At 65.5% G+C, this 55,538-nt stretch carries 53 protein-coding genes (2 of these 53 only partly in view); 23 read left to right on the plus strand and 30 right to left on the minus strand.

Going from position 1 to position 55,538, the window contains the following annotated elements; all coding sequences use genetic code 11:
- The 3 genes from FHS75_RS05460 to gyrB form a co-directional block, all read right to left on the minus strand.
- Positions 1 to 304, minus strand: partial view of an aromatic ring-hydroxylating oxygenase subunit alpha gene (locus tag FHS75_RS05460; protein WP_179406731.1) — the 5' end (the start) only. Its footprint begins 1,040 nt before the window's first position; only the first 304 of its 1,344 coding nucleotides appear in the window; its start codon is at positions 302 to 304; its stop codon lies beyond the left edge, outside the window.
- A gap of 75 nt (positions 305 to 379) precedes the next feature.
- Positions 380 to 772, minus strand: coding sequence for a metallopeptidase family protein (locus FHS75_RS05465; protein ID WP_179406732.1), 393 nt, complete (start codon positions 770 to 772; stop codon positions 380 to 382).
- A 10-nt stretch (positions 773 to 782) separates the two neighbouring features.
- Positions 783 to 3,302 (minus strand): DNA topoisomerase (ATP-hydrolyzing) subunit B, encoded by a 2,520-nt coding sequence (gene gyrB / locus FHS75_RS05470; RefSeq protein ID WP_179407385.1) that lies wholly within the window; start codon positions 3,300 to 3,302, stop codon positions 783 to 785.
- A gap of 129 nt (positions 3,303 to 3,431) precedes the next feature.
- Here gyrB and FHS75_RS05475 point away from each other — a divergent pair, with 129 nt between their 5' ends.
- The gene (locus FHS75_RS05475) at positions 3,432 to 4,148 is read left to right on the plus strand and encodes a ZIP family metal transporter (protein WP_179406733.1); all 717 of its coding nucleotides are present in this window, start codon (positions 3,432 to 3,434) and stop codon (positions 4,146 to 4,148) included.
- A gap of 64 nt (positions 4,149 to 4,212) precedes the next feature.
- Here the strand turns inward: FHS75_RS05475 and FHS75_RS05480 are convergent, their stop codons facing one another.
- Positions 4,213 to 4,524: a UrcA family protein gene (locus FHS75_RS05480; protein WP_179406734.1), complete on the minus strand. Its 312-nt coding sequence runs from the start codon at positions 4,522 to 4,524 to the stop codon at positions 4,213 to 4,215.
- Between the two features lie 259 nt (positions 4,525 to 4,783).
- Here FHS75_RS05480 and guaA point away from each other — a divergent pair, with 259 nt between their 5' ends.
- Both guaA and FHS75_RS05490 read left to right on the plus strand, forming a co-directional pair.
- Entirely contained in the window at positions 4,784 to 6,346 is a 1,563-nt protein-coding gene (gene guaA, locus FHS75_RS05485) for a glutamine-hydrolyzing GMP synthase (protein ID WP_179406735.1), read from the plus strand.
- A gap of 34 nt (positions 6,347 to 6,380) precedes the next feature.
- Positions 6,381 to 7,823 (plus strand): MATE family efflux transporter, encoded by a 1,443-nt coding sequence (locus FHS75_RS05490; RefSeq protein WP_342356003.1) that lies wholly within the window; start codon positions 6,381 to 6,383, stop codon positions 7,821 to 7,823.
- Here the strand turns inward: FHS75_RS05490 and FHS75_RS05495 are convergent.
- The 5 genes from FHS75_RS05495 to FHS75_RS05515 form a co-directional block, all read right to left on the minus strand.
- Positions 7,776 to 8,183 (minus strand): DoxX family protein, encoded by a 408-nt coding sequence (locus FHS75_RS05495; RefSeq protein ID WP_179406736.1) that lies wholly within the window; start codon positions 8,181 to 8,183, stop codon positions 7,776 to 7,778. The two genes, FHS75_RS05490 and FHS75_RS05495, sit on opposite strands and share 48 nt — an antisense overlap.
- A complete protein-coding gene (locus FHS75_RS05500; protein ID WP_179406737.1) occupies positions 8,177 to 8,731 on the minus strand; it encodes a DUF924 family protein in 555 nt (184 codons plus the stop codon). Before FHS75_RS05500 ends, FHS75_RS05495 begins: the two co-directional genes overlap by 7 nt.
- A 4-nt stretch (positions 8,732 to 8,735) precedes the next feature.
- A complete protein-coding gene (locus FHS75_RS05505) occupies positions 8,736 to 9,137 on the minus strand; it encodes a hypothetical protein (protein ID WP_179406738.1) in 402 nt (133 codons plus the stop codon).
- Positions 9,138 to 9,201: 64 nt separating this feature from the next.
- The gene (tldD, locus tag FHS75_RS05510; protein WP_179406739.1) at positions 9,202 to 10,629 is read right to left on the minus strand and encodes a metalloprotease TldD; all 1,428 of its coding nucleotides are present in this window, start codon (positions 10,627 to 10,629) and stop codon (positions 9,202 to 9,204) included.
- 51 nt (positions 10,630 to 10,680) lie between these two features.
- Positions 10,681 to 10,929: a zinc-finger domain-containing protein gene (locus FHS75_RS05515; protein WP_179406740.1), complete on the minus strand. Its 249-nt coding sequence runs from the start codon at positions 10,927 to 10,929 to the stop codon at positions 10,681 to 10,683.
- Positions 10,930 to 11,026: 97 nt separating this feature from the next.
- Between FHS75_RS05515 and FHS75_RS05520 the strand changes: the two genes are divergently transcribed.
- Both FHS75_RS05520 and nadB read left to right on the plus strand, forming a co-directional pair.
- On the plus strand, positions 11,027 to 11,971 hold the full coding sequence (locus FHS75_RS05520; protein ID WP_179406741.1) for an ABC transporter ATP-binding protein: 945 nt from the start codon (positions 11,027 to 11,029) through the stop codon (positions 11,969 to 11,971).
- 73 nt (positions 11,972 to 12,044) lie between these two features.
- On the plus strand, positions 12,045 to 13,658 hold the full coding sequence (gene nadB, locus FHS75_RS05525) for an L-aspartate oxidase (RefSeq protein ID WP_179406742.1): 1,614 nt from the start codon (positions 12,045 to 12,047) through the stop codon (positions 13,656 to 13,658).
- 27 nt (positions 13,659 to 13,685) lie between these two features.
- Here the strand turns inward: nadB and FHS75_RS05530 are convergent, their stop codons facing one another.
- Positions 13,686 to 13,928, minus strand: coding sequence for a GlsB/YeaQ/YmgE family stress response membrane protein (locus tag FHS75_RS05530; protein WP_179406743.1), 243 nt, complete (start codon positions 13,926 to 13,928; stop codon positions 13,686 to 13,688).
- A gap of 693 nt (positions 13,929 to 14,621) precedes the next feature.
- Between FHS75_RS05530 and FHS75_RS05535 the strand changes: the two genes are divergently transcribed.
- The gene (locus FHS75_RS05535; protein ID WP_229735657.1) at positions 14,622 to 16,550 is read left to right on the plus strand and encodes a ribonucleoside-diphosphate reductase subunit alpha; all 1,929 of its coding nucleotides are present in this window, start codon (positions 14,622 to 14,624) and stop codon (positions 16,548 to 16,550) included.
- Positions 16,551 to 16,645: 95 nt separating this feature from the next.
- Positions 16,646 to 18,388 carry a hypothetical protein gene (locus FHS75_RS05540; protein ID WP_179406744.1) on the plus strand — a complete coding sequence of 581 codons (1,743 nt, stop codon included), beginning with the start codon at positions 16,646 to 16,648 and terminating at the stop codon, positions 18,386 to 18,388.
- On the opposite strand, the gene FHS75_RS05545 is transcribed toward FHS75_RS05540, so the two are convergent.
- Genes FHS75_RS05545 through phhA form a run of 10 tightly spaced genes read right to left on the minus strand, consistent with a single transcriptional unit; the run spans position 18,330 to position 28,445 of the window.
- Positions 18,330 to 19,586, minus strand: a complete 1,257-nt coding sequence (locus FHS75_RS05545) for an N-succinylarginine dihydrolase (protein ID WP_179406745.1) — start codon at positions 19,584 to 19,586, stop codon at positions 18,330 to 18,332. The two genes, FHS75_RS05540 and FHS75_RS05545, sit on opposite strands and share 59 nt — an antisense overlap.
- A complete protein-coding gene (locus FHS75_RS05550; protein WP_179406746.1) occupies positions 19,583 to 20,599 on the minus strand; it encodes an arginine N-succinyltransferase in 1,017 nt (338 codons plus the stop codon). The genes FHS75_RS05545 and FHS75_RS05550 overlap by 4 nt, the downstream gene beginning before the upstream one ends.
- Positions 20,596 to 21,801 carry a hydrolase gene (locus tag FHS75_RS05555; protein WP_179406747.1) on the minus strand — a complete coding sequence of 402 codons (1,206 nt, stop codon included), beginning with the start codon at positions 21,799 to 21,801 and terminating at the stop codon, positions 20,596 to 20,598. Before FHS75_RS05555 ends, FHS75_RS05550 begins: the two co-directional genes overlap by 4 nt.
- Complete coding sequence (gene astD, locus FHS75_RS05560) at positions 21,798 to 23,219, minus strand: succinylglutamate-semialdehyde dehydrogenase (protein ID WP_179406748.1); 1,422 nt, start codon at positions 23,217 to 23,219, stop codon at positions 21,798 to 21,800. Before astD ends, FHS75_RS05555 begins: the two co-directional genes overlap by 4 nt.
- Positions 23,216 to 24,235, minus strand: coding sequence for a 2-oxoadipate dioxygenase/decarboxylase family protein (locus FHS75_RS05565; RefSeq protein WP_373285037.1), 1,020 nt, complete (start codon positions 24,233 to 24,235; stop codon positions 23,216 to 23,218). The genes astD and FHS75_RS05565 overlap by 4 nt, the downstream gene beginning before the upstream one ends.
- Entirely contained in the window at positions 24,232 to 25,233 is a 1,002-nt protein-coding gene (locus FHS75_RS05570) for a fumarylacetoacetate hydrolase family protein (protein ID WP_179406750.1), read from the minus strand. The genes FHS75_RS05565 and FHS75_RS05570 overlap by 4 nt, the downstream gene beginning before the upstream one ends.
- Positions 25,234 to 25,238: 5 nt before the next feature.
- Entirely contained in the window at positions 25,239 to 25,880 is a 642-nt protein-coding gene (gene maiA / locus FHS75_RS05575; RefSeq protein WP_179406751.1) for a maleylacetoacetate isomerase, read from the minus strand.
- 5 nt (positions 25,881 to 25,885) lie between these two features.
- Positions 25,886 to 26,473, minus strand: a complete 588-nt coding sequence (locus FHS75_RS05580) for a VOC family protein (protein WP_179406752.1) — start codon at positions 26,471 to 26,473, stop codon at positions 25,886 to 25,888.
- Positions 26,470 to 27,570: a 4-hydroxyphenylpyruvate dioxygenase gene (gene hppD, locus FHS75_RS05585; RefSeq protein WP_179406753.1), complete on the minus strand. Its 1,101-nt coding sequence runs from the start codon at positions 27,568 to 27,570 to the stop codon at positions 26,470 to 26,472. The genes FHS75_RS05580 and hppD overlap by 4 nt, the downstream gene beginning before the upstream one ends.
- On the minus strand, positions 27,567 to 28,445 hold the full coding sequence (gene phhA, locus FHS75_RS05590) for a phenylalanine 4-monooxygenase (protein WP_179406754.1): 879 nt from the start codon (positions 28,443 to 28,445) through the stop codon (positions 27,567 to 27,569). The genes hppD and phhA overlap by 4 nt, the downstream gene beginning before the upstream one ends.
- Positions 28,446 to 28,557: 112 nt before the next feature.
- On the opposite strand from phhA, the gene FHS75_RS05595 reads away from it, so the two are divergent.
- Complete coding sequence (locus FHS75_RS05595) at positions 28,558 to 29,037, plus strand: Lrp/AsnC family transcriptional regulator (protein ID WP_244959006.1); 480 nt, start codon at positions 28,558 to 28,560, stop codon at positions 29,035 to 29,037.
- Here FHS75_RS05595 and modA read toward each other — a convergent pair.
- On the minus strand, positions 29,016 to 29,777 hold the full coding sequence (gene modA / locus FHS75_RS05600) for a molybdate ABC transporter substrate-binding protein (protein ID WP_179406756.1): 762 nt from the start codon (positions 29,775 to 29,777) through the stop codon (positions 29,016 to 29,018). The genes FHS75_RS05595 and modA overlap by 22 nt on opposite strands.
- Before the next feature lie 229 nt (positions 29,778 to 30,006).
- Between modA and FHS75_RS18075 the strand changes: the two genes are divergently transcribed.
- Entirely contained in the window at positions 30,007 to 32,724 is a 2,718-nt protein-coding gene (locus tag FHS75_RS18075) for a M10 family metallopeptidase (RefSeq protein WP_179406757.1), read from the plus strand.
- A gap of 6 nt (positions 32,725 to 32,730) precedes the next feature.
- On the opposite strand, the gene FHS75_RS05610 is transcribed toward FHS75_RS18075, so the two are convergent.
- From FHS75_RS05610 to FHS75_RS05620, 3 genes are read right to left on the minus strand one after another with little or no spacing between them, the layout of a single operon-like run.
- On the minus strand, positions 32,731 to 33,354 hold the full coding sequence (locus FHS75_RS05610) for an ATP-binding cassette domain-containing protein (protein ID WP_179406758.1): 624 nt from the start codon (positions 33,352 to 33,354) through the stop codon (positions 32,731 to 32,733).
- Positions 33,344 to 34,039: a molybdate ABC transporter permease subunit gene (gene modB / locus FHS75_RS05615; protein WP_179406759.1), complete on the minus strand. Its 696-nt coding sequence runs from the start codon at positions 34,037 to 34,039 to the stop codon at positions 33,344 to 33,346. Before modB ends, FHS75_RS05610 begins: the two co-directional genes overlap by 11 nt.
- Positions 34,033 to 34,971 carry an EamA family transporter gene (locus FHS75_RS05620; RefSeq protein ID WP_229735643.1) on the minus strand — a complete coding sequence of 313 codons (939 nt, stop codon included), beginning with the start codon at positions 34,969 to 34,971 and terminating at the stop codon, positions 34,033 to 34,035. The genes modB and FHS75_RS05620 overlap by 7 nt, the downstream gene beginning before the upstream one ends.
- 72 nt (positions 34,972 to 35,043) lie before the next feature.
- On the opposite strand from FHS75_RS05620, the gene FHS75_RS05625 reads away from it, so the two are divergent.
- Complete coding sequence (locus tag FHS75_RS05625; protein ID WP_179406760.1) at positions 35,044 to 36,876, plus strand: DUF885 domain-containing protein; 1,833 nt, start codon at positions 35,044 to 35,046, stop codon at positions 36,874 to 36,876.
- Positions 36,877 to 36,886: 10 nt separating this feature from the next.
- Positions 36,887 to 37,909, plus strand: a complete 1,023-nt coding sequence (locus tag FHS75_RS05630; RefSeq protein ID WP_179406761.1) for an alcohol dehydrogenase catalytic domain-containing protein — start codon at positions 36,887 to 36,889, stop codon at positions 37,907 to 37,909.
- Here the strand turns inward: FHS75_RS05630 and FHS75_RS05635 are convergent, their stop codons facing one another.
- Both FHS75_RS05635 and FHS75_RS05640 read right to left on the minus strand, forming a co-directional pair.
- A complete protein-coding gene (locus tag FHS75_RS05635) occupies positions 37,910 to 38,731 on the minus strand; it encodes an enoyl-CoA hydratase/isomerase family protein (protein WP_179406762.1) in 822 nt (273 codons plus the stop codon).
- The gene (locus FHS75_RS05640) at positions 38,712 to 39,302 is read right to left on the minus strand and encodes a DedA family protein (RefSeq protein ID WP_218845150.1); all 591 of its coding nucleotides are present in this window, start codon (positions 39,300 to 39,302) and stop codon (positions 38,712 to 38,714) included. Before FHS75_RS05640 ends, FHS75_RS05635 begins: the two co-directional genes overlap by 20 nt.
- A 214-nt stretch (positions 39,303 to 39,516) precedes the next feature.
- Between FHS75_RS05640 and FHS75_RS05645 the strand changes: the two genes are divergently transcribed.
- The 4 genes from FHS75_RS05645 to FHS75_RS05660 are packed head-to-tail and all read left to right on the plus strand — an operon-like array spanning position 39,517 to position 42,502.
- Positions 39,517 to 40,080 carry a nuclear transport factor 2 family protein gene (locus FHS75_RS05645; protein WP_179406763.1) on the plus strand — a complete coding sequence of 188 codons (564 nt, stop codon included), beginning with the start codon at positions 39,517 to 39,519 and terminating at the stop codon, positions 40,078 to 40,080.
- A 28-nt stretch (positions 40,081 to 40,108) separates the two neighbouring features.
- On the plus strand, positions 40,109 to 41,467 hold the full coding sequence (locus FHS75_RS05650; RefSeq protein WP_179406764.1) for an aromatic ring-hydroxylating oxygenase subunit alpha: 1,359 nt from the start codon (positions 40,109 to 40,111) through the stop codon (positions 41,465 to 41,467).
- On the plus strand, positions 41,467 to 42,000 hold the full coding sequence (locus tag FHS75_RS05655; protein ID WP_179406765.1) for a nuclear transport factor 2 family protein: 534 nt from the start codon (positions 41,467 to 41,469) through the stop codon (positions 41,998 to 42,000). The genes FHS75_RS05650 and FHS75_RS05655 overlap by 1 nt, the downstream gene beginning before the upstream one ends.
- 31 nt (positions 42,001 to 42,031) lie before the next feature.
- Entirely contained in the window at positions 42,032 to 42,502 is a 471-nt protein-coding gene (locus FHS75_RS05660; RefSeq protein ID WP_179406766.1) for a VOC family protein, read from the plus strand.
- A 12-nt stretch (positions 42,503 to 42,514) separates the two neighbouring features.
- Here the strand turns inward: FHS75_RS05660 and FHS75_RS05665 are convergent, their stop codons facing one another.
- Entirely contained in the window at positions 42,515 to 43,885 is a 1,371-nt protein-coding gene (locus FHS75_RS05665; protein WP_179406767.1) for an aromatic ring-hydroxylating oxygenase subunit alpha, read from the minus strand.
- Positions 43,886 to 44,220: 335 nt separating this feature from the next.
- Here FHS75_RS05665 and FHS75_RS05670 point away from each other — a divergent pair, with 335 nt between their 5' ends.
- The 6 genes from FHS75_RS05670 to FHS75_RS05695 all read left to right on the plus strand — a co-directional run bounded on the left by FHS75_RS05670 (position 44,221) and on the right by FHS75_RS05695 (position 50,348).
- Positions 44,221 to 44,775, plus strand: coding sequence for a carboxymuconolactone decarboxylase family protein (locus tag FHS75_RS05670; RefSeq protein WP_179406768.1), 555 nt, complete (start codon positions 44,221 to 44,223; stop codon positions 44,773 to 44,775).
- 160 nt (positions 44,776 to 44,935) lie between these two features.
- The gene (locus tag FHS75_RS05675; RefSeq protein WP_229735642.1) at positions 44,936 to 47,320 is read left to right on the plus strand and encodes a TonB-dependent receptor; all 2,385 of its coding nucleotides are present in this window, start codon (positions 44,936 to 44,938) and stop codon (positions 47,318 to 47,320) included.
- A gap of 11 nt (positions 47,321 to 47,331) precedes the next feature.
- Positions 47,332 to 48,546 (plus strand): aromatic ring-hydroxylating oxygenase subunit alpha, encoded by a 1,215-nt coding sequence (locus tag FHS75_RS05680; protein WP_179406770.1) that lies wholly within the window; start codon positions 47,332 to 47,334, stop codon positions 48,544 to 48,546.
- Positions 48,543 to 49,100 carry a nuclear transport factor 2 family protein gene (locus tag FHS75_RS05685; protein WP_179406771.1) on the plus strand — a complete coding sequence of 186 codons (558 nt, stop codon included), beginning with the start codon at positions 48,543 to 48,545 and terminating at the stop codon, positions 49,098 to 49,100. The genes FHS75_RS05680 and FHS75_RS05685 overlap by 4 nt, the downstream gene beginning before the upstream one ends.
- A 16-nt stretch (positions 49,101 to 49,116) precedes the next feature.
- The gene (locus FHS75_RS05690; RefSeq protein WP_179406772.1) at positions 49,117 to 49,998 is read left to right on the plus strand and encodes an amidohydrolase family protein; all 882 of its coding nucleotides are present in this window, start codon (positions 49,117 to 49,119) and stop codon (positions 49,996 to 49,998) included.
- The gene (locus tag FHS75_RS05695) at positions 49,998 to 50,348 is read left to right on the plus strand and encodes a putative quinol monooxygenase (RefSeq protein ID WP_188710090.1); all 351 of its coding nucleotides are present in this window, start codon (positions 49,998 to 50,000) and stop codon (positions 50,346 to 50,348) included. Before FHS75_RS05690 ends, FHS75_RS05695 begins: the two co-directional genes overlap by 1 nt.
- On the opposite strand, the gene FHS75_RS05700 is transcribed toward FHS75_RS05695, so the two are convergent.
- Together FHS75_RS05700 and FHS75_RS05705 are read right to left on the minus strand one after the other, a co-directional pair.
- On the minus strand, positions 50,349 to 51,245 hold the full coding sequence (locus tag FHS75_RS05700; protein ID WP_179406774.1) for an MBL fold metallo-hydrolase: 897 nt from the start codon (positions 51,243 to 51,245) through the stop codon (positions 50,349 to 50,351). It abuts the gene before it with no gap.
- Positions 51,235 to 52,614, minus strand: a complete 1,380-nt coding sequence (locus tag FHS75_RS05705; RefSeq protein WP_179406775.1) for an aromatic ring-hydroxylating oxygenase subunit alpha — start codon at positions 52,612 to 52,614, stop codon at positions 51,235 to 51,237. Before FHS75_RS05705 ends, FHS75_RS05700 begins: the two co-directional genes overlap by 11 nt.
- Before the next feature lie 98 nt (positions 52,615 to 52,712).
- On the opposite strand from FHS75_RS05705, the gene FHS75_RS05710 reads away from it, so the two are divergent.
- Positions 52,713 to 53,522 carry an SDR family NAD(P)-dependent oxidoreductase gene (locus FHS75_RS05710; RefSeq protein WP_179406776.1) on the plus strand — a complete coding sequence of 270 codons (810 nt, stop codon included), beginning with the start codon at positions 52,713 to 52,715 and terminating at the stop codon, positions 53,520 to 53,522.
- Here the strand turns inward: FHS75_RS05710 and FHS75_RS05715 are convergent.
- Entirely contained in the window at positions 53,461 to 54,675 is a 1,215-nt protein-coding gene (locus FHS75_RS05715) for an alpha-hydroxy acid oxidase (RefSeq protein WP_179406777.1), read from the minus strand. The two genes, FHS75_RS05710 and FHS75_RS05715, sit on opposite strands and share 62 nt — an antisense overlap.
- Positions 54,676 to 54,789: 114 nt before the next feature.
- On the opposite strand from FHS75_RS05715, the gene FHS75_RS05720 reads away from it, so the two are divergent.
- A protein-coding gene (locus tag FHS75_RS05720) for an SDR family NAD(P)-dependent oxidoreductase (RefSeq protein WP_179406778.1) crosses the window boundary here: on the plus strand, positions 54,790 to 55,538 show its 5' portion. Its footprint extends 46 nt past the window's final position; only the first 749 of its 795 coding nucleotides appear in the window; it begins with the start codon at positions 54,790 to 54,792; its stop codon lies off the right edge, out of view.

A 55,538-nucleotide genomic window follows, 5' to 3' on the forward strand; every position in this document is an offset into this window, starting at 1 on the left:
CGTAGCACCAGCCGTGGAAGGCGCAGCGGAACTGCGCGAGCGTGGTCGGCCCGTCGCCGCCAAGCACCAGCCGGTTGCCGCGATGGCGGCAGACGTTGAACAGCCCGTCGACCTCGCCGTCGGCCCGGCGCACGAAAAGCAGGCTTTCATGGCCGAAGGTATGGACGAAAAGGTCGCCCTCCTCGGGCAGTTCCTCTTCGCGCGGCCCCATGTGCCAGCACTTCGTCCAGACCGAATCCCATTCCTCGCGGGCGCGGTCGGCGCAGTAGTACCACTCGGGCCTGATGGTGAAGCTTTCGTGCATCGCTCGTCCCGTGCTTGTCCTTTCCCGGACAGTACCGGGAACGCCAGCCGATTACAGCCCTGACATGTCGCAGGATCAGGCGCCGTTTTCGATCGCGTGCATGTCGTCGTCGGACAGGCCGAAGTGGTGGCCGACCTCGTGCACCACGACGTGCGTCACCAGCGCCTCAAGATCGACGCCGGTCTCGGACCACTCGGCCAGCAGCGGCTGGCGGTAGAGGGTGATGACCGGCGGCATGTCGCCGCTCGACCACACCGACTGTTCGTCGAGTGGACGGCCGTGGTAGAGGCCCGACAGGTGCCAGGCATCGTCGATGCCCACGGCCTCGAGCGTCTCTTCGTCGGCGAATTCCTCGATCCTGATGACGATGTCGGCAAGATGGTCCGAAAACGGCGGCGGGATGCGCGTGAAGGCCGCGCGGGCAAGCCGCTCGAAAACCTCGGGACCCGGAGCGCTGCCGATGCGCATCGCGCCTGCCTCAGACGTCGAGGTTGGCGACGTTGAGCGCGTTCTCCTGGATGAAGTCTCGGCGCGGTTCGACGACGTCGCCCATCAGGCGCGTGAAGATTTCGTCGGTGACGTCCGCGTCCTCGACCTTTACCTGCAAAAGCGCGCGGTTCTCGGGATCGAGCGTCGTTTCCCAGAGCTGTTCGGCATTCATTTCGCCGAGGCCCTTGTAGCGCTGCACCGAAAGGCCCTTGCGCCCGGCGGCAAGCACCTTCTCGACGAGCTGGCTCGGCCGGGTGATGGCATCTTCGCCTGGCGTCGGCCGCGTCGCTTCTTCCTCCTCCCCGTCGGCATCTTCGCTGTCCGGCGCGGGCTGGTCGGCCTCGTTGCCCGCCTTGATGAGGCGCGAGGGCGCGGCGTAGATGTCGGCATGCTCCTGCGCGCGGGCGTGAAGCTTGCGCGCCTCGGCACTCGTCAGGAACGACGGTTCGATGAGGAACACGTCGGTCACGCCGCGCCACGTCCGGTCGAACCGCGCGCCGCCGTCCGGTGTGACCTGGGCAGACCAATCGCCTTCGGGATCGCCCATCGCGAGGTGCCCTGCGGCCTTCTGCAGGGAGGCCGAGCGATCGCCGCCCGCCAGCCTGGGATCGAGCGCGCCGGTCAGCGCCATCGTCTCGACCACCGCGGGGTCGTAACGACCGGGCACGAAAGCCATGAGGTTCTTGAAACGCAGGGCATGTTCGACGAGCGCTTCGAGCTCGCCCCCGCCGCGCGCGCCGCCGGGTGCTTCGAGCACGCGGTTCTGCAGGCCACCCTCGACGAGGTAGCGGTCGAGCGCGGCCTGGTCCTTGAGGTAGACTTCCGAGCGGCCCTTGCTCACCTTGAACAGCGGCGGCTGGGCGATGAACAGGTGCCCGGCCTTGATGATCTCGGGCATCTGGCGATGGAAGAAGGTGAGCAGCAGCGTGCGGATGTGCGCGCCGTCGACGTCGGCGTCGGTCATGATCACGATCTTGTGGTAGCGCAGCTTCTCGAGGTTGAACTCGTCGCGCAGGCCGGTGCCCATCGCCTGGATCAGCGTGCCGACTTCCTTCGACGAGATGATCCGGTCGAAGCGGGCGCGCTCCACGTTGAGAATCTTGCCCTTGAGCGGCAGGATCGCCTGGTAATGCCGGTCGCGGCCCTGCTTGGCCGAACCTCCGGCGGAATCGCCCTCGACCAGGAAGATCTCGGACTTGGCGGGATCGCGTTCCTGGCAGTCGGCCAGCTTGCCGGGGAGCGAGGCGATGTCCATCGCACCCTTGCGCCGGGTCAGCTCGCGCGCCTTGCGCGCCGCTTCGCGTGCGGCGGCGGCATCGACGATCTTCTGGATGATCGTCCTGGCGTGCGCGGGGTTCTCCTCGAGCCACTCGGTCATCTTGTCGGCCATCAGGCTTTCGAGCGGCTGGCGAACCTCGGAGGAGACGAGCTTGTCCTTGGTCTGCGATCCGAACTTGGGATCGGGCAGCTTGACCGAGACGATCGCCGTCAGCCCTTCGCGCATGTCCTCGCCCGAGAGCGAGACCTTTTCCTTCTTGATGAGCCCTGAACGCTCCGCATAGCCGTTGAGCGTGCGCGTCAGCGCCGCGCGGAACGCGGCAAGGTGGGTGCCGCCGTCACGCTGGGGGATGTTGTTGGTGAAGCACAGGACGTTCTCGTAGTAGGAATCGTTCCATTCGAGCGCGACCTCTATGCCGATGCCGTCGCGGTCCGCCGAGATCGCGATGGGTTCGGGGATCAGCGCCTGCTTGTTGCGGTCGAGCCAGCCCACGAAGGCACCGATGCCGCCCTCGTAGAACAGGTCGTGCTCCTCGGTTTCCTCGTGCCGCAGGTCGCGCAGGACGATGCGCACGCCCGAATTGAGGAAGGCCAGCTCCCGGTAGCGGTGCTCCAGCTTCTCGAAATCGTATTCGGTGACGTTCTTGAACGTGTCGGTGCTCGCCTGGAAGGTCACGCGGGTGCCCGTGCGCGGCTCGCCGTCGACGACGGGCGCATCGCCCACGACCTTCAGCGGCTCGACGGCGACGCCGTGCTCGAAGCGCATCCAGTGCTCCTTGCCTTCGCGCCAGATCGTGAGCTCCAGCCATTCGGACAGGGCGTTGACGACCGAGACGCCGACGCCGTGGAGGCCGCCCGAAACCTTGTAGGCGTTGTCGTCGGACGTATTCTCGAACTTGCCGCCCGCATGAAGCTGGGTCATGATGACCTCGGCGGCGGAGACGCCTTCTTCCCTGTGGATATCGGTGGGAATGCCGCGGCCGTTGTCGTCGACCGAGACCGAATTGTCGGGGTGCAGTTCGATCAGCACGCGGTCGCAGTGACCGGCCAGCGCCTCGTCGATGGCGTTGTCCGAAACCTCGAACACCATGTGGTGCAGGCCCGATCCGTCGTCGGTATCGCCGATGTACATGCCGGGCCGCTTGCGGACCGCGTCGAGACCCTTGAGGACCTTGATGGATTCGGCGCCGTACCCGTTGCCGTTCTTCTTGTTTTCCGGTGTGCTTGCCATGTCGAGCATATAGGCATTTCGTGGTCCGGACCCAAGCGAAACCGCCCGGCGCTCGGGGATTTTCCACAATGAGGCGCACCGCCGGCGAAACGGTGCGCGCGGACTTTGGAAGGAACATGCCCGGTGTTGATGATGCTGATCGTGGTGGTCGTCGTTTCGAGTGCGCTGCTGATCGGGGCGGCGTGGGGCATCTGGGGCAATATGTCGGAGCGGCTGGAGGGCTTCCTGATCGCCGTCGCGGGCGGGGCGCTCGTCCTCTCGCTCGTTTCCGAGCTGGTCGAACCAGCGATCGCGCAATCGAGCCTCCACGTCGCCACCGGCGGCGTCGCGGCGGGCGCGGTGGTCTTCGCGCTGGTGGATTACCTCATCGACGAGAAGTGGGGTCCGGATTCGGGCGGCGGACTGCTGGCCGCGATTACGCTCGACGGCATCCCCGAGAACCTTGCACTCGGCGTCGCGCTTATCGGGACGGGGCCTGCTGGCGTTGCGGCGCTGGCGGGGTCTATCTTCCTCTCGAACCTGCCCGAGGCGGCGGGCGGCGCGAAGGAAATGGCTTCGTCGGACAGCGGATCGCGGGACGCGCGCTCTAAGTGGCGGATCATGGCGATCTGGGGCGCGACGGCGGCGATCCTGTCGCTCGCGGCCATCGCCGGAAACCTGCTGCTGGCAGGGGTCGGAGAGGGCTGGCTCGCCTTCATCCGGTGCTTCGCGGCAGGCGCGGTCGTCGCGAGCCTTTCGACCGAGGTCTTTCCCACCGCCTTCCGGAAGGACCATCACCTCGCCGGCATCGCGACCGCGCTGGGGCTGGTACTGGCTTTCATCCTCGGGCAGATCGGAGGCGGCTAGGGGCGTTCGGCAACAGGACCGCCCCTGCCCGGAAGCGGGAGCGGCCCCGGTCGAAGGTGCCGGATCAGCTGCTGCTCATGTCGGCCATGGCGAGCGCCAGGCCGTGATTCCGGTCGATCTGCCTTTCGGCCTGCGCAAGGGCCTCGCGTTCGCAAGCGCGTTCGTCCCTGACCGTGTAGTGGCTGAGCGAGCTTTCGTTGGCACACGCCTGCCTGATGGCGCGCTTGGCCCGGGCGCGCAGGGTCTCGACATCGGCCTTGCGCGTCAGGTCGAGGTCGGAATGGTCGATCCGCAACGTTACCTCCCCGGCCATCGCCGGCGAACCGGCAAGGGCGAGGCAGGCAGCGGCGAAACCGGGATAGAGAAGCTTTTTCATCGCATTGTCCTTTCCAAAGGTTTGCCGCCTTTCACTGGACATCCGTTTATTGGCTTCGTTGCACGACCGATTGTTGCGTCGCAGCATAATTGTGCAAGTGCGAAATAGTGCGGATCGCTTGCCAATTTTGCAAAAGGTGATTCAAGATTCGGAAATCGCTCCATTATCCGGGCCCGATGTCGGCGCACTCTCCCAAACCGCCCTTGACACCTCCGCCAACGCTGGATTTTGGCCCGCGAGGCGCGTAACGGGGCGCGCCATGGACCCTTCTCACCTTCCCGATTCAATCCTGATCGTCGATTTCGGCAGCCAGGTGACCCAGCTCATCGCCCGCCGCGTCCGCGAGGCGGGCGTCTATTCCGAGATCGCGCCGTTCACGCAGGCCGAGGAGGCCTTCGCGCGCCTCGATCCGAAGGGCGTCATCCTTTCCGGCTCGCCCGCGTCGGTGCTTGACGAGGACGGCCCCGCGATCCCTGGCGCGATCCTCGATGCGGGGCTGCCGATGCTGGGCATCTGCTATGGCCAGCAGGCGCTGATGCACCAGATGGGCGGCTCTGTGCTCGAAGGCGATTCGGGCGAGTTCGGCCGCGCCTTCATCGAGATCGCCGACGAATGCGCGCTGTTCGACGGGCTGTGGCGCGTGGGCGAGACGCACCAGGTGTGGATGAGCCACGGCGACAAGGTGACCTCGCTCGCTCCCGGCTTCCGTCCCGTCGCGTCGAGCCCCGGCGCCCCCTTCGCGGTGATCGCCAACGACGAGAAGCGCATCTACGCGATGCAGTTCCACCCCGAGGTCGTCCACACGCCCGACGGCGGCAAGCTGCTCAAGAACTTCGTGCGCCACGTCTGCGGGCTGGCGGGCGACTGGACGATGGCCGAATTCCGCAAGACCAAGATCGAGGAAATCCGCGAGCAGGTCGGCGATCGCAAGGTCATCTGCGGGCTGTCGGGCGGCGTCGATTCGGCGGTCGCGGCGGTGCTGATTCACGAGGCGATCGGCGACCAGCTTACCTGCGTCTTCGTCGACCACGGGCTGATGCGCATGGGCGAGGCCGAGCAGGTCGTCTCGCTGTTTCGCGGCCACTACAACATCCCGCTCGTCCACGTCGATGCGAGCACGCTGTTCCTGAAGGGCCTCGAGGGCGAAACCGATCCCGAGCGGAAGCGAAAGTTCATAGGCAAGACCTTCATCGACGTGTTCGAGGACGAGGCGAAGAAGATCGGCGGCGCCGATTTCCTGGCGCAGGGCACGCTCTATCCCGACGTGATCGAAAGCGTCTCGTTCACCGGCGGTCCGAGCGTGACGATCAAGAGCCACCACAACGTCGGCGGCCTGCCCGAGCGGATGGACATGAAGCTTGTCGAGCCGCTGCGCGAACTGTTCAAGGACGAGGTACGCGAGCTGGGCCGAGAGCTTGGCCTGCCCGAGGCGTTCGTCGGACGCCACCCTTTCCCCGGCCCCGGCCTTGCCATCCGCATCCCCGGCGAAGTCAGCCGCGAGCGGGCGGACATCCTGCGCAAGGCCGACGCGATCTACCTCGAGGAAATCCGCAACGCCGGGCTCTACGACGCGATCTGGCAGGCATTTGCGGTCCTTCTCCCGGTCAAGACGGTGGGCGTGATGGGCGACGGGCGCACCTACGACAGCGTCTGCGCGCTACGCGCGGTGACCAGCACCGACGGCATGACTGCGGACGTCTATCCCTTCGACGGCCAGTTCCTCGGCCGCGTCGCGACCCGCATCATCAACGAGGTGCGCGGCATCAACCGCGTGGTCTACGACTATACCTCGAAGCCCCCGGGCACGATCGAGTGGGAGTGAGGCGCGCGCCCCTAGCGGTGCGGAACGCATCGCAGTGCGCGCCGTTACCTTGGCCATGGCGGACAGCGACAACGACGACGGTCCCTCGCAGGCGAGGCTGACGCAGGGTTCGATCGTCCGGCACCTCGTCACCCAGACGACGCCGATGATGGTGGGCGTCGCCGCGATCATGTCGGTGGGCATCATCGACGCCTACTTCGTCGGCCAGCTCGGTGCCGCCGAGCTCGCGGCGGTCAGCTTCATCTTCCCCGTCACGGTCGCGCTCCAGAGCCTCGGCGTCGGCGTCATGGCGGGTATCAGTTCCGTGGTCAGCCGCGCGCTCGGCGGAGGCGACATCGAACGGGCGCGGCGGCTCGGCAACCTCGGCATCGCGCTTTCGGCCACGTTCGGCCTGGTGCTCGCCGCGTTGCTCTACCTCCTGCGCATGCCGCTGTTCCGGCTGATGCAGGCCGACGAGAGCCTGCTGCCGCTGATCGATGCCTACATGGTCCCGTTCGCGGTGGGCTTTCCGCTGCTCCTGCTGCTGATGGGCGTCAACGGCTGCCTGCGCGCGCAGGGCGCAGCGAAACGCGCCTCGCTGATCCTCGTGAGCTTCGCCGTCGCCAACTGGATCCTCGATCCGATCCTGATCACCGGCGCCTTCGGGTTCGAGGGGTTCGGCGTCGCGGGCGCGGCCTATGCAACGATCGGCGGCTGGCTGGTCGGCGGCGGGATAGGTTTCGCCCTGCTCGAGACCAGTGAAATCAGGCTCGCCCCGCGCCGGCTGTTAGAATGCGACTGGCGCGAGGGGACACTTGCGATCGTCAGGGTCGCCGGGCCGGCATCGTTTTCCAATTCGATCAATCCCATCGGGCTTGCGGTGCTGACGGCGTTCCTTGCGAAGTTCGGACAGGAGGCGGTCGCGGGATTCGGCGCGGGCGGAAGGCTGCAGAGTTTCGCGGTGGTTCCGCTGCTCGGCCTTTCCAGCTCGATCGGCGGGATCGTCGGCCAGAACTGGGGAGCGCACGAATTCGACCGGGTCAGGCGCGCGCTGCGCTGGGCGGGTGGCTTCTGCATCCTCTACGGGCTTGCGGTGGCCGCGATCCTTGTCGCGTTCCGCGAGCCGCTCGGCGCGCTCTTCAGCGACGATCCGCAAGTGACAGGCGCGCTTGCGCGGTACCTTGAAGTCGCTGCGTGGGGATACGCCGGGTACGGCCTGCTGATCGTCTCGAACGGTGCGCTCAACGCCATCGGCAGGGCGGAGCTGGCGCTTGTCCAGTCGCTCGGCCGGGTCCTGCTCGTGATGGTGCCGGTGGCCTTCCTTGTGCGCGGACCATGGGGTGCGGACGGCGTCTACGTGGGCGAGCTTGCCTCGAACATCGTCGGCGGCGTGGTGGCTGCGGGCGTCGCCGGATACATCGCTGGCGTCGGCTTCTTCTCGCGCAGCGATTCAGGCGGAGCGAAATCGCGAAAGGGCGCCGCTCACCCACAGGGCTAGCCAGATCAAAACCGGCTGGAAGGCAAGGCGCGGCAGGTGATAGCCAAAGCCGAGACCGCCGTCCGCTTGCGCCATGTCCATCCGCATGTGCTCGAAGTTCGCGGGCCAGACGGCCAGCGCATAGGCGGCAAGGCCCCAGCCCGCCGCGATGCGCAGGGCATGCGACCACGGCTGCAGGAGCGCCGCCGCTCCCGCCAGCTCCGCCAAGCCGGTCAGCGCGACGACGAGGTAGGGGGCGGGCACCCAGCCCGGCACGATCGAGACGAAAGGGTCGGGCGCGGCGAGGTGCAGCACGCCTGCCGCGCCGTACGCCAGCCCGAGGAGCCAGCGAAGCACCGTGCGAAGGCGCGATGCTACCACGCGTTGCCTGCCGCGATTGCCCGCGCCTCTGCTTCGGTCGTTCTGCGCCCGAGCAACTCGTTGCGATGGGGGAAGCGCCCGAAACGCGCGATCATTGCGTGGTGCGACCGGGCGAAGCGGAAGTTGAAGCTGTCGCCAAGGGATGCGAACAGGCGCAGCGACAGTCGCTGGTCGGCGATGTCCTCGCTGTGCATCAGCGGCATGTAGACGAACTGCTTCCCTGCATGCGAAAGGCCGTTATCCCATCGCTTGCGCAACGCGGCCTTGCAAATCTCGCGGGCGAGCGGATCGGTCGCGAAAGCGCGCGCATCGTCGCGGAACAGGTTGCGGGGTACCTGGTCGAACAGGAGGATCGCGGCGCGGGCCGTCTCGCGGTCCGAAAGGAATTCGGTCGCGGGACGCACCCGCAACGCGGCGAGGTGGCCTTCGAAGCGGCGGCGCAGTTCTCGGTCGACCACTTCGTCGCTTGCGAACCACTGGCGCGGTTCCAGTTCGTGAAACCAGTAGTGGAGAAGATCGGCCGCCCAAGGCCTTCGGGCGGCCGTCATCCGGTCAGTCGGCGACCGCTACGCGCTTGTACGGCACGAACTTGCTGAGGCCGACGAAGCCGGTCCAGAAGTTGCCGGTGCGGTCGTAGAGCTGGACGGTCTCGACCGAGCAGAGCTGCGACAGCGAGCTGCGCGTGACGAGGATGTCGTCGTCGTCCAGCCGGTCGGCGTTTACCGGGCGGTTCACGTAGATCGTGTGGCCGCGCCCGTAGACGATGGCGGTCTTGTCGATCACCTTGACGTCGCGGGTCTGGTGGCGGCTGAGGCAGCTTACAGGCTCGCCGGCAACGCGGCCTTCGAGCATCTCGGCAAGTTCCTTCTCGCCCGCGGCCTTGCTCTTGGCCATCGCGCCCGGAGCCGCAATCGCCGTGGCGACGGCGGCCAGCATGACTGCAGTCTTTTTCATTTCGGCTCTCCGTGCATGTTCTTGCGCCGAGTCGTAGCACGCAGGCGATGAACGGTCGCTGACCTCAGGCGGTTCCCCCGACGGTGATTCCGTCGATCAGCAACGTCGGCTGACCGACGCCCGCCGGGACGCTTTGCCCACCCTTGCCGCAGACCCCGACGCCTTCGTCGAGCGTCATGTCGTCGCCGATACCGGACACTTTCGTCAGCACGCTCGGCCCGTCGCCGATGAGGGTCGCGCCCTTGATCGGTGCGCCGACCTTGCCGTTCTCGACCATGTAGGCCTCGGTGCACGAGAACACGAACTTGCCCGAAACGATGTCCACCTGTCCGCCGCCGAAGCTCTTGGCGAAGATGCCGCGCTTCACGCGCGAAAGCAGCTCGGCCGGATCGTCGCCGCCCGATCGCATGAAGGTGTTGGTCATGCGCGGCATCGGGGCGTGCGCGTAATCCTCGCGCCGTCCGTTGCCGGTGGGCTCGACGCCCATCAGGCGCGCGTTCAGGCGATCCTGCATGTATCCCTTGAGGATGCCGTCCTCGATCAGCACGGTTTCCTGCGTCGGCGTGCCCTCGTCGTCGATCGAGAGCGAGCCGCGCCGCTCGGCGATCGATCCGTCGTCGACCACGGTGACGCCGGGCGCTGCGACGCGTTCGCCGATGCGGCCCGAAAAGGCGCTGGTGCCCTTGCGGTTGAAATCGCCTTCGAGCCCGTGTCCCACCGCCTCGTGAAGAAGGACGCCGGGCCAGCCGGGGCCGAGCAGGACGGTCATCTCGCCCGCAGGGGCATCGACGCTTTCGAGGTTGACGAGCGCCTGTGCGAGCGCCTCGTCGATGGCGCGGTTCCAGCTTTCGGGCTCGAACAGGCGGTCGTAGAGCCAGCGCCCGCCCATGCCGAAGCTGCCGGTTTCGCGTCGCCCGTTCGATTCGGCGACGATGCCGACATTGAGCCGGACGAGCGGGCGGATGTCGGTTGCCAGGAAGCCGTCGGCGCGCACTATCTCGACCACCGACCACGATCCCGAAAGGCTGCAGCTGACTTGCGCGACGCGCGGGTCGCGGGCGCGGGCAGCGGCGTCGATCTCCTCGAGCAGTTTCACCTTGCGCTCGAACGGGATCGCGTCGAGCGGCGAGGCGTCGGTGTAGAGGTGCCGGTTGTTGAGGCGCGGTGCGGCGGCACGGGCGCCCCTGGCGGGATCGAGCAGCTTCAGCGTTTCTCCGGCCCGCCGGATCGCGGCGGCGGACACGTCGTTGGCATGCGCAAAGCCGGTCATCTCGCCCGAAACGCCGCGCAGGCCGAAGCCCGAATCGCGCGAATAGTCGGCGGTCTTCAGTCGCCCGTCGTCGAAGCCGAAACTCTCGGTCGCGATGAACTGAAGGAACAGTTCGCCGTCGTCACAGTCCCTCAGCGTCTCGCGGGCGAGCGCCTGCGCGTCTTCGGGCGAGAGCTGGTCGGGACGATAGATGAGCGAACGGGGATCGGGTGCTGTAGCCATGCGCCCCGATATAGGACGAAGCGGCGGGCCGTGCCACCGCTCCCGCGTGCCTCAGATGCTCGCGCCCTCCGAAATGTCGGGAAGCTGCGAATGATCGGCGCCATCGGCGGGTCCGCCCTTCAGCACGAAGCGGCGGTCGCAATAGCCGCAGTCGACATAGCCGTGCTCGTCGATTTCAAGCCACACGCGCGGGTGGCCCAGCGCCGAAGGCTTGTAGTCGCCGGCGGCGCGGATGTCGGTGGCACCGTCGCACTTCACGCGGGTGGTGTCGGTATAGACGATTTCGGGCGGCTCGATCATGGCTGCGGCGATTACCAGCGCCCCGCGCGATTTTCCAGCACCAATCGGCGTCCCGCAGGGTTTACGAAGCGTTCGCGGTACCCCAATAGCGCCTGACATGACCGACGCGCCCGCCATCTCGATCCGCGACCTCGTCAAACGCTATGCCGCCGAGGGAAAGGGGCCGGGCAAGCTCGCGCTCGACGGCGTCAGCTTCGATGTGCCGCAGGGCGGCATCTTCGGCCTTCTCGGCCCGAACGGCGCGGGTAAGTCGACGCTGATCAACATCCTTGCCGGGCTGGTCAGGAAGACCTCGGGCTCTGCCGAAATCTGGGGCTTCGATATCGATCGCGACATGCGCAATGCCAAGCGGTCGATCGGGATCGTGCCGCAGGAGATTGTCTTCGACCCGTTCTTCACGCCGTTCGAGGTGCTGGAGAACCAGGCCGGGCTCTACGGCGTGCCCAGGGCGATGCGCCGATCCATGGAACTGCTGCGGGACGTGCATCTGGCAGACAAGCGCGACGCCTATGCGCGCACGCTTTCCGGCGGGATGAAGCGCCGGCTGCTGATCGCCAAGGCGCTTGTCCACCAGCCGCCGGTGCTCATCCTCGACGAGCCGACCGCGGGCGTCGACGTTGAATTGCGGCGGCAGCTCTGGGAACTCGTCACCGAGATGAACGAGCAGGGCGTGACCATCGTCCTGACCACGCACTACCTCGAGGAAGCCGAGGAGCTGTGCGACCGCATCGCAATCATCGACCAGGGCAAGGTCATCGCCAACAAGACCACCCGCGAACTGGTGGAAATGGCGCGCGAGAAAATCGTGCGGCTGACGCTCGACCGCCCGATGGTCCATCCGCCAGAACATCCCGCCTTCCTAAAGTGCGAGCAGCTGGGCGATCACATGGTCGAGATCACCTATGACAAGGACCGCATGACGGCAGGCCAGATCCTCGCGCTCGTGCAGGACCAGGGCTTCGCGATCGTCGACGTGACCACGCGCGAGGCGGACCTGGAGGATGTCTTCGTTTCGCTTACCAGCAAGGCGCAGGCGGCCTGACGGCATTTCATCCGGCAGCAGCTCGCGCGCGGGTTCGCTTGCCACGCGCCCGGCGGACCGGCAAGAAGCAGCGATGGATTCGGGAAGAGGCTCCGTCGAGGGCCAGCATGACGTCATCGTGATCGGGTCGGGCGCGGCAGGGCTTACCGCCGCGCTGGCCCTTGCCGAACGGCTCAAGGTCCTCGTCCTTGCCAAGGGCAGCCTCACCGGCGGCTCCACCGCGTGGGCGCAGGGCGGCATTGCGGCGGTGCTCGATGCGGGCGACACCTTCGAGGATCACATCCGCGACACGATGATCGCCGGCGCAGGGCTCAACCGGCAGGAAACCGTCGAGTTCGTGATCGAGCGCGCGCCCTATGCGATCGAACGGCTGGTCGAGCTTGGCGTGCCGTTCAACAGCGACGGGGACACCCTGCACCTCACGCGCGAAGGCGGGCATTCGCACCGCCGGATCGTCCACGTCGACGATGCCACCGGCTGGGCGGTCCAGTCGGCACTGCTTGAGGCGGCGGAGGCCAATCCCAACATCACGATGATGCCGGGCCGCACCTGTATCGACCTCATCACCGGCAGGCACGAGGAACGCTATTCGGGGTCGGGCCGCGTCTGGGGCGTCTATGCCGTCGAGCAGGAGACGGGAGAGGTGGAGGCGCACACCGCGCGCGCCACGGTGCTGGCAACGGGCGGAGCGGGGCGCTGCTACCTGTTCTCGACCGCGCCGCGCGGCGCGACGGGAGACGGCATCGCGATGGCATGGCGTGCGGGCGCGCGCGTCTCCAACATGGAGATGATGCAGTTCCACCCGACCTGCCTCTACAATCTCGAGGTCAAGAACTTCCTGATCACCGAGGCGGTGCGCGGCGAGGGCGGGCATCTCAAGCTGCCGCCCGGCGTGCCCGGGGAAGGGCGTCGCTTCATGCCGGGCTTCGACATGCGCGCCGAGCTTGCGCCCCGCGACGTGGTTGCCCGCGCCATCGACCACGAGATCAAGCGCCTCGGCCTCGACTACGTCCATCTCGACATCAGCCACAAGCCGCCCGAATTCGTCCGCGGTCACTTCCCGACGATCTACGAAAAGCTGCTCGGCCTCGGCATCGACATGACGCGCGAGCCGATCCCGGTCGTGCCCGCACAGCACTACACCTGCGGCGGCGTGATGATCGACCTGGCGGGACGGACGGACCTGCCGGGCCTTTACGCGGCGGGCGAATGCACCGAGAGCGGGCTTCACGGCGCCAACCGCCTTGCCTCGAACTCGCTGCTCGAATGCTTCGTTTTCGGCGAGGCGGCGGCCGCCGACATCCTCGATCACTGGGGCGACCTCGACGATCCGCCGCCCGTCCGGGCATGGGACGAAAGCCGCGTGACCGATTCGGACGAGGAAGTCGTCATCAAGCAGAACTGGACCGAGATACGCCGGTTCATGTGGAACTACGTCGGCATCGTGCGCACTACCAAGCGGCTGGAACGCGCCGCCCACCGTATCCGGATGCTCGGCAAGGAGATCGAGGACTACTACGGCGCATTCCGCGTCTCGACCGACCTCGTCGAGCTGCGCAACCTGCACCAGTGCGCCGACCTCATCGTGCAGTCCGCGCTCAAGCGGCACGAGAGCCGGGGGCTGCACTACACGCTCGACTATCCCGATACGCTCGACGAGCCGAGGGACACCGTTCTCGTCCCCTGAACCGGGGGAGCGGGTCGCGGCCGTCTCCTAGCCGATGCCCAGCAGCCGTCCGACGAGGATCAGGACGATCGCGCCCAGGATCGAGGCGAGGCAGCCGGCGCGATGGAAATCGCGGTGTCCCCGGCTGGTGACCAGCCCGGCAACGAGCGATCCGCCCACGCCGAGCAGGATCGTCGCCAGCCAGCCCATGTCGACTTCGCCGGGATAGAAGAACCGGGCAAGGATGCCGACGATCAGTCCGCCGACTATGGCGCCGATGATATTGAGCATGGTGGGGCCTGCCTCCTGTTGCGATGCCTCGGCGATGGAAACGGGGGAAGCGCCGGGCGGTTGCGCTCAGCGCTTCGCGGGACGTGAATCGGCATTGATAATCGCGCGACACTACCGACATATTGCAAGCGGATTTTATGCACAGTTTCGCCAGCGCCGTTTCGGCCCGGCGGAGCAGCGCGGAAATCGGCGAAGGCGACCTGTTGCAAACCGGACTCAGTCTTGTCCAAACGACGCTTCGAAGCGTTTGGACGCTGTTTACCCTCTTGCGCGGGAATCGAGAAAAGGCACTATGGATTGTGGTTCGGGCGGTGTCGGGCCTCTAATCCTAGTTTCCCGAAGCGCAGGGGCGCGCTTTTGCGCCCTGTTCGGGGATTCGGTGGACGAGGCGCGCCGGGATGCCCTTGCCGGGTTGGCGGGAGCGGATTTTCGTTCCCCTTTCGTACCCGATTTGATAGGCAGACAACCTTGTCCGCCGACTCGAACGAACACGGAACAACGGGGCAAATGTATCGGTCCGGAAAGGGCCGGTCGGAACGTCAGGGGCGAGCGGTGGATTTCAGGAACGAAAACGACGCGGAGACCGAAAGCGCGATCATGGCCGGAGAGGCGAACGACACGAGCGACGTGACGATCGAACCGGCGGCGCGCACGACCGCGAAAGAGGAGACGGGCAATGGCCCGGCAATCGGAATGACGGACAAGAGCGATCCCGGATCGAGCGAGCTGGTCGAGGACCTCGGCCGCAAGGTCGCCGAAGGCGCGGCGCAGGCGATGGCCGGCGCCATTGCCGAGGCGGCGAAGCGCGATTCGAAGTCGATCCAGGCGCGCCGGTTCTCGATCGAGACCGACCCCGCGCGCGACGAACTCCTCACCGAATTCGGCAAGGAGACGCTGACCGACCGCTACCTGCTCCCGAACGAGACCTACCAGGACCTCTTCGCGCGCGTCGCCGATGCCTACGCCGACGACGAGGAGCATGCCCAGCGGCTCTACGACTATATCTCGCGGCTGTGGTTCATGCCCGCGACGCCGGTGCTGTCGAACGGCGGAACCGGGCGCGGGCTGCCGATCTCGTGCTATCTCAACTCGGTCGAGGACAGCCTCGAAGGCATCGTCGGCACCTGGAACGAGAACGTGTGGCTCGCCTCGCGCGGCGGCGGCATCGGCACTTACTGGGGGCAGGTGCGCGGCATCGGCGAGCCTGTCGGCCTCAACGGCAAGACCAGCGGCATCATCCCGTTCGTGCGGGTCATGGATTCGCTCACCCTGGCGATTTCGCAGGGCTCGCTGCGGCGCGGCTCGGCGGCCTGCTACCTCGACATCTCGCACCCCGAGATCGAGGAGTTCCTCGAGATCCGCAAGCCGAGCGGGGACTTCAACCGCAAGGCGCTCAACCTGCATCACGGCGTGCTCCTCACCGACGAGTTCATGGAAGCGGTGCGCGACGGCGCGCAGTTCGACCTGAAGAGCCCCAAGGACGGGTCGGTGCGTGCGACCGTGGATGCCCGCTCGCTGTTCCAGAAGCTGGTCGAGACGCGGCTGGCGACGGGCGAGCCCTACATCGTCTTCTCGGACACCGTGAACCGCATGATGCCGACGCATCATCGCGAGCTGGGCCTCAAGGTTTCGACCTCGAACCTGTGCTCCGAAATCACGCTGCCGACGGGCCGCGACCACCTCGGCAACGATCGCACGGCGGTCTGCTGCCTGTCCTCGCTCAACCTCGAGACGTGGGACGAGTGGCACGGGGACAAGCGCTTCGTCGAGGACGTCATGCGCTTCCTCGACAACGTGCTGCAGGACTACATCGACCGGGCGCCCGACGAGATGGCGCGCGCCAAGTATTCCGCCGCGCGCGAGCGTTCGGTGGGCATGGGCGTGATGGGCTTCCACTCGTTCCTGCAGAAGAAGAACATCGCCTTCGAAAGCGCGATGGCCAAGGCCTGGAACCTCAAGATGTTCCAGCACATCAACGCGAAGGCCAACGAAGCCTCGATGATGCTTGCCAAGGAACGCGGTCCCTGCCCCGACGCTGCCGACCAGGGCGTGATGGAGCGCTTCTCGTGCAAGATGGCGATCGCGCCGACCGCGTCGATCTCGATCATCTGCGGCGGAACCTCGGCCTGCATCGAGCCGATTCCGGCCAACATCTACACGCACAAGACGCTGTCGGGCTCGTTCGTGGTGAAGAACCCCTACCTTCAGAAACTGCTCGCGGCGAAGAGCAAGGATTCGACCAACGTCTGGAACTCGATCCTCGAGAACGGCGGTTCGGTCCAGCACCTCGATTTCCTCTCGCCCGAGGAAAAGGCGACCTACAAGACCAGCTTCGAGATCGACCAGCGCTGGCTGCTCGAATTCGCGGCGGACCGCACGCCCTATATCGATCAGGCACAGTCGCTGAACCTGTTCATCCCGGCCGATGTCGACAAGTGGGACCTGATGATGCTGCACTTCCAGGCATGGGAAAAGGGCATCAAGTCGCTCTACTACCTGCGGTCGAAATCGGTGCAGCGCGCCGGGTTCGCGGGTGGCGTCGAGGCGGATAACACGCCCGAGGCCAAGCGCATCGAGATCGAGGGCCCCACCGATTACGAGGAATGCCTCGCCTGCCAGTAGGGCGGGGGCGCCGGCCGGAACCGATGCGGCGACCTTAACCCCGCGTCCACGCCTCGCATGCTAGGTGCGGCCCCGAAACGGTCGGATGGCGGGCGATGGCGAACCTGGCGAACGGAGCGGAAAGCGGCGGCACGGCACGTGCCGATCTTGTCGCGCGCGCGATGCAGGCGACGGCGACCCGCACCTGGGTCGCGGTGGCGCTGGCGCTCCTGTGCGGCATCGTCGCGCAGAGCCCCAACCTGCTCCTCGGACGCGCGACGCCCAATCTCGATTTCTGGGTCCACTACAATTACGCGCGCGAATTCGCGATCTCGCTCGATGCGGGCATCTGGCGTCCGCGCTGGGCCTGGAATGCGCAAGGCGGCCTGGGCGAGCCGGGCCTGCTCTACTACTCGCCGCTCTATTACTACCTGTCCTGGGCAGCATCGAAGCTTGCCGGCGGCAACGTCTGGATCGGCATGCAGCTGGTCGAGGCCGGCGCGGCGATGGTGCTGGGGCTTTCGGTGTGGCGGCTGTGCACCGACTACGCCTCGCGCGCGCTGGCGCTCCTTGCGATCCCGCTGGCGATCTTCGCGCCGATGCTGTGCCTCCTCCACCTCGGTTTCAACGGATATCCCTGGGCGACCGCGACCGCGCCGCTCGGCCTCCTGACATGGGCGCTGCTGCGCCCCGCGGCTGCGGGAAAGCTCCTCGACATCCCGGCGATCGTCGCGCTCGCGCTGACGATCTGCATGCACACGGTCACGGGACTGATGGCGGTGATCATGGTGGCAAGTGTCGCGCTGCCCGTGGTCCTGTCGCAGCCATTGAGGTTCTGGACCCGGCGCGCGTTCTGGTCGCCAGCGCTGACCGTGATCGGGGGTCTGGCGCTGTCCGCGTGGTACCTGCTCCCCGCCTTCGCCTCGCAAGGCCTGATCGATGCAGGAGTCTGGCGCGAGAACTACACGCCGTTCAATGCCTTTTCGCTGTCGACCGTGACGGCTGCGGTCTTCGGCGTCCGCTGGTTCGCCTTCCAGTGGCCGATCTCACTGATCGCCTTCGCCACCTGCGTGCTCGCCTTGTGGATCGTGCGCCGCGAGCGAGGGGAGGACCTGCCCGGATGGTTCGCGCCGTCGGCCGCCATCGCCGGCATGACCTTCGTCCTTTCGACCGAGTTGTCCTATCCGCTCTGGCTGATCGACAGCCCGCTGCGCAACGTCCAGTTTCCGCACCGTTTCGTGACGCTGCTCGTCGCGCTCGCGCCGTTCCTGCTCGTCATGGGCCTTGCCGCGCGACCGCGCATCGCGATGGCAAGCGGCGTGCTTGCCGTGCTCGGGCTGGCGAGCCTCGCAATGGGATCGCTGGTCGTCGCCAGGGCGGCGGCGATCGACGGCGAAGTCATCGATTCGCGCGAGCCGCTGGGCCCCTACGTAGGCCTCGACGAATATCGCACGGTCTACACGGCGAGAGGTAGCGGCGTGGGGTTATCGTACGACTGGCAGGCGCAATGCGACGCGGTCGGCGCGACATGTTCGCCGCGCAAACTGTCCAACGGAGCCGCGCACTGGAAAATCGAAGCCGCCAGCGCCACCACGCTCAGGCTTCCGCTCCATTATTTCCCGTCGTGGCTGGGCACCGCGAACGGAAGGGCTGTCGAGGTTCGCCCCGATCCGGAGCGCGGCCTTGCCCGCATGGCCGTTCCTGCGGGCAGCAACGAGGTCTCGGTCCGCTGGGCGGCGATGCCGGCAGAGCGCGCCGGCATGTGGCTCTCGCTGCTGACGGCGCTGCTGCTTGCCGCGATCAGCGTTCGAGTTCGGACAGGTCGAGCGCGCCGAGCAGCGCTGCGCGGGCGACCCTGACATCGTTCCAGAGCGCCGGATCGCCCAGGTCTTCCGGCGCGATGCTTTCGGGCCAGTGGCGGGCGATGACCTGCTCGATGCGGTCCAGCCTTGCCTCATCGACGATGAAGCGCGCATCGATGCTCTCGGGGTCGGCGACGACCCGCAGGCGCAGGCATGCGGGACCGCCGCCGTTCGCCATCGACTGGCGCACGTCGACTGGGACCAGCCGCCGGATCGGTCCGTTCGATGCGATCATGCCTTCGAGCCAGGACCAGACGCTCGCATTGTCGCGGGCCTCGGTCGGCAGGACGAGCGCCATGCCGCCTTCGGGTAGCGTCACCAGCTGCGCGTTGAAAAGGTAGGAGGAAATCGCATCCTCGAGCCCGACCGCGCTTGCCGGGACCTCGACGATCTCGGCGGAAGGCAGCTTGTCGCGGATCGCCCGGTAGAGGCCTGCCTTGTCGGCGAAAGCCTGCTCGTGCGCGAAAAGCACATTCTCGTTGGCGACGGCGACGACATCGTTGTGGAACGCGCCCGCCGCAATCGCCTCGTCCGATTGCTGCGCGAAGATCGTGCGTGCGGGGTCGAGGCCGTGCCGCCGCGCGACGGCGGCACTTGCCTCGCGGTGCTGGCGCGCGGGGAACGGACCGCCAGTGACGCCGTAGACGAAAATCTCGATGCCGGGCGCATCGTGGCTTTCGGCCATGCGCATGTGGTTGGCGGCGCCTTCGTCCCCGAATGGCGGCGGCACCGGCGGATGGACGAAGAATCGCGTGCGGTCCGAAAAGGCGAGCGTCAGCTGCGCCAGCGTGCCCGGCCACTCGTGGCTGCGATGCGGCATCGTCACGAGGTTCGCGACGGTCAGGTGACAGCGTCCGTCGCGCGTGTCGGGCGCGGGAGAAACCGTCGCCGCGTTCGCCGCCCACATAGCGGATGCGGAAAAGGCATTGGCGCGCATTGCCTCGCTTGCGTCTTCCATCGAAGTGCACAGCGTCGCCAGCCAGGCATCGTCGGGCCGGTCGAGCGGCATGAAGGCGCCCTGCGCCAGCCCGAGCGCGAGGTTGGAGCGCATCTTCGCCACCCCCTGCAACGCCGCATCGCGCGGGTGCGCGACCGAGCCTGCATTGCGGGACGAGGCAAGGTTGCCGAGGCTCAGACCGGCGTAGTTGTGGCTCGGCCCGATGATGCCGTCGAAGTTGATCTCGACGAGGCTCATCGCGAAGCCACCGCCACGCTGTCGCCTTCGCTCACGCGAAGCATCGCGGCTGTCGCGGCGTCGATCGCGATGCCTTCGCCTTCCTCGACGATGCCGGCATGGCAGGCGCGGAATTCGGCGAGGCGTCCGGCGGCGAGCAGCGCGGGCGCGTTCTCGCCGATGTCGCCCACTCGGGTCACCGGAACGTCGCGGGTTTCGCGGATCGTGTTGATGCGGTCGGTCTGCGCCACCATCGTCGGGCCGCCGTCGAATATGTCGATGTAGTTGTCGAACACGAAGCCTTCGTTTTCCAGCATGCGCATCGCCGCGCGGCCAGAGGCATGGGGCACGCCCATGACGGCAAGCGCGTTCTCGTCGATCATCGCGGTGTAGATCGGGTGCTTCGGCATCAGGTCGGCGATGAACTGGTTGCCGTGGATGGCGTTGAAATCGTCGGCCTCGGCAAAGCTCATGCCGAAGAAACGGCCCGCCACCCCGTCCCAGAACGGCGAGTTGCCGAGTTCGTCATGCGCGCCGCGAAGCTCGGCGATCAGCCTGTCGCCGAACCGCGCGCGGTGGTTGCGGATGAACAGGTAGCGGCTCCGCGCCAGCAGCTTGCCGATGCCGGAGGCGCGCTCCCCGGGAAGCAGGAACAGCCCGCCGACCTCGCTCGACCCTTCGAGGTCGGTGACCAGCGAGAGCGTCTCGGCGCGGAAGGTGCGGCCCAGTTCCTTGCTGTGCTGCGTGATCGCGCCGATCCGGTAGGAATAGAACGGCCAGCTCATCCCGACTTGCGAGAACACCTGGCAGGTGCCGGTGACCTTGCCGGTGCGCGTGTCCTCCAGCATGAACAGGAACATCTCGTCGCCGACCTCGTCCCCGGTTCGGGCGAAGCACGATGCGGCGCGCTCAAGCTTCGCCTCGAGCGTCGGGCGGTTGGGCGGCAGGTTGGTGAAGCCGCCGCCGGTGCTCTTGGCCATCTTGTAGATGGCATCCAGATCCCCGGGGCGGGCGGCGCGGACGATGTGGCTCATGCGGCCAGACCTTGCCGCTCCAGCCGGTGAAGGACAAGCGCCGTCAGCCGTGCGCGCGGCGCAAGCGAGCTTTTCAGCATGAATTCGTCGGGCGAGTGGATAAGGCCGCCACACGCGCCCATTGTGTCGAGCACGGGCACGCCGCAGGCGGCGATGTTGTTGCCGTCGCACACGCCGCCGGTGTCCTTCCATTCCATCGGCTCGCCGAGGTCGGCCGCGGCTTCGCGAACGAGTGCGAAAAGGCGGTCGGCCTGCGCGCTTATCGGTTTGGGCGGGCGGCCGAAATTGCCGTGGAGATCGATGCCGACGTCGTGCGCTTCGCTGACCGCGGTCACCGCGTCGTCGATGATCGCATGGGCCTCGGCCTCGTCGCCGGGCGTTCGCGGTCGCATGTTGAAATGGAGGACGGCAAGGTCGGGCACGGTGTTGTTGACCGCGCCGCCCTCGATCCTTGCCGGATTGACCGACAGGCCGTCGCGCCGCGCTGCGAACAGGCGCTGGGCCAGGTCCGACGCGGCGACGAGCGCGTTGCGGCCTTCCTCGGGATTGCGGCCGGCGTGCGCCGACTTGCCGTGGACGATGGCGGCGAAGTTTCCCGAACCGGGCCGCGCCCGCGCCATGATGCCGCCGGGCAGCGCCGGCTCGTAGGTAAGCGCGGCAAGCTTGCCCTTCGCGAGATCGGCGATGAGGCTCGCCGAAGACTTCGATCCCGTCTCCTCGTCCGAATTGATCATGACGTCGTAGCCGAGCGCGGGCGAGGTCCGCTCGAACGCGAGCAGCCCTTCGAGCATCAGCGAGAGGCCGCCCTTCATGTCGGCGGTGCCGGGGCCGTTGAGCGTATCCTCGTCGATCCACTGCGAGGACTGGAAGACGTGATCCTTCGGGAACACGGTGTCCATGTGCCCGGTCAGGAGCACGCGGCGATCGGCATCGGGCCGGACGCGCACGACAAGGTGTCGACCGTGCCTGATGGGCACGGTGCTTCCGTCCGGGGCGACCTTGTCGACGGGTTCGGGATCGACCAGGGAAACGTCGCCGGGCAGCTCCGAGAAGGCATCGCCCAGTCTTTCGGCCATGACGGCGACGCCGTCGAGATTGGCGGTGCCGCTGTTCACGCTCGCCCAGTCCAGCGTGCGGTCGAGGACCGGCGCGGTCCCGACCGGCTCGATCAGAGCAGCTTCGTCGTGCGAGAGGGGCTTCATGGCTTCAGCCTCGCCTTGATCGCGTCGCGGTTTCCGGCAGCTTCTGAAGCTTCGAAACTCGCGACCGGATAGGCGCAGTAGTCGGCCGCGTAGTAGGCGCTCGGGCGATGGTTACCCGAATCGCCGAGGCCGCCGAAGGGCATGGTGCCCGCGGCGCCGGTGGTCGGGCGGTTGCGATTGACGACACCCGCGCGGCCTTCGAGCAGGAAGCGCTCCCACAGTGCATCGTCCTCGCTGACGAGCCCGGCCGACAGCCCGAAGCGCGTGTTGTTCGCCGCTTCCATGGCGACGCCGAAGCTTTCGACGCGACGCACTTGCAGGACCGGGGCGAAGATTTCATCGTCGGGCGTGTCGATGCCGGTCACGTCGAGCAGCGCAGGAGTGACGAAGGCTTCGCTGCGCCCCTCGATGCCCTCGAACGACCGGATCACTTTTGCGCCCTTCTCGATGAGCGCCGCGACCTGTTCCATCGCGTGGGCGGCAGCCCGGTCGGACACGAGCGGACCCATGAAGGGCTCGGGCTGTTCGTCCCAGCGACCGATAACGAGACGGTCGGAGAGATAGGCGATGGCGTCGACCAGGTCCGAGCCCCACGCCGATTCCGGCACGATCAGCCGGCGAGCGCACGAACAGCGCTGGCCGGTGGTGATGTAGGCGGACTGGATGGCAATGGCGGCTGCTTCGTCGAGGTCGCCGTCCCATGCAACGAGAGGGTTGTTGCCGCCCAGCTCGAGCGCGAGGATCACGTGCGGACGATCCGCGAACGCGCGCCGGAAATGCGCGCCGGTAGCGGCCGAGCCGGTGAACAGCAGGCCGTCGATATCGGCATCGGCCAGCGCAGCGCCGGTCTCGCGCGCGCCCTGCACGATGTTGAAGACACCTGCGGGCAAGCCCGCCGCCTCCCACGCCCCAGCCATTGCCGCGCCGGTCGCGGGGGCGACTTCCGACGGCTTGAAGACCACGGTGTTGCCCGCGATCAGTGCAGGCACGATGTGTCCGTTCGGCAGGTGGCCGGGAAAGTTGTAGGGGCCGAATACCGCCATGACGCCGTGCGGGCGGTGGCGGAGAGTGGCTGCGCCGAAGGGCATGTCCTTGCGCTTTTCGCCAGTTCGCTCGGCTTGCGCGGCGACCGATGCATCGACCTTGCCGATCATCGAGCCGACTTCGGCGGTCGTCTCCCACAGCGCCTTGCCGGTCTCGCGCGACATGGTTTCGGCAACGGCGGCCTTGCGTTCGCCGAGCACCCCGGCAAAGCGCCGCGCGGCGGCGATGCGGTCTGCAAGCGGCGTCGCGGCCCAGCCCGGAAAGGCCCTGCGCGCGGATGCGACGGCGGCTTCGACCGCGGCGGGAGAGGCCGCCTCGCCTTCCCAGACGAGGTCGCCGGTCGCGGGATCTACGGATCGGATGGTTTCCGTCATCGGGTGCTCGTCACGGAAAAGATGCCGGTGGCGTTGCCGCTGTCGAAAGTCAGGTCGAGCTTGCCGGTATCGGGGATCTCGTCGCGCGTGATGAACTCGTAGAAAGAGCCCGGCACCATGCGCGTGACGATGCCGCCATCGGCATCGCGGAATTCGCGCTCGACCTTATCGGCGATGAATGCGGTCTGCCGGACGCGTCCGTTGGCCGAAACCTCGACCTCGGGCTTCATGGGCATGCCGCTTGCGCGCAATTCCCCGGCGAGCCTGTCGACGTCCGGGACTCGCGTGGTCGCGTGGTTGAAGGCATTGCCCTCGGTCGCGATCCAGGCGCCTTCCCTCGAATGCGGCAGCAGCGCCTCGTAATCGGCGAGCGCGGGAATTTCGTGCTGTCGCCCGAACGCTGCGAGCAGGCCGGGCATCATCTTTTCGGCAAGCTGGACGGGGCATGCGCCGTTGCGGGCAAGGAAGTCCAGCCCCTCCTGCTCGTCGTGGCCGAGCGGGTCCGACGAGGTGGCGAAGATGCGATTCGCCGCGTCCTGCGCCTCGGACGGCAGGTTCGCGACGTGCAGTTCGCTCACGAAGAATTGCGGGATCGTCTCGGGCATGTCGCGGTGGGCATAGGCGCGCCCGGTCATGTTGAGGCGCGGCAGCGGATACTCGCCCGCCACATCGTATCCCAGCGGACCGAGGATACGGGCGAATGCAGTGTGTCCGATCGGAACCCCGCCGCTTTCGCCGTCGATCGTGCGCAGAGCGCCATGGTCGAAGACGATGGCCTCGCCTTTCTCGTGCTCGCCGTCTGCGTACTTGCGCGCGGTGGGCACGCGCTCGAGAAGGTCTGCGAACAGCGCGACGTTTAGCGCCATGGCGGCGTCGGCACGGGTCACCTCCGGCCGGTCCTGCATGAACACGGGGTCGATGGCGAGCATCGCCATTGCCTCTTTCGCGCGCTCCTCGCCGATGGCCGCCGCTGCCAGCCGGTGTAGCTTGCCGGTGTCGGTACGCGTCGCCATCATGCGACTTCCTGCTCGATCGAACCGAAGACAGACTTTCCGTCCTCTCCCGGCACCTCGATCTTGACCGTGTCGCCCTTGCGCATGAACCGGGTTTTCGCCTCGCCGTCGCGGATCGTCTCGATCATGCGGATCTCGGCGATGCACGAATAGCCACGCCCGCCATCGGCCACCGGGCGGCCCGGACTGCCGTCCTCGTCCTTGTTGGAGACCGTGCCCGACCCGATGATCGTGCCGGCCCCCAGGGGCCGCGTCTTGGCGGCATGCGCGACAAGGTCGGCAAGGCTGAAGGTCGCGTCCTCGCCCGCATGGGTCCGGCCGAACGGTTCGCCGTTGTAGTCGATGTGCAGCGGGAGGTGCAGCCTGGCGTCGGCCCACGCCTCGCCCAGCTCGTCCGGCGTTACCGCCACAGGGGAGAATGCGGTGGGAGGCTTGGACTGGAGGAAGCCGAATCCCTTGGCGAGTTCGCCGGGGATCAGCTTGCGCAGCGACACGTCGTTACAGATCATGACCAGCTTGATGTGCCCGGCTGCATCGGCGCTCGACACCCCTTGCGGCACATCGTCGGTGATGACGCAGATCTCGCCCTCGAAGTCGCAGCCCCAGTTCTCGTCGGCGAGAGGGATCGGTTCGCGCGGGGCAAGGAACGCGTCGGAGCCGCCCTGGTACATCAGCGGGTCGGAGTAGAAGCTCTCGGGCACTTCGGCGCCGCGTGCCTTCCGGACGAGCTCAACGTGGTTGATGTAGGCGCTGCCGTCCGCCCACTGGTACGCACGGGGCAGCGGCGATGCGGCCTCGCGCTCGTGGAAGCGCTCGCACGGGACAGCCTGGTGCTCGACATCGGTATAGAGCGCCTCCAGCCTCGGTGCGCAGTTCTCCCAGTCGTCGAGCGCGGCCTGCAAGGTGGGCGCGATGTTGTCGGCGGCGCAATAGCGCGTGAGGTCGTGCGAGACGACGACAAGGCGACCGTCGCGCCCCGATTTGAGCGATGCGAGTTTCATGAGCTTCAGTCTCCTTGGGGCGTGTCGGGCTGGTTGTCGGGATGGGCTTTGACAAATGCGGGATGAGCAAGGCACGCGGCCTCGATCCGCGTCGTGTGCGACATGCCAGAAAGATCGAATTCGAACCGCCGGGCATTGTATAGCTGGGGGACGAGGACAGCTTCGAACAGGCCGGGATCGGCGAACAGGAAATCGCCTGTGCCGAGTTGCGCGAGCCTTGCCTCCACCCCGGCCAGCGTCTTGTCGAGCCAGCGGTGGTACCAGCGCGTTACAGCGGCCTGGTCCTGCCCCAATTCGTGCTTGAGGTACTGGAGGACCGGCAGGTTGAGCGGCGCGTGCAGTTCGGTCGCGATCGCGTAGGCGAGTTCGCGGGCGATGAAGCGCTCGTCGAGTTCGGCGGGGAGCAGCGCGGGCTCCGGATAGCGTTCCTCCAGCCATTCGACAATCGCCATCGACTGCGCCCGTTCCATGCCGCCCGCTTCGAGCATGGGTACGCCGGCAAAGGGATTGCGCGCGCGGAAAGCCTCGCCACGCTGCTCGGCCTCCAGCAGATTCACGGGCACGATGTCGTAATCGAGCCCCTTGAGGTTGAGCGCGATACGCAGGCGGTAGCTCGTCGAGCTGCGATAGTAGGCGTAGAGCTTCAAACCGGTCAGCTTTCCTCTGCGATCTTCTCGTGCAGCCAGGCCGCGTGACGCGGGGCCTTCCTGGTGCGCGACCATTCCTCGAGCATGTCCTCGGCCACGTCTTTCAGCATCTTCATCTGGTCGGGAGTCCCGATGTCGCAGGCAAGCTCGAGGCGGTGGCCGTTTGGGTCGAAGAAGTAGATCGACTTGAATATGCCGTGGTGTGTCGGGCCGACCACGTCGAGCCCGCGTGCCTCGGCGCGTGCCTTGGCGGCCAGAAGGCTGTCCATGTCGCTCACCTTGAAGGCGATGTGCTGAACCCATTGCGGCGTAGCCTTGTCGCGGCCCATCTCGGGCGCGTTCGGCAGTTCGAAGAACGCGAGCACGTTGCCGCCGCCGGCATCGAGGAACACGTGCATGTAGGGATCGGGCTCGCCGGTCGAGGGGACGGTGTCCTCGGCGATGGCAAGCTGGAAGTCCATGCCGAGCACGTCGCGGTAGAAGTCCACCGTCTCCTTCGCATCGCGGCAGCGGTAGGCGACGTGGTGGATGCCCGCGAGTGCGGACTTCCGGTTGCCGGACGCCACGTCGCGGGTTTCGATCCGCGTGCTCATTCCGCCGGTTCCTCGGTCTTGAGAACGCCGCGGCGGACCTGGTCGCGCTCGATGCTCTCGAACAGGGCCTTGAAGTTGCCTTCGCCGAAGCCCTCGTCGCCCTTGCGCTGGATGAATTCGAAGAACACCGGTCCTACCTGCGCTTCGGCGAAGATCTGGAGCAGCAGGCGTGGCTGGCCGTCCTCGACGCTGCCGTCGAGCAGGATGCCGCGCGAGCACAGCTCTCCGACCGGCTGGCCGTGGCCCGGCAGGCGTTCCTCGAGCATGTCGTAATAGGCCTGCGGCGGCGCGGTCATGAAAGGCACGCCCGCGTCCTTCAGGTTGTCCCAGGCGGTCAGCAGGTCGTCGCAGATGAAGGCGATGTGCTGGATGCCCTCGCCGTTGAACTGGCGCAGGAACTCCTCGATCTGTCCCTTGCCGCCTTCGCCCTCCTCGTTGAGCGGGATGCGGATCTTGCCGTCGGGCGCGGTCAGCGCCTTCGACGTGAGGCCGGTATATTCGCCCTTGATGTCGAAGAAGCGGATCTCGCGGAAATTGAACAGCTTCTCGTAGTAGTCGGCCCAGAAGGCCATGCGACCGCCGTAGACATTGTGCGTCAGGTGGTCGATGCGGTCGAGGCCCGCGCCCCGCGGATGGCGGTCGACGCCCGGCAGGTACTCGAAATCGATGTCGTAGATCGAAAGCGCGCCGTTGCCGTCGGCCTCGTAGCGGTCGACGAGGTAGATGATCGCGTTGCCGATGCCGCGGATTGCCGGAAGGCGCAGTTCCATCGGCCCGGTCTCGACTTCCACCGGCTCGGCGGAGCGGGCAAGAAGCTCGTCGTAGGCCTTGCGCGCATCGCGCACGCGGAATGCCATGCCGCAGGCTGACGGACCGTGCTCCCGGCTGAAGAACCAGGCAGGCGAATGCGGCTCGTAATTGGTGATCAGGTTGATTTCGCCCTGCCGCCACAATTCGACATCCTTCGAGCGGTGGCGGGCGATGCGGGTGAAGCCCATCGCCTCGAACACCGGTTCGAGCACGCCCTTCTCGGGTGCGGAGAACTCGATGAATTCGAAGCCGTCGAGGCCGATGGGATTTTCGAAGAGGTCGGTCATGACTGGGTTTCCTTGACTGGCGCGAGTGCGGCGGGATGGGGCTGTTCGCCCGGCAGGCGCTCGCCGATCGGGATGGGTGGGGCGGCCCGCCACTCTTGGTAGATCGGACCGAAATCGAGCTCGACGAGGCCGCGCATCAGCTGGTCCAGGTTGTCGAGGACGAAGTAGTTCTTCTGGAAGGTGTCGATCGTGTAGGCGGTGCGCATGATGCGGACCGGGTCGAACGGCAGGCGCAGAACGTCGGGATCGGTGACCGAATAGACGGTCTCGCCCGCCGAGGAGACGATGCCCGCGCCGAAGGCTTTCAGCGTGCCGCCGTCGTCGATCAGGCCGAATTCGACCGTGTACCAGTAGATGCGCGCCAGCATGTCGAGCGCGTCCATTGCCATCGCCCGCTCTCCGGCCCGGCCGTAAGCTTCGAGGAAGTCGGCGAATGTCGGATCGAGCAGGATAGGCACGTGGCCGAAGAAATCGTGGAAGACGTCAGGTTCGACAAGGTAGTCAAGCTCGTGCTCGTCGCGGATCCAGCGTGTGACCGGGAAACGGCGGTTGGCAAGATGATCGAAGAACACGCCGTCGGGAATGAAACCCGGAACCGGGACGATCTTCCAGCCGGTGGCGGTCGAAAGGACCGCGTTGGTTTCCTCGAACCGGGGAATTCCCCCGGCGCAATCGAGACGGGCGAGGCCCGACAGGTACTGTGGTGCGCCATACTGCGCGCACAACCTGCTCTGGCGGGCATAGAGCCGCCGCCAGCGGTCGTGCGTTTCTTCCGGGTAGGCGTCCCAGTCCTGCGCGACAGTATAGTCGGCAGCGGCGCCTTCGTAGTCTCCGCGAAGGCCGCTATCGCTTTTTGCATCCTCCGGTTTCCTCATGTTTGTACAATACCACACACTGCGGCTTGGTTCCGTGCAAAATACGCGAGCGCGGCTTGCCATCGGAGTGGATTGCGCTAATAATTTTCTGGATATGAGTGAAAAATCGCGCTTGGACGATTTCGACCGCAAGATCATCGCGGCGCTGGTCGAGGATGGGCGCATGCCCGTCGCCAACATCGCGCAAAGGATTTCGCTTTCCGCCACGCCGGTCAGCCGCCGCCTCAAGCAGCTCGAGGACGATGGCGTCATCCGCGGTTACGTGCCGGTGCTCGATCGCCGCAAGCTCGGCTTCGAACTCGACGCCTATGTCCTCATCAACCTCGAGGTGCATTCGGACGACGTGATCGGGCGTTTCGAGCGCGAAGTGCGCGACAATCCCTGCATCATCGCGTGCCATGCGGTCACCGGCGACATGGACTACCTGCTCCACGTCATCGCCCGTGACGTCGAGCACCTGAACCAGATCACGCTCAAGACACTTGTACGCATTCCGGGCGTGCGCGACGTGAAGTCGATCATCGCGCTCGAAGCGGTGAAGGACAGCAGCGCCGCGCCCTTCGAAGCGTCTCAGGGCGCGCCGAAACCGTAACGCTGCAGGACCACCCGCCCTTCTCCCGAAGCGAGGAAGTCGAGGAACCGCTTCGCGTCGGGGCTTTCCGAACCGGAGAGCACGGCGGCCGGATAGACTATCGGTGCGTGGCTGGCGGGCGGAAAGCGGTCGACGATCCTGACCGCGTCCTCTGCAAGCGCGTCGGTCCTGTAGACTACGCCGAGCGGCGCTTCGTCGCGCGCCACCAGCGCAAGCGCCGCGCGGACGTTTTCCGCCACAGCGAGCCGGTCCGACACGCCGTCCCACGCTTTAAGGGTACGCAGCGACTGCCGCGCGTAGCGTCCTGCCGGCACCGCTTCGGGATCGGCAACGGCAAGCCTGCCGTCACCAAGTGCTGCCGCGAGATCGAACCCGGGCGCGATGACCACTTCGCTCCTTGCGCCTGCGGGTGCGACCAGCACCAGGTCGTTGGTCAGCAGGTCGACGCGGGTCTCCGGGCGGATGAGGCCGCGCGCAGCAAGGAACTCGAGCCAGCGCTCGTCGGCGGAAACGAACAGGTCCGCGGGTGCGCCTGCCTCTGCCTGCCGGGCGAGCGAGGAGGTGCCCGCGAACGAGAGGACGGGGCGCGGATTGCCGCGCTCTTCCCAGGCATCGGCTGCCGCGCCGAGCGCATCCTGCAGGCTCGCCGCCGCGAGGACCACGGGCGCGTCGTCCCTTGGCGCGGAGCAGGCAGTCGCCAGGGCAAGGCACAGCAAAGCAAGGACGGTCCCGAAACGCATTTCCGGTGCATAAGGGGAACGGTCCGCCAATCAAGCAGAGCGGGTGCATGCCGCCGTATTCCGTATCCTCGCCGTGGAAAATTCAGACTGTCGCAAGGGTGTTGAAATTAGCGGTTAAACTTTCAACAAGCCGTTGATGCGGGGAGGGGCGTCACGTCACTTCGCGACACGACACCTCGCGGCGCGTCCCCGTCGCCGGTCCGGAAACAGGTAACAGAACGCCCGAACGATGCTGCTCTCCTCCGAAATTCGCGATTTCGATCCCTCGGGGATCGTCTACATCGACTCGCTCGCGTACGAATTCGTCCTGACGCCCGGGATAGAGATCACGTACGTACTGCAGGGCAGCCCCGGCGACGGCTCCTTCGGCGGCTCTACATGGAACAGCAATGGAGCGGGCGATGCCTTTCGTGCCGCCCTCGAAACGTGGAGCGCGGTCGCGAACGTCTCATTCGTCGAGGATGCGGGTCCGTTCAATGGCTCCGGCCCGACCCAGCGCTACGACTGGATCGAAAGCTTTGCCCGGCTTGGCACGGAGACGCTGGCCCAGCACGAACTGCCGCGACCGAGTACCCTTTTCGGTGAATATAACATCGATACGGGTTTCTTCGCAGCCGACTATACGCAGCCCGGCGGCTACGGCTTCACGACCTTCGTGCATGAGATCGGGCACGGCCTGGGCCTTCTTCACCCCCACCCCGACGAATCGGACGGCGAATGGGGAGGGGTCTTTCCCGGTGTAACCGGCGACTTCGAGACCGGCATCGATGCGCTGAACCAGGGCATTTACACGGTCATGACGTACAATTCCGGCTCGGAAGAAGTCGGACTGTCCGCCGATCTCGGGTATGGCTGGGAAATGGGCCCAATGGCCTTCGACATTGCCGCGATCCAGTACATCTACGGCCCGAACATGTCGACGGACGCCGGTGCGACGGTCCATGACCTGCCGGACGAGAACGCGACCGGCACCGGCTGGCTGGCGATCTGGGACGCGGGCGGAACCGACGCCATCTCGGCCGAGGGCGCGTCCGCCTCGGCCACCATCGACTTGCGTGCGGCAACCCTCGCCGGCGGACCGGGGAGCGGCGGCTACATCTCGAAAGTCGCGGGAATCCTTGGCGGCTTCACGATCGCGAACGGCGTCACCATCGAAAACGCGGTCGGCTCGGCGCACAACGACCGGCTGACCGGCAACGAAGCGGCCAATCGCCTCGACGGCGCAGCGGGCTACGATCTCGTCGATTACCGCGCCGCGCAACAGGACCTCGTCATCGATCTCGCCGCCGGCTTCGCCACCGGCGACGGCGACGATGTTCTGGTATCGATCGAGGCCGCTCTCGGCGGCGCGGGCAACGACAGGCTCGTCGCCTTTGCGGGGACGAGCGCTTCGGTCACTTCGGTCGATGTCTACAAGCCCGCGTTCGTCGATATCTCGACAGGCGATCGCGCCTACGATCTGGATTACACCTTCTCGCCCCTGTCGGGGGACGGTGCTCCGGCTCCGGCGACCGGAAACGTCACCGTCCGCGTCCGGGCGGAGTCGGGCGGCACCAACGACTACTATTCGTTCTTCCTCGAGAGCTCGGGCGCAGTCATCCTCGATATCGACGAGAGCTACGGGATCGACAGCGTCATCACCGTGTTCGACGAGGCCGGCAACCGCATCGGCGAAAGCGACGACGGCGGGCTGGAGCACGGCAGCGCCAATGCACGCGACGCGTATCTCGTCCTCGGCAACGTCACCGGCGGCCAGCGCATCACGGTGGAGATCAGCGAGTTCAACGCCGACGGGCTTCCCGAAGGCGCAAGATACGATCTGAGCGTGACGCTCGCGACCTCCCGTGTGCGCGAGGCCACCCAACTGGTCGGCTCCTACCTCGATGGCGGAGGGGGCGACGACGTGCTGGTGAGCGGTGCGGGGGACGACATCCTGGTCGGCGGGGATGGCAGCGATACCGCTGTGTTCGCGGGTGCGAGGGCGTCCTACCAGGTGTCCGCGCAGGACGGCATGGTCGGCGTCCTCGGCGCGCAAGGCTACGACCTGCTCGATGCGGTCGAAGTGCTGCGGTTCGCGGACGGCGATTATCTCTGGTCCGCGCAGACGCAGTCCCTCATCTTCATCGAACCGGAAGTGGTGCCCGGCTTCCGCCTTTACGCGGTCGATGGCTTTACCGGTTCGGTCGGAGGAACCGGGTCCGTCACCGGGACCAACGGGGCGCAGTCCATCGCGGTCGAGGGTATTGCGGGCGGGGTTTCCTTCGATCCGTCCTTCAACCGGGGTGGCGACGAGATCATGCTTGACGGCGTCGCTGCCGAATTCACGGTCCGCCTAGCGGGTTCCTCGGCCATCTTCGACGACGGGACGACGAGCGTGGAAGTGCCGTTCGGTGACGCCGGAGCCGGGATCGTGTTCGACGATGGCGAGCGGACCCTGATATTCGAGGATGGCGCAGCGCGGATCGGCGATCAGGTCATCGGTTCCGCCGCCGCTGCGATTACCGCCGGACCGTCCTCCGGCGGACCTCCAGCCGGGATCGACGCTTCTGCAACCGCGCGGCTCTATCTTGACAAGGGCGCGGAAGTCGCTGCCGGCGGCACGATCCTCGTGACCGGCACGACCGATCTGGAAAGCGTGCTGTTCCTCGGCGGGGCCGTGAAGCTCGATCCCTCGTTCAACAGGGGCGGAGACACGCTCGAGCTGCTCTCTTCGGCAAGTGATTTCAGTGCCTACCGCGCCGGGTCCTCCCTTATCCTGCTTGACGGACAGAGCACCGTCGAGATCCCCCTCGGGCCGGTCGGCATGGTGCTCGATTTCGCGGGCGACCAACGCACGCTGCTATTCGATGCGGAGGAGGGTGAGGCCCTGCTCGGCGACCAGTACATCCTCGCGCAGAGCGCCGAGACCGCTGTCGCGCTCGAGGACAACTTCGCCGCGTTCGGCTGACCTGCATCAGCCTATCGGCACGATCGTATCGGCCAGCCGCTCTACCTCGGCGCGGTCGTGGCTGACGTAGAGGATCGGCAGCCGCAGTTCGTCGCGGATGCGCTCGATCACGGAAAGGATGCCGTCGCGCCTTCCTGCGTCGACCGACGAGAGCGGCTCGTCCATCAGGAGGAAGCGCGGACCGGAAAGGAGTGCCCGGCCGATCGCGACGCGCTGCGCCTCCCCGCCGGAGAGCGTGCGGGGCATGCGGCCGAGAAGGTGCCCGATCCCGAGGAATTCGACCGCATCGTCCAGTTCGAGGATATGGCGGTCGTCGCTGGCGAGGCGGTGGCCGAACAACAGGTTGTCGCGCACCTTGCGATGGGGAAACAGGCGCAGGTCCTGGAACACGAAACCGCACGCGCGCCCTTCAGGAGCAAGGCACGTGCCCTCCTTGCCGTCAAAGAGCGTCCGGCCCGATACGACGATCCGACCGCGCTTCGGCCTGACGAGGCCCGCCACGGCCTCCAGAATGCTCGACTTGCCGGCGCCCGAGGGACCGAACAGCGCGGTGATCCCTTCGCCCGAGGAAAAGGCGGCGGTGACGGAGGCCTCGTCGCGCTCGACCGCGATGTCGACTTCAAAGGACATGCGATCCCTTCCGGCCACCCGATTGCCGCACCAGCCATTCGGAGACCGCGAGCGCGCCGAGCGAAAGCGCGACGGCAAGGATTGCCAGGCGCGTCACGCTGTCCTCGCCGCCGGGCACTTGCAACGCCGAGTAGATCGCGAGCGGCAGGGTGCGAGTCTCGCCCGGAATGTTTGACACAAAGGTTATGGTCGCGCCGAACTCGCCGATCGATCGTGCGAAGCCGAGCACCGCGCCGGCCATCACGCCGGGCAGCGAGAGGGGCAATGTGATCGACGCGAAGGTGCGCCAGCGCCCAGCGCCCAGCGTGCGCGCCGCGTCCTCCAGCTTGCGGTCGACCGCTTCCAGGGAGAGCCGGATCGCGCGCACGACCAACGGCAGCGCCATCACGGCAGAGGCGAGCGCCGCGCCGGTCCACCGAAAGACGAGGCCTTGTCCGAATACCGCCTCGATAAATCGCCCCACCGGTCCGTTGGCTCCGAAAGCAAGCAGGAGCAGCCAGCCGGTGACGACGGGTGGCAGAACCAGCGGCAGGTGGACGAGCGCATCGAGCACGATCTTTCCGGGAAAGCGCTTGCGTGCCAGCAGCCAGGCGATTGCGAACGCGACCGGCAATGTCGCAAGGATGGCGACCGTGCCGACCTTCACCGAAAGCAGCAGGATCTCCCACTCGACCGCTGTCAGCATGCGGCCCGGTCCTTCGCGGCGAGCGGCAGGCGCGCGCGCCGTGCCCGGCCCATCGTGCCGCCGATGCTGGCGATCATCATCAGCACGACCGAGAGCCACTGCACGCACGTCAGGCGCTCGCCCAGGATCGCGAATGCGACGAGCGCGGCGATGGCGGGCGCGCAACTCGTGATCACACTGAAGATGCCGCTGGTCAGGCGGGGAAACGCCGTCATCTCGAGCCAGTAGGGCAGCATGCTCGAAAGGAGCGCGACCGCAAGGCCGATCGACAACACCTCCGGCGTCCAGGACGCAAGGTCGGCGGAGGCCAGTCCCGCCGGGAACGTCACGGCGCAGGCCACGATCATGCCCAGAGTCAGCGCATTGGTGCCTCCCACCGCTGCCGCGCGCCTGCCGAAAAGGATGTAGAGCGCCCAGCACGCCGCCGCGCCGAGGGCGAAGGCGATTCCCACGGGATCGACCGGCGCGGGACGCGATGGCCACGGCACGAGCAACAGCAGGCTGGCGACGGCGAGCGCGAACCAGAAGAGGTCGCGGGCCGAGCGCGAGGAGAGCAGCACGAGCGCCAGCGGTCCCGCGATCTCGATGGTGACCGCGATGCCGATGGGAATGCGCTCGAACGACCAGTAGATGAGCAGGTTCATGCCACCCAGCGACAGGCCGTAGCCGACCAGCGGCAGCGCAGGCCCTTTTGCCGGTGCCGCGTTTCGAAGCGCGCGCCAGGGCCGGACGGCAGCCAGCAGGACCGCAGCCGAAATGCCGGTGCGCAACATGGCGACACCTTCCGGACCGACGACCGGGAAGACATGCTTGGCGAGCGCCGCACCGACGTTGACCGAGACCTGCGCGGCCACGATCGCGGCCCCCGCCAACCGGATCGAGCGTTCGTCCATGGTCCGGCGATGCCGCGCCTTGGCGGCCAATTCAAGCATCAAAGCAGGCGGCTGGCCTTTGGGCCGGCGCTTTCCTAGGGTACGGCAACGATTGATTCCCCCGGAGGACCGATGACCCGCTTTATCCTGCTTGCTTCCACCGCCCTCGTCGCTGCCTGCGCTGCGCCCGCCGCGCAAGAGAACGCCGCGCCGATGGCCGCGTCCGACGCTGCCGTCCAGCCGGGCGACAACGCCCGGCTTGCAGCCCTGTTCGAAGAATACGACGAGGCGCAACTCGCCATGTCGCCGATGACCAAGGCCTATCGCGGCATCATCGATGAAGACTACGGTAAATGGGACGAGTTCACCGATGCGGCGGAAGCGCGCGACCAGCAGCTTGACGTCGATACGCTGGCGCGGATGCGCGCCGCGTTCGATCCCGCCGCGCTGCCGGCGTCGGATGCGCTTTCCTACGAGCTGTTCGAGAGCATGGTCGGGCGCGGCACGGCAGCCTACGAGTTCCGCGACAACGACTACGTGTTCGACCAGATGCGCGGCTTGCAGAGTTTCGCGCCGGCCTTCCTGATCAACATTCATCGCGTTACCGACGTGCCCACCGCGCAGGCCTACGTCAGCAGGCTCGCCAGCCTCGACACGCTGATGGACCAGGCCCTGCAGCAGTCGACCGAGCGGGCGGCGAATGGCGTCATGCCGCCGAAATGGGTTTATCCCTACGTGATCGACGATGCCCGCAACGTCATCAAGGGTGCGCCGTTCGACGACGGCGAGGATTCTCCGATCTGGGACGACTTCAAGACCAAGGTCGGAAAGCTCGAGATCGCGCAGTCGGAAAAGGACCGGCTGCTGTCCGAGGGACGGACCGCGCTGCTCAATGACGTACAACCCGCCTACCGCAGGCTGATCCAGACGATGGAAGCACAGTATGCGGGCGCTCCGACCGACGACGGGGTCTGGCGGCTGCCGCGCGGCGCTGAATACTATGCCGAGCGCCTTTCGAACTACACGACGACCGACCTGACCGCCGAGCAGATCCACCAGATCGGCCTGCGCGAGGTCGACCGCATCCACGGACAGATGCGCGAGATCATGGACGAGGTCGGCTTCGAAGGGACGCTACAGGAATTCTTCGCCAGCCTGCGCACCAGCGACGAGCAGTTCTACGATACGCGCGAAGCCTACCTGGCCGACGTCGACGCCGTGCTAGAACGCATGGAAGTGGCCCTGCCGCGCTATTTCAACACGCTTCCCGAAGCCGACCTGGTGGTGAAGCCGGTCGAGGAATTCCGCGAGAAGTCGGCGGGCAAGGCGTTCTATCAGCGCCCCGCTCCCGATGGCTCGCGGCCCGGCACCTATTATGTCAACCTCTACAACCTTCGCGACATGTCGAAGACCGAGCTCGAAGCGCTTGCCTACCATGAAGGCGTGCCCGGCCATCACCTGCAGCTCGCCATCCAGACGATGCTCGGCGACGTGCCGGCCTTCCGGCGTTTCGGCGGCGTGACTGCCTATTCGGAAGGCTGGGGTCTCTATTCGGAGGAACTCGGCAAGGACATGGGTTTCTACAAGAATCCCTACTCCGACTTCGGCCGGCTCGGCATGGAACTGTGGCGCGCGGCGCGGCTCGTCGTCGATACCGGCATCCACCACAAGCGCTGGAGCCGCGAGCAGGCGATCGCCTGGCTTTCGCAGAACACGCCGAACCCCGAGGGCGACGTGCGCAAGGCGATCGAGCGCTACATCGTCTTCCCCGGTCAGGCGACCGCCTACATGATCGGCAAACTTAAGATCATGGAGCTTCGCGACCGCGCGCAGCGGGCGCTCGGCGACGATTTCACCATGGGCGATTTCCACGACGTCATCCTGCTTTCCGGACCGGTTCCACTCGATGTCATGGAACGCCGCGTCGACGAGTGGATCGCGCGCGGCGGCGGATCGGCGTCGTAGGAGGGTTTCGATGAAGGCCGCTGTCTTTCGCGAGGCGGGAAAGCCCTTTTCCGTCGAGGACGTGCCGGTTCCCGAACCCGGTCCCGGCGAACTGCTGATCCGGGTGCATCGCTGCGGCGTCTGCGGCAGCGACCTGCACATGACCGACGAGCACAGCTGCTTCAATCCGCCGGGCGGATCGGTGATCGGCCACGAATTCGCAGGTGAGGTCGTGGCCCTAGGCGATGGTACCCAGGCCGCGTGGAAAGAGGGCCACAGGCTCGCTGCGCTGCCCTACATCGGCTGCGGCGTTTGTCGCGCGTGCCTTTCCGGCGATCCGACGCAATGTCCCGATGTCCGCAGCCAGGCGAGTGGCGGCGCGATCGGCGGCTTTGCCGAATACTGCGTCGTCAGCGCCCGGGACGCGGTCAGGCTGAGCGACGGGTTGGGCTGGGAGGAAGGCGCCTTCGTCGAACCCGTGGCCGTCGGCGTGCACACGGTCGCCACCGCGCAGATCCCGATGGGCGCGCGCGTGCTCGTGCTGGGCGCGGGGCCGGTCGGGCTCGCCGTTGCCGCCTGCGCGCGCATCGCCGGGGCCGAGGCCGTTGCAGTGGCGGCGCGGACGGATCGCCGCGCCGACCCTGCCGTGACGATGGGCGCGAGCGAGTTCATGCTGGCCGACGACGACCTTGCGCAGAACTTCGCACGCCATGCGGGCGGACCGCCGGAATTCGTGATCGAGTGCGTCGGGCTTCCCGGCATGCTGGGCCGCGCCACCAGCCTCGTCGCGCCGCGCGGGACCGTCGTCATGGCAGGGGCCTGCATGCAGCAGGAGAGCTTCATGCCGATCGTCGCGACGATGAAGGAACTGCGCGTCCAGTTCGCGATCTGCTATTCGCGCCGCGAATTCGCCTTTGCCGAAAAGCTCATCGCCAGCGGCCGCATCGATCCCATGCCGATGTTCGACGGCACGGTCGGTTTCGACGATTTCCCCGGTCGTTTCGAAGAGCTTCGAACCGACAAGGAAGTGTGCAAGATTATGCTGAAGCCCTGATCAGGTTCGCGGCTCGGCCTTGCCGCTGGCGTAGTTGAACACCTGACCTTCGCGCCAGGCGGCATAGGCCTTGCGAAAATCGCCGGTTCCCATCGCGATGGCTTCGGCGTCAACTTCTGTCGCTTCGCCCTGCGCCAGCGGCCCTTCCCAGATCGCTGAAAGGCAGCGTTTGGTTTGAGCAAAGGAGGCGGACGAGCAGTAGCGAAGGCGCTCGAGTACCGAAGAGAGGTGGGCATCGAGCGCCTCGGCGTTAGCGAACGAGCGCGTGACCAGACCTTCGCGCGCGGCGGCTGCGCCTGAAATGGCCTCGCCCAGCAGGAGGAACTCCTGCGCACGCCGCATCGCCATCATGCGCCCGCCCCATTGCGTGCCGCCCCAGGCCGCCACGAAGCCGAGCGTCACTTCCGGAAAACTGAACTGCGCATCGTCGAGCGTGTAAACGAAGTCGCAGCGCAGGAGCTGTTCGAGCCCCCCGCCCAGCGCGCCTGCCCGCGCAATGCCGATGACAGGCTTGGGAAGCGCGGAGATCCTGCGTCCGAGGTCTTGCCCGCGATGGACGATGTCTCGGAAATCCGCATCGTCCAGCTCGTCGAGCGAGGGCTTCAGTTCGGTCACCATGACTGCGCCGCGATGGAAGCCGGGGCCGCCGGCGTCTATCACCACCGCGCGGATCGCATCGTCCGCCTTCGCTCGCTCCATCGCCTCGGTCAGCGCGCGGGCAATCCCCAGCGAGATGCCGTAGCTCGTCGCCTCGTTCTGCTTGGTCAGGAAAAGCACGCCATCGTCGAGGCGGGATTCCAGATCAAGGTTTGTCTCGCTCATCGGTAGTATCCCTCCCTTGGTGCCGCGCGTGCGATCGGTCCGGCTTCCAGCGTAAGACACGATAGACGTAATACACAATCATGCCGGCCACTATGACGTTCGACACCGGGTCGAGGTAATCCTTTACCGCCCCGTAATTCTCGCCCAGCAGGTAGCCCAGGAGGGCCAGGATCGTGGTCCACGCGATCGTCCCGATGCTCGAATAGATCAGGAAGCGGCGCAGGCTCATCCCGAAGATCCCGGCCGGGACCGAGATGAGCGTTCGCACCGCGGGAACGAGCCTCCCGATCAGAACCGCCTTCTCGTCATGCTTGTCGAACCAGGCGTCCACCTTCTCGACATCGGACGGGCGCAGCGTCAACAACCGACCGTGCCGCCCGGCCCACTGCTTGAGGCGATCCTCGCCGATCCATCGGCCGATGTAGTACCACAGAGTCGCTCCGGCGAGGGAGCCGACGCTGCCGGCCAGAACGACCATCACGATGCTCATGCCGCCACGCTGCGCCTCGAACCCGGCGAGAGGCATGATCAGTTCGGACGGGATCGGCGGGAACACGTTCTCCAGAAACATGAGGAGCGCGATGCCGACGTAACCGGTCTGGTCGAGAAGATCGGTGATCCAGTCGAAAATGGCATCATCCTCCTGCCGCGATGGATGGTTCTTTCTCGAATCCCAAACGCGCGATCGGTCGTTATGTTCTTCGTCGATGCGGGTTGGCCAAACGCTCGCGACGAATGTAGACCGGAGTCAAACACCGCGAACATGCGGGAAAGGAGAGAGGCCGATGGACGAGCAACTGGAACGCCGCTTGCGCGAATTGCTGGACAAGCAGGAAATCACCGAGATCATCTACAAGAATGCCCGGGCCGTTGACCGCCGCGACGCGCCGCTGATGAGCACGGGCTTCCACCCCGACGCGACCGACGATCACGGCATGTTCCAGGGCAAGGCCAGCGATTTCGTACCCTGGGTCATGGAAGTGCTTTCGACGATGGAAATGACCCAGCACGTCGTCGGAAACGTCCTGATCCGGCTCGATGGCGACCAGGCCACGTCCGAGAGCTATTTCATCGCGCATCACCTCATCAAGGCAGAGAACGGCGCGGGCATCTGGCTGGGCGCGGCCGAGGATGCCGCCGACCAGTTCATGGTCGCAGGCGGTCGCTATCTCGACAGGTTCGAAAAACAAGACGGGGAGTGGCGGATCGTGCATCGCCATGCGGTGTTCGACTGGAATACCGAGATGGATTCGACGGAGAAATGGGATCGCGACGCGCTCGACACCTGGGTCTTCGGCAAGCCCGCGCCGCACGATGCGTCGTACCAGCTCTTGCCGACGGAAGATTGAGCGGGAGCTATTCCGCAGGAGAACGACGATGCTGAAAGAAGAAGCACAGGCCGAAGACCGGCTGGCCGATCTGACCAAGCAGCCCGAGCCGCCGCTGACGCCGGGCAACCCGATCGACGGGTCGCGCTACTGGTCGCGCGAGTTCATGGACCTCGAGTGGGAGCATGTGTGGACGCGGACCTGGCAGATCGCCGGAATGCGCAGGCAGTTGCAGAAGCCGGGGGACTTCCTGACGACGACGCTCGGGCGCGAGGAAATCCTGTGCACACTGGGCCGGGACGGTGCGGTGCGAACGTTCTTCAACGTTTGCCAGCACCGGGGAATGCCGCTCTCGACCGACGACGTGGGCCATGCCTCGGGCGGCGTCATGGCGTGCCCCTACCACGGCTGGCGATTCGACATGGCGGGGGTGCTGCGCTCGGTCCCCGACGAGGCAGATTTCGTGCAGGGCAGCCCTTGCGGCAAGCTCAACCTGGTCGAGATCAGGTGCGAGGTCTGGGCAGGCTTCATCTGGTTCAACCTCGACGACGGCGCGCCGCCGCTGCGCACCGCGCTGGGCGAGATCGCCGACCAGATCGATACCTACCCGATGGACGACATGGTCCGCACCCACTGGGTAACCATCGAAGGCGATTTCAACTGGAAGCTCATCCAGGACAACTTCAACGAAAGCTACCATCTGCCCTTCGTGCACCCGCAGCTGAAATACGTGCTCGAACAGGCGCACGAGCATTGTCAGTTCGACCTTTACGGCACCGGTCATTCGCGCATGCTGATGCCGGGAGGCGCTCCGTCCAGGGCTCTGGTCGGTGGCGAGAACGAGACGATCGAGGCTATGCGCGACGAACTAACCTGCTGGGGACTCGACGCGGATTCGTTTCGCGGACGCCGTCAGGAAATGCGCGCGGCGCTGCAAGCGAAGAAGCGCGAGCTTGGAGCCGAGAAAGGCTTCGACTTCTCGCGCTATCACGATGCGCAGCTTACCGACCACTGGCACTACACGATCTTTCCCAACCTGTCCTTCAGCCTCAAGCCCGAAGGCAACATCTGGCTGCGCGGCAGGCCGCATCCGACGGATCCGGAGAAGTGCTATTTCGACATGTGGTACCTCTCGCTGTTCCCGAGGGACGAGGACCGGTTCTACTCGTACTCGATGGGTGCTTACCTCGATAAGTCGGCGCCGGACGTGCACGTGCAGGGCAAGTACGACGAGGTCGATATCGGTCCGGCCGTAATCCAGGACGTCGAGGTCTGGGGCACACAGCAGCGCGGGCTTCGCTCGCGCGGCTACCGCCGTGCCTACCTCGCCTGGCAGGAGCGGCGCATCCACTACTTCCACGACAACCTCGACCGGATGATCGGGCAGGGCAGGAAGAGGAGCGCCTGATGGATAGCAGAGAAAGCGAAAGTCTCACCGCAATCGAGCGCCTGATCGCCCGCGACGAGGTGCGCCAGCTCCTCAGCCTCTACAGCCACGGCATCGATCGCTGCGACGAGGAGGAACTGAAGAAGGTCTTCTGGCCCGATGCGACCTGCGACTACGGAACCTTCAGCGGCAACGCCTGGGAGTTCGCGACCGGCCTGATCGCAGCGCTGCGCGAGCTTGACCGCACGCAGCACCTCATCTGCAACGTGGTCATCGACGTCACCTCGGCAACGACGGCAAGGGCGCAGACATCGGTCCTCGCCTATCACGAGCTTCCGGACGAGGACGGGCGGCCCATCGTGCGCGTCGTCGGCGGGCGCTATCTCGACCGCGCGGAATGCCGGAACGGCGAATGGCGGCTGGCGGAGCGGCTCTATCTCATGGACTGGAACCAGAACGGCCCCGATACCGGTGACTGGAAAGGCTGGATTTACGGCGCGCTCAACAAGGGCGACCGCTTTCCCGCCGACCCGTCGCGCACCTGGTTCGACTGACCTGCCTAACCTTCATACTGGAGAGATCGGAATGATCGTCGGAATACATCACGTCGCCCTGCATACGGCCAATCTCGACCGCATCGTCGATTTCTATCGCCGCGCGTTCGGCTTCAAGCCGGTAGGCGATGTCTTTTCCTGGGCGAACGAGCCCGCCATCGACGAGGGCATCGGGGTGAAGAACTCCGCTGCGCGAACCGTCATGCTGAAGGCGGGCACCTGCTACCTCGAGGTCTTCGAGTATTCCAGCCCGCCCGCGCGCGAGGGCGAACCCCTGCGGCCGAACGACCACGGCTACACTCACTTCTGCGTCGACGTCACCGACATCGAGACAGAATACGAGCGCCTGAAGGGCGAGGGGATGACCTTCGCCAAGGACAGCCCGATGGACATGGGCGAGATAAAGGCGGTCTACGGCAAGGATCCGGACGGCAACGTAATCGAAATCCAGGAAGTCGTCGCCGACCACGATTTTGCCCTGTCCCGCCTTTCGGAAGGCTGATCGCCCGCCTGACTAGCTCGACAGGTACTTGTCGAGCGTGTGGTGCAGGTGGCGGACCCGGATTTCCTGGTAGTTGCCGAGGGTCTGGCCCTTGCGGGGCGCCGCCACCATGCCCCGCCACTGCGCCGCCAGGTTATCGGTATCCTGATCGTAGACGTGTGCCAGAGTGGGATCCATTCCGGGCACTTCGGCGAAGGATTGCCCGATGCCGATCCGCACCGGTTCGACAGGTTCCAGCGCGCCTTCCCGGGGGCCGGTCGGCCGAAGGAAGAGCAGGTCGAACAGGGTTCGGTCGTGGCGATCGCCCAGCGGGCGGAAGCGGTAGACCATCGGCAGCGTGACGCCCGGGAAGAAGCAGGCGTTGGGAAACAGGAAGTACTCGATCGAATCGAGCATTTCCGATGTCGAATATCCCGAGAGGTCGACGTGCCAGGCTTCCGACAGCGATGCCTTCAGCGAGGAGGCGGCCACCGCACGAGCGGTGCTTCCTTCGGGAACCTGCGTACCCTTGGGGGCTACCAGCATGCGTTCGAGGATTTCCTGCTGCGTCTGTTCCTGCAGGTAGTGCGGGCTCGGCACGCCTTGGGTGTGGACGAAGCGCGAAACGTGATCGCCGAAGACGTCGTACTGGGCGTTGGCATCGCAGACGACGGGCAGAAAGTCGGCATGCGTTTCCACCACGTGGTAGGCTTCGAGAAAGGCCTCGATTGCCGCCTTCCAGTTGCCGGGCAGCTCCTTCTGGATGTGCAGGGTGGTGTATCGCCGCGACAGGTCCCACCCGTCGCGCAGGTGTTCCGGCAGCGCCCCCAGATACTCCGATAGCGGCGCCGCTTCGCTGTCGAGATTGACGAAGACGAAGCCGCCCCATCGCTCGCACCGGACCGGGCTCAGGTTGTGGCGGTCGCCGACATGGGGAAAGTCCCAGCGGCAGGGAACCGTCTCGAGCTTTCCATCGAGACCGTAGGTCCAGCCGTGATACGGACAGCGCAGCAAGGGCGCGCTCCCCATGCTCTCGGGCGGGCGAAGCTGGGTGGCGCGATGCGCGCAACTGTTGTGGAAGGCGCGGAACTCGTCAGGCCCGCTGCGGACCACGATGACCGACCACGGTCCGATGTCGTAGACGACGTAGTCGCCGACTTCGGGAGCCTGCTCCTCACGGCAGGCCCACTGCCAGGTGCGCGACCACATCCGGTCCATCTCGCGTTCGTGGAATTCGCGCGAGGTGTAGCGCTCGTAAGGGATGGGAGAATCGCCAAGGTCGAGCGGCGATTCGCGCAGGAGCTTTTCCGGCGCATTGTCCCCGTCGGCACGGATTATCTCGGCGGTGCTCGGCCCCGGGCACCGCGACTTCTCTCGACTCGCCACTGCGTCTGCTTCGGCCATTCCTCTATCCCGTAACTGTTTCCCGCCATCTTCAGCGCGTACTGCCGGGCTGGCAAGAAAATTCTACCGCAGGCAAGTTTTGCAAAGGCCGCCGGCACCACGGATCAGCGAAGCGCAGCCAATTCTGCTGGTCTGCCGGCCAGCCGGAATGCGAGGCTGCAAACCGCGATCCTGCCGCCAAGTTTATATTGTGCATCAGTTGAATTTAAGATAGCTTCCTCTCCATTGCCGGTGCTCTGAAGCTCTTCGCGAACGGATCGATTGCCCGACTTTCGGCAGCCGTTGCGACGGTTTCAGGGCCCGGATGAAAAGAAGAACATACTAAGGAGAGGCAGATGCCGTTTCTCGCCTACCTCAAGGGTGACGGCCTTGGAGAGGTCCTGAACCGCGAGCCGGACAGGTACGCCGGCTTCATGGCCATGGGTCAGCAAATCATGATCGAGGATACCGAGCTTTCCATCGCCGAAAGGGAATTCGTCGCGGCCTACGTATCGGCCCTGAACGACTGTTCCTTCTGCTACGGCACGCACGAGAGGATCGCCGTGGCGTTCGGGGCCGACCCGGACGCGCTGGCGGACGCGATCGGCAATCCGGCTTCGGACAGGATCCCTGCAAAGATGGTTCCGGTTCTCGCTTACGCGAAAAAGCTCACCGAGCAGCCTGCGCGACTGACGCAGGAAGATGCAGATGCGGTCCTTGCCGCAGGCTGGAGCGAGCAGGGGTTGAGCGATGTCGTCGCAGTCGTCGCGTATTTCGCGATGGCGAACCGGCTTGCCGACGGACACGGGGTCGAGGGTCTTCCGCCCGAAGGAAACCAGTCGGTTGCGAACTACGTGAAGGAGCACGGCTACCCCGTGATCGAAAGGATCATGCAGCCGATCGGGAAATAGAAGGACCCGCACGAAAGCGGGATGCGCAATGGGCCTCGAGAGCCCGAGCAACGAGAGAGGAGAGGGAATGATGGCAAAGGGGCAAGCCAAAGGGGCATTCTCCCGCGGGCTGGCGGTTTCGTCGACGGCAATCGTATTTTGCATGCTTGCGCCTGGCGCCATGGCGCAGGGCTCAGCGACCGGTGTCGAGGAGCCGGCTCCCGGACGCGTTGCGGGGCTCGAGGAGATCGTCGTTACGGCGCGTAAACGCGTGGAGTCCGTTCAGGACGTGCCGGTTCAGGTCACGGCCATTTCCGAAGAAACGGTAGAGCGTTACGACCTGACCTCTCTCGAGAAAGTCGCCGCGTTCACGCCGCAATTCAACATCGGTCGTGCTTCCAACGGTTCGGGCGCGCAGATCACGCTGCGCGGCATCGGCTCGCAGGCGACATCCATCGGTCTCGAACAGTCCACTGCCATCATCGTCGACGGCATCTACCACGGCCAGGGACGCGTGATTAACGAGGCGCTCTTCGATCTGGAACGCGTCGAGCTGCTCAAGGGTCCGCAAGCCCTGTTCTTCGGCAAGAACGCGACCGCCGGCGTCATCTCGATAACGACTGCCGGGCCGACCGATACGTTCGAGGCGATGGGCCGGCTCGGGTTCGAGACGCGGTCCAGGAACGTCGTGACCGAAGGCTTTGTATCGGGACCGATCGGAGAGAACCTGGGCGTTCGCCTCGCAGGCCGGGTCTCGCGCATGATCGGAGGCTATTTCCGCAACCGGCAGGAAGAAACGCTCTTTACGCCCATCCTCGACATCGCGACGGGGGAAGTGACGTTGCGGCCCCAGCACCCGACCCGCGGAGACCAGCCGGGGACCACCGAGACGCTCGTGCGCGGCACGCTCGAATGGGAAGCCACGGCAAACCTTACGGCGACGCTCAAGGCCAGCTACCTGCGCAGCTACGACGAGAGCAATTCGTGGAACATGGTACCGTTCGCCTGCTCTCTCGGCGCGCCACAGCCCAACCCCGACATTCCGTGCGAGAAGAAGTTCAACGTCTACATGGTCAACGCCCCGCGCGGCGTAGAGCAGAGCCTGCCCGGAGCGAGGGAGGACGGCGCGCCCTTCAACCGCTACAAGTCGGCCTCGGTCACCGGCACGCTCGCCTACAGCGGCGAGAATTTCCTCATCACCTCGGTATCGGGTTACACCTGGAACCGGAACCAGTGGGGTCTGGGGCAGAACGTCCCCGCCGAGGCCACCTTCATTGCGGCGACCGAGAATACCTCGTTCTGGGCATTCTCGAACGAGACGCGTTTCCAGACCGAATTTGATGGTCCGGTCAACGTGATGGTGGGCGGCTATTACCAGAAAAGCAGGCGCAATTTCCGGCAATATGGCACCTTCGCGGGGCTTTCCGATTCAAGCCAGCCGATCGAGAGGGAGTTCGCCTCGAACCATCGCTATTCCAGAACGGACGGCGAAACGCTGGCCGGGTTCGGGCAGGTCACATGGGAAGTCGTTCCGACGCTCGAACTGGCAGGCGGCGTGCGCTACACGCACGAGACCAAAGACAGCATCCTTTACATGGAATACGTGAACGCGGCGCTGCGCGGGCTCTTCATCCAGTACGATCCGAATGACCCGTCGACCTTCGTCGTAGGAGACCAGACATTCGACAACTGGTCTCCGGAAGCCACAATCACCTGGAAGCCGACCGACGAAGTCACCGTCTACGGTGCCTACAAGACGGCTTACAAGTCGGGTGGGTTCTCGAACAGCGCGCTGGTCACGGCACTGACAATCCCCAGCGACATCGCGTTCGAGCCCGAGAAAGTCGAGGGGTTCGAGGGCGGCGTCAAGACGACGCTGTTCGACAGGCAGCTTCGTTTCAATGTCGGCGCATATTACTACAAGTACAAGAACCTGCAGATCGACTATTTCAACTCGGTCACCTTCCAGTTCATCACGACCAACGCGGGTTCTGCGACCACGAAGGGCGTGGAAGTGGAAGCGGAGTTCGCGCCGCGCGGGCTTCCAGGCCTGAGCGCGCGCGCGATCATCGCCTACAACAAGGCGAGGTATCAGGACTATCTCGCCCCCTGCTATGGCGGGCAGTCGACCCAGGCAGGGTGCACCGAGACGTTCCAGGGCGGTCCGGGGCAGGACCTCAGTGGCACGCCGACAGCGCTCGCACCCGAATGGACCGGCACGTTCGGGCTCAATTACGAGACTCCGGTCGGAGACGGCATCGTTTTTGCGGCATCGACGAACGTGAAGTACAGCGACGACTATCTCGCATCGAGCTTCGGTCACCCGCTTTCGCGCCAGTCGTCCTTCGCGACGATCGACGCGACCGCCCGACTGCAAACCTTCGACGGGCAACTCGAATTCGCCGTGATCGGCAAGAATCTGACCAACAAGTTCTACATCTCGGGTGTGCAGGACCAGCCCAACAGCGGCAGCGGAACGGGAACACCCGCCGGCATCGCTGCCGACGAAACGGGGCTCGTCAGCCTGCCGCGCACGATCATGTTCCAGATCACGGCAAGATACTGAGGACAGGGAGAATGCTCGAAGGGAAGATCGAGGCGACCAGCGAGGCGCGACACAATGAACGCCGGCGAGAGGTGGCACGCGACCACCAGCGCAGGTCTGTCCAGCTAATCGCCAGCCGCGAGACGGATCGTTCGGCAGGGCCCATGCTGAACGATCCCTCAGTGTACACCGACGCCGTCTGGGCACGCGCCGAGCGCCAGGCGATATTCACCGAACTGCCACTGCTGGCGTGCTTCTCCGTCGATATCCCCGAACCGGGCGACAAGCTCCTTTACGAAGCGACCGGGGTCCCGATCCTGATCGTGCGTGCGAGCGACGGGCGGGTGCACGCGTTTCTCAACATGTGCACCCACCGGGCGGCGAAGCTGGTGACCGAATGCACCGGAGCGAAGCGCATGACCTGCCGATTCCATGCCTGGACCTTCGATCTCGAGGGTAAACTGGTGGGCATGCCCGGCAAGGAAAGCTTCGCCGGCATCGAGAAGGAGGAAAGGAGCCTGCTTCGCGTCCCCGTCGCCGAGCGGGCAGGCATGATCTTCGTCAAGCCGCGTGCCGGAAAGGACGAGATCGACCTGAGCGGATTCCTCGGCAATTTCGCGCCCGAGGTCGAGCACCTGGAGTTTCACAGGATGCGCCTCATAAAGGCCACCCGGCTGGAAATCGACGCGAACTGGAAATACGCGCTCGACACTTACGGCGAGGCCTATCACTTCAATTCGCTGCATCCGACTTCGATCGGCAGCACGCACTACAACGACATCATGTGCTACGACGATTTCGATCCGCACCACCGGATCGCCTATCCCTACAAGCATGTCGGGGACTATATCGACGAGCCGGAAAGCAACTGGCCCCGGGAGCCTTTCAATGCGGTTCACCTGCTGTTTCCGAACGTCATCCTCAACATATGGGAGATAGAGAAGGGTACGGCCTATTCGATCTACCGGCTCTATCCCGGTGACACGCCCGACAGGGCGTTCGCCCTGACGTCCACCTATCGCCCGGCAAGCGAACACCCCGACGATGACGATCGCGACTGGGCCGAGCTTCACGACTACATCGAGGCCGTGGTGACGAACGAGGATTACAGCGTGTCCGCCGACGGGCAGCGCAACCTGGCCCATGCGCCGGACGATTTCCGCGTAGTCTACGGCAGCAACGAGATCGCCATCCAGAATTTCCACCGGCGGCTGCGGACGCTCGTCGAACCGAGGATGCCGGCATGACAGACATGCTGGAAAGGCTCGCCGCCGAGTCCGGGATCAACCGGGTCATCAACCTCTATTGCCATGCCCTGGACCGGCGGCGCTGGAGCCTTCTCGAAGAAGTCTTCCACGACGATGCACGCTACGGCTTCGGGGACATTGCCGGAAGCTGGCAGGATTTCGCCGCCGCAGCCCGCTCGATCATCGAGCCTCTCGGCCCGACGCACCACATGGTCGCGAACGTGCTCATCAACCTCGACGGCGAGACCGCCCACGTCGAGACCTATCTCAACGGATACCACGTGATCCCGGCCGACTATCCCGAGGGTCTCAATACCAACGGACTGTTCTACGACCGTCCGGGCGAGCGCTACGTCTCTATCGTCGGAGGCCGCTACGTGGATCGTTTCGAGAAGCGCGGCGGGACATGGAAGATCGCGCAGCGCGCCGGCATCTACGACTGGATACAGGTGCTGGACTACACCGACGGCGGCCTGTCGAAGAGCCCGGACGCCGCGTTGGGCAACTGGGGATCGCTGGACGCCTCGCTGCCGGTCGTGGCCGACCTTGCCTGATCCGGAAGGGCCGTCGATGGAGATTGTAGACAGCCAGATACACTTCGGTCCGGGCGGCATCGACGAGACGCTTTCGGCCATGGATGCGCTCGGCATTTCCGCGGTGCTTGCGGACGAGTTCTGGGGGCTCGAAACCTGGGGGCCCGGCTACCGGCTTCCCGGCGGGGCGTACCGGGTAACCGCTCCCACGGCGGAACTGGCGAACTGGCTCTATCCCGATCGCTTTTCCTATGTCCTGCGTGTCGACAGGCTCGATCCCGAAGTGCTGTCGATCGTACGGATGGCGCGCGATGCGCCGGGCCTTCGCGCGATCCGCATGCTGCCCGGCCTGACCGCCGAGGAACTCGGCGCTTTCGAAAGCGGCGGCTACGACCCGATTTTCGCCGAGGCCGAACGGCTCGGCCTGCCCTGCTTCATATTCATCCCCGGGCAGGCAAGGCTAGTGGGTCCCTACCTTGAGCGGTTTCCGCAACTCCGACTCGTCGTCGATCACTGCGGTATGCCGATGGAGGAGGGGATCAGTTTCCTCGATGCGCAAACTCCTGATGAAGCCGACGCAGCGGACGGGCCGGATCTTTCCTGCTTCGAGGATGTGCTGAACCTCGCCCGCTGGCCGAACGTGGCGCTCAAGTGGAGCCATGGCCCCGGCATGTTCAGGGTGCGCGACTATCCCTTCGATGCGCTCTGGCCGCATCTGCGGCGCGCTATCGAAGCGTTCGGCGCGGATCGCATCATGTGGGCGAGCGACAACGGCGGGAACCAGACCGGCGAAAGCTGGGCGGAAATGCTCTTCTGCCTTCTCGACTGTCCCGACTTTACCGACGAGGAAAAGGCGTGGCTGCTGGGAGGGACCGTGCGCAAGGTCCTGAACTGGCCCGGTGCGGCGGAGGGGGCGTGATGCTCATCGTCGCGGGGACCATTGCAACCGATCCCGACCTCGTCGACGACCTGCTGGCCGACCTTTGCGCCGGCATCGCCTCAAGCCTCGCCGAAGAAGGGTGCGAGGCCTATCATTTCGCGATGGAAGACCGCGCCGCCGGGCACGTCCTCACCTTCCAGGCCTGGCGCGACGAGCGGGCGCTGGCGCTGCATCTGGCACGTCCGGAACTGGGGCAACTCGTTGCCAGATGGCAGGACCGGTTCGACGTCCGGACAAGGATCTACGAAGGAGACGCCGTGCGCCCTGTCGGTGAGTGGCGCGACCCTTCGAACCGGCGCCTCGTCGAGTACAGCCGGAAATCGGACTAGCTAGCGCAGGCGGTAGACCTTGCCGTCGCGATCGAGCCTGCCCGCAGTTGGCGTGGGCCAGTGCGTGCCGATCACGAGCGCGTCGTTCTCGCAGGCATCAGCGAACCGGGCTTCGCGCGTGCGCACCGACTGTTCCGGGTCGTAGTCGCTGGTGATCGACCATTCGGGATGCGCGAGCTGGCAGGGGTGATGAACGAAATCGCCTGTGATCAGTGCCGCCTCGCCGCGCGATTCTATCATCACGCTGACGTGACCCGCCGTGTGGCCCGGTGTCGGCACGAGCCGGACGCCCTTGCAGATTTCGCAGTCCATCGCCACGAAATCGACAAGTCCGGCATCGACGACCGGTTCGATCGAATCTGCGAAAACCACCCGGTCGATCTGCCGCATCGCGTCGTCGCTGTCCGATCCGATGAGGTCCAGGAAGACCTCGTACTCGTGCTTCGCCATCAGGTAGCGTGCGTTCGGGAAAGTGGGCACCCAGCGATCTCCGACACGCATCGTGTTCCAGCCGACATGGTCGAGGTGGAGGTGCGTGCACAACACGACATCGAAATCCCCTGGTGCGAAGCCGGCCTGTTCCAGGATTTCCAGGAACCGATACGACTGACGGTGCCAGATCGGGAAGAAGGAGCGATCCTTCTCGTTGCCGACGCAGGTATCGACAATGATCCGCTTGCCCGCCGCTTCGATCACGAGCGCATGGATGCTGAATTTCAGGACACCGTCCGGCGTGACGAAATCCTCTCCGAGCCATTCGATCCGGTCGAGCGCCTCGGGCGTCGCGAATGGCAGAAAGGCATCAAGCCCGCCTTCGAATGCCGATTCCTGTATGCGGGTGACGCGCACGTCCCCGATGGTCCAGTTCAGGAGCCCGGTGTGGCTGTCATCCGGCAAGGTATTCGTCCACGGTCTGCTCCAGGTAGCGAACTCTCACTTCCTGATAATTCAGCAAGGTCTGCGCTCCCTTTTCGCTGGCATAGAACCCTTCCTGCTGCGCGCGGACATTGTCGGTGTCCTGATCGAACACATGCGCAAGCGTCCTGTCGAACCCCGGCACCTTCGAGAAGCTCTCGTCCTCTTTCAGGCGCACAGGTTCGGCAGGTTCCGGGCGCGGACCGTCGTCGGGTACCTGGCGCAGCATCATCAGTTCGAACAGCGACCGGTCGGGATCCCGGCCGATCGGCCTGAACCGGTAGGCGACGGGCAGCGTGAACTGCGGGTAGATGATCATGTTCGGAAACAGGCCGTACTGGCTGACGTCGATGATCTCGGTATCGGTAAAACGCGAAAGGTCGTTTCCGTACGCTTCGCCGAGCGCCGCGCGAAGCGTTCGCGCCATGATCGTGCGGGCGGTTTCCCCGTCCTCGCCGGCGCTCGCCTTCACGAGCTTGTCGCGGTCGCCGACGAGCATGGTGTCGAGCAATTCGCGCTCGGTCAGCGGCTTGTCGAGGTGCGGGCTAGATACCCCGAAGGCGTTGAGAAAGCGCGACACGTGCTTGCCCAGAATGTCGTACTGGGTCGGTTCGTCGTACGCCGCGGCAAGTAGCTCGGGATGCGTGGTCTGCGTGTGGTAGTTCTCGATGAAGGCCTCTTTCGCAGCCTTCCAGTTGCAGAACAGCTCCTTCTCGATGTGGATTTCGACGAAGCGGTTCTCCATGTCGAAATTCAAGAAATGCTCGGGCAGCGGATCGATGTATTCCTCGAGCGGAGGCGCGTCCCGGTCGAAGTTGATGAAGACGAAGCCGCCCCACAGTCCCACCTTGAGTTCGGGCAGGCGGAAATCGCGATCCCTGATATGCGGCGCATCCCACGCACACGGCACCTTGGTAAGCTCGCCTTCCAGCGACCATGTCCAGCCGTGGAACGGGCAGCTCAGTTGCGCAGTCGAACCCTCGCGGTGGCCCGAGCGCAGCTTCGTGCCGCGGTGCAGGCACGAATTGACGTAGGCGCGGATGCGATCTTCGTTGTCGCGCAGGACGATCACCGATTTCCGGCCGATTTCGTAAAGGTAATAATCGCCCGGTTCCGGAATGTGCTCCTCGCGGCAGGCCCATTGCCAGACCCGCGGCCAGAGGTGGGTGAATTCGCGCTCCATGAACTCGCGGCTGGTGTACCGCGCGAAGTCGATGTCCTCGTCGCCGAGGAATTTCGGCGCCTCGACCTCGAAAACCGGATGGACCGGGCGTCCGTCGCGATGGAGGATATCCTGCGTGGTCGGATTGTCGGGCTTGCGATAGGCCTCTTCGCTCAGGGTCTGCGCCATGTCCGTCTCCCAATATCGTGTTTTCGCCGCCTGTTCGATTGACAGGCGATGCGCGCGATATAATACAACATTTGCACAATAAAAGAAAGGATGCAGCGATGCGGTTGGAAGGCAAGAAGGCCGTCGTCATCGGAGCGGCTGAACAAGGCAACATGGGTCAGGCCATCGCCCGCCGCCTGCGCGACGAGGGATGCGAGGTCACGGTTTCCAGCCGGCGCGCCGAAATGCTCGATTCGTTCGCCAAGGAAATCGGCGGACACGCGGTCACGTGCGACCTGACCGACAAGGCAAGTATGTTCGCGCTGGCCGACGAAGCGTCCCGCCGTATGGGCGGCCTCGATATCGCGATCAATTCGACCGGCGTCGCCCTCGGCGCTCCGTTCCTCGAATTCGAGGAAGCCGATCTCGACACGCTGGTGGACCTGCAGTTCAAGGGTTCGTTCTTCTTCCTCCAGGCCATGGTCGCGGCGATGCAGGAGCGCGGCGGATCAATCATCCAGATTACATCGGCGGTCGCCCAGCCCGGAACCACGGTGGACGGCGGCTACGAGGCATACATGGGCACTAAGGCCGGTATCGATCAGGTCGTCCGCGCGGTGGCGAACCAGTTCGGCAAGAGCGGCATCCGCGTCAACTCGATCGCGGCCGGGCATACCGACACGCCGATGCACTACGGCAACTTCGGCGGCGGAGACATTCCCGACTGGATGAAGCAGTGCTTCGCCGATTGCTATCCGCTCGGCCGCTACGGCACGAGCGAGGACATAGCCGAGGGGTGCGTGTGGCTCGCGCAGGACAACTGCTTCATGACGGGCGAGGTCCTGCAACTCAACGGCGGGCTGACTCTCAGGCGAAATCCGCTGATGCAGGACCTTGAACGCTATCAGCGCGAATCCGAGGGCGGCTGACATCCTTGCCGGCGATCCCGTGCAGGATTGCCGGGCTTGCATCGCGGACATCGGTAAGACCGACGAGGCCGGTGGTGATCTGCAGCTGCGTCCGGATGACGTCCAGCGCCTTTGCGACGCCGGCTTCGCCAGCTGCGGCAAGGCCGTAAAGGTGGGCGCGTCCGATCAGGCAGCCCTTCGCGCCGAGCGACATTGCCTTCAGGACGTCCTGTCCCGACCGGATCCCGCCGTCCATAAGAACCTCGATCCTGCCGCCAACCGCCTCGGCCACGGCCGGAAGCATGGCGATGGTCGGGCTGCATTCGTCGAGCTGGTTGCCGCCATGGTTGGAAACGACGATCCCGTCGGCCCCGACGGCGACGGCTCGCTCGGCATCGTCCGGCTCGTTGATGCCTTTCAATACCAGCTTTCCGGGCCAGATATCGCGTAGCCAGGCAACGTCATCCCAGGTCGTCGATGCATCGAGCTGCCCGACGATTTCGACGATGTCGAACGGTTCGCTGTGGTGGGCATCGAAGTTGCGGAACCGGACCGGCCTTCCGAAAAGGGTTTCGAGCGCCCAGCGCGGCCGGCTGGCATATTCGAGGAGCGCTCTGGAGAATATCCGGGGCGGCATCGACCACGCCGGGTTGTTGGTCAGCCGGTCGTGCTGCGAATAGTATGGCCACGTGGTGGTCAGGATCAGCGCCGGGCACCCGGCTGCCCTGGCCCGTCCGACCATCCCTTCGACGAGCGACCGGTCGCGCAGCATGCAAAGCTGGTAGAACGGCGCCGGCGCCTCGCTCGCGATGTCCTCGATCGAACTGAGCGCCATCATGCCGAGTGTGAACGGAACGCCTGCGCTCGCCGCTGCACGAGCCGCGAGGATTTCGCCGCGAGCACCGCCGGCGAGGATGCCGCTGATGCCCGTCGGCGCGATGGCGAGGGGCATCGACGCTTCGCAGCCCTGCAGTTCCGTCGCTATCGAGACTTCGCTGACGTCGCGCAACGTCCGCTGGCGGAACAGCATGTCTGCCAAAGCCGAAAGGTTGGCATTCCGCGTCACTTCGCGAAAGGCCGCGCCGTCGATGAAATCGAACAGATGCCGAGGCAGCGTCTTTCGCGCGCGAAGGCGCAGGTCCTCGATGTTGGCTACGGTATCAAGACTGGCCAATTTTCCACTCCGCCTCTTCCATCCCCGGAACAATTTTATAGGCTCGGGCCACTTGCGACAGGTGGATAATCTTTATACAACTGCTGCACAATAAAAGTTTGCGGAGAGGTACGAATGTCGACGAAGGTACTGGACGGAAAAGTTGCGCTCGTGACAGGCGCGGGGCGCGGTATCGGCAGGGCGATGGCGCTTGCGTACGGCGAGGCGGGAGCCAAGGTGGCGGTCGTCTCGCGCACGCCTTCCACGGTCGACTCCGTCGCCGAGGAGATTCGCAAGGCAGGTGGCGAGGCGGTCGGCGTTCCGTGCGACGTCGGCCACCGCGACGAAGTCTTCGCCGCAGTGGACAAGACGGTCGAAACTTTCGGCGGCCTCAACATCGTCGTCAACAATGCGCAGGGGTTCGGCACCGAAGCCAGTCCGCAGCCTTCCACCGTGTTCAGCGCGTGCGAGGATACCGACGAGGACGAGTGGGAATACACCTTTCGCACGGGCGCGACGGCCTCGCTGTGGTTCATGAAGGCGGCCTTTCCGCACATGAAAAAGGCCGGATATGGCCGGGTCATCAATTTCGCGTCCTCGTCGGGCCAGGTCGGCTTCGAAGGGAACACCTGCTACAATGCGACCAAGGAAGCGATCCGCGCGCTTTCGCGTACCGCGGCCCGCGAATGGGGTCAGCACGGCATTACCGTGAACATCATCAACCCCGCGATCGAGACGCGCGCCTTCGATGCGTGGAAGACGGCGCGTCCGGAATTCGTCGAGGAGCTCAAGCAGAAGGTACCCGTGCGCCGTCTGGGAGACCCCGAGCGCGATGCCGGTCCTCTCGCAGTTTTCATTGCCAGCGAAGGGGCGGGATACATCAC

Origin of the sequence: Novosphingobium marinum, assembly GCF_013408095.1 — a bacterium.
Taxonomy (GTDB): Bacteria; Pseudomonadota; Alphaproteobacteria; order Sphingomonadales; family Sphingomonadaceae; genus Novosphingobium; species Novosphingobium marinum.

What these genes read in the sequence shown, in the direction of transcription:
- FHS75_RS05620 (WP_229735643.1), bottom strand. Translation starts at nt 34,971, where the DNA reads ATGCTTGAATTGGCCGCCAAGGCGCGGCATCGCCGGACCATGGACGAA.
- FHS75_RS05520 (WP_179406741.1), top strand. Translation starts at nt 11,027, where the DNA reads ATGACCGACGCGCCCGCCATCTCGATCCGCGACCTCGTCAAACGCTAT.
- FHS75_RS05555 (WP_179406747.1), bottom strand. Translation starts at nt 21,801, where the DNA reads ATGAAGCCCCTCTCGCACGACGAAGCTGCTCTGATCGAGCCGGTCGGG.
- FHS75_RS18075 (WP_179406757.1), top strand. Translation starts at nt 30,007, where the DNA reads ATGCTGCTCTCCTCCGAAATTCGCGATTTCGATCCCTCGGGGATCGTC.
- FHS75_RS05670 (WP_179406768.1), top strand. Translation starts at nt 44,221, where the DNA reads ATGCCGTTTCTCGCCTACCTCAAGGGTGACGGCCTTGGAGAGGTCCTG.
- FHS75_RS05580 (WP_179406752.1), bottom strand. Translation starts at nt 26,473, where the DNA reads ATGAGCACGCGGATCGAAACCCGCGACGTGGCGTCCGGCAACCGGAAG.
- FHS75_RS05635 (WP_179406762.1), bottom strand. Translation starts at nt 38,731, where the DNA reads ATGAGCGAGACAAACCTTGATCTGGAATCCCGCCTCGACGATGGCGTG.
- FHS75_RS05465 (WP_179406732.1), bottom strand. Translation starts at nt 772, where the DNA reads ATGCGCATCGGCAGCGCTCCGGGTCCCGAGGTTTTCGAGCGGCTTGCC.
- hppD (WP_179406753.1), bottom strand. Translation starts at nt 27,570, where the DNA reads ATGACCGACCTCTTCGAAAATCCCATCGGCCTCGACGGCTTCGAATTC.
- FHS75_RS05505 (WP_179406738.1), bottom strand. Translation starts at nt 9,137, where the DNA reads ATGAAAAAGACTGCAGTCATGCTGGCCGCCGTCGCCACGGCGATTGCG.
- FHS75_RS05570 (WP_179406750.1), bottom strand. Translation starts at nt 25,233, where the DNA reads ATGAAACTCGCATCGCTCAAATCGGGGCGCGACGGTCGCCTTGTCGTC.
- modA (WP_179406756.1), bottom strand. Translation starts at nt 29,777, where the DNA reads ATGCGTTTCGGGACCGTCCTTGCTTTGCTGTGCCTTGCCCTGGCGACT.
- guaA (WP_179406735.1), top strand. Translation starts at nt 4,784, where the DNA reads ATGGACCCTTCTCACCTTCCCGATTCAATCCTGATCGTCGATTTCGGC.
- FHS75_RS05480 (WP_179406734.1), bottom strand. Translation starts at nt 4,524, where the DNA reads ATGAAAAAGCTTCTCTATCCCGGTTTCGCCGCTGCCTGCCTCGCCCTT.
- FHS75_RS05655 (WP_179406765.1), top strand. Translation starts at nt 41,467, where the DNA reads ATGGATAGCAGAGAAAGCGAAAGTCTCACCGCAATCGAGCGCCTGATC.
- FHS75_RS05475 (WP_179406733.1), top strand. Translation starts at nt 3,432, where the DNA reads ATGATGCTGATCGTGGTGGTCGTCGTTTCGAGTGCGCTGCTGATCGGG.
- FHS75_RS05535 (WP_229735657.1), top strand. Translation starts at nt 14,622, where the DNA reads ATGACGGACAAGAGCGATCCCGGATCGAGCGAGCTGGTCGAGGACCTC.
- FHS75_RS05710 (WP_179406776.1), top strand. Translation starts at nt 52,713, where the DNA reads ATGCGGTTGGAAGGCAAGAAGGCCGTCGTCATCGGAGCGGCTGAACAA.
- nadB (WP_179406742.1), top strand. Translation starts at nt 12,045, where the DNA reads ATGGATTCGGGAAGAGGCTCCGTCGAGGGCCAGCATGACGTCATCGTG.
- FHS75_RS05545 (WP_179406745.1), bottom strand. Translation starts at nt 19,586, where the DNA reads ATGAGCCTCGTCGAGATCAACTTCGACGGCATCATCGGGCCGAGCCAC.
- FHS75_RS05680 (WP_179406770.1), top strand. Translation starts at nt 47,332, where the DNA reads ATGCTCGAAGGGAAGATCGAGGCGACCAGCGAGGCGCGACACAATGAA.
- FHS75_RS05705 (WP_179406775.1), bottom strand. Translation starts at nt 52,614, where the DNA reads ATGGCGCAGACCCTGAGCGAAGAGGCCTATCGCAAGCCCGACAATCCG.
- phhA (WP_179406754.1), bottom strand. Translation starts at nt 28,445, where the DNA reads ATGAGGAAACCGGAGGATGCAAAAAGCGATAGCGGCCTTCGCGGAGAC.
- FHS75_RS05640 (WP_218845150.1), bottom strand. Translation starts at nt 39,302, where the DNA reads ATGTTTCTGGAGAACGTGTTCCCGCCGATCCCGTCCGAACTGATCATG.
- FHS75_RS05550 (WP_179406746.1), bottom strand. Translation starts at nt 20,599, where the DNA reads ATGAGCCACATCGTCCGCGCCGCCCGCCCCGGGGATCTGGATGCCATC.
- FHS75_RS05685 (WP_179406771.1), top strand. Translation starts at nt 48,543, where the DNA reads ATGACAGACATGCTGGAAAGGCTCGCCGCCGAGTCCGGGATCAACCGG.
- astD (WP_179406748.1), bottom strand. Translation starts at nt 23,219, where the DNA reads ATGACGGAAACCATCCGATCCGTAGATCCCGCGACCGGCGACCTCGTC.
- FHS75_RS05690 (WP_179406772.1), top strand. Translation starts at nt 49,117, where the DNA reads ATGGAGATTGTAGACAGCCAGATACACTTCGGTCCGGGCGGCATCGAC.
- gyrB (WP_179407385.1), bottom strand. Translation starts at nt 3,302, where the DNA reads ATGGCAAGCACACCGGAAAACAAGAAGAACGGCAACGGGTACGGCGCC.
- FHS75_RS05565 (WP_373285037.1), bottom strand. Translation starts at nt 24,235, where the DNA reads ATGATGGCGACGCGTACCGACACCGGCAAGCTACACCGGCTGGCAGCG.
- FHS75_RS05540 (WP_179406744.1), top strand. Translation starts at nt 16,646, where the DNA reads ATGGCGAACCTGGCGAACGGAGCGGAAAGCGGCGGCACGGCACGTGCC.
- FHS75_RS05695 (WP_188710090.1), top strand. Translation starts at nt 49,998, where the DNA reads ATGCTCATCGTCGCGGGGACCATTGCAACCGATCCCGACCTCGTCGAC.
- FHS75_RS05625 (WP_179406760.1), top strand. Translation starts at nt 35,044, where the DNA reads ATGACCCGCTTTATCCTGCTTGCTTCCACCGCCCTCGTCGCTGCCTGC.
- modB (WP_179406759.1), bottom strand. Translation starts at nt 34,039, where the DNA reads ATGCTGACAGCGGTCGAGTGGGAGATCCTGCTGCTTTCGGTGAAGGTC.
- FHS75_RS05515 (WP_179406740.1), bottom strand. Translation starts at nt 10,929, where the DNA reads ATGATCGAGCCGCCCGAAATCGTCTATACCGACACCACCCGCGTGAAG.
- FHS75_RS05645 (WP_179406763.1), top strand. Translation starts at nt 39,517, where the DNA reads ATGGACGAGCAACTGGAACGCCGCTTGCGCGAATTGCTGGACAAGCAG.
- FHS75_RS05630 (WP_179406761.1), top strand. Translation starts at nt 36,887, where the DNA reads ATGAAGGCCGCTGTCTTTCGCGAGGCGGGAAAGCCCTTTTCCGTCGAG.
- FHS75_RS05650 (WP_179406764.1), top strand. Translation starts at nt 40,109, where the DNA reads ATGCTGAAAGAAGAAGCACAGGCCGAAGACCGGCTGGCCGATCTGACC.
- FHS75_RS05675 (WP_229735642.1), top strand. Translation starts at nt 44,936, where the DNA reads ATGGCGCAGGGCTCAGCGACCGGTGTCGAGGAGCCGGCTCCCGGACGC.
- tldD (WP_179406739.1), bottom strand. Translation starts at nt 10,629, where the DNA reads ATGGCTACAGCACCCGATCCCCGTTCGCTCATCTATCGTCCCGACCAG.
- FHS75_RS05610 (WP_179406758.1), bottom strand. Translation starts at nt 33,354, where the DNA reads ATGTCCTTTGAAGTCGACATCGCGGTCGAGCGCGACGAGGCCTCCGTC.
- FHS75_RS05665 (WP_179406767.1), bottom strand. Translation starts at nt 43,885, where the DNA reads ATGGCCGAAGCAGACGCAGTGGCGAGTCGAGAGAAGTCGCGGTGCCCG.
- FHS75_RS05530 (WP_179406743.1), bottom strand. Translation starts at nt 13,928, where the DNA reads ATGCTCAATATCATCGGCGCCATAGTCGGCGGACTGATCGTCGGCATC.
- FHS75_RS05500 (WP_179406737.1), bottom strand. Translation starts at nt 8,731, where the DNA reads ATGACGGCCGCCCGAAGGCCTTGGGCGGCCGATCTTCTCCACTACTGG.
- FHS75_RS05660 (WP_179406766.1), top strand. Translation starts at nt 42,032, where the DNA reads ATGATCGTCGGAATACATCACGTCGCCCTGCATACGGCCAATCTCGAC.